The following is a 57,671-nucleotide window of genomic DNA, read 5'->3' as shown; positions in this document are numbered from 1 at the left end:
TTGTGAACATGGATGACGCTCCTTTAAGATTATATTGATAATGATTATCATCATCAATATATCGGAGAGTGTCTTCACGGGCAATGTCATATACAGACAGAGCAGATGGCATATCCCGCCACAAGGGAGCGGCCTGCACAGAATTTTTGTACCTCACCGGCGAGCTTCCGAAGTGCTTCTTGAACATTTTGCCAAAAGAATATGCATCCGGGTACCCCACAGCAGACGCAATATCATGCAGTGTGGTTTCTGTGCCCAGCAGCAGCTCACGGGCCTTATCCATGCGAATCTGCAACAGATATTGGGCAGGGCTGGTCTTAAGCCGCATGCGGAATAATCTCGATAAAGTCCTCGGGCTTGTGCCCAGAGTCTCGGCAAGTGTATCCAGTGTGAACGGCCTGCTGTAAGAATGGTGCATATACCGTACGGCCTGGTCAAGTACATCTGCTCTAAGCGGCTGCAGCTCCTGTCCCTGCATTTGATGAAGCAGCTCATGGACCCACTGATAGAACAGGGCTTTGACATGCAGATGCTCCAGGGCATGGCGTGTCTGCCAATCATTATACATCTGGTCCAGAATCTCATACAGTGGCAGGGGATGAGCCGGAACGAAGTGATAGGTTCCGGTAAAAGGCCTGCTCCGTTCCAAAAGCGCCGTTAGGCTTCGCCGGGCAGGCAAGGTTAACGCAGAGCGGTACATAATAAGGTAATAATCCAATATTTCCTGTGTTTTCAGCAATTGGATCATGGTGCCTTTGCCCCCGTGAAAGACACTTGCGCCTCTAATTTCATACGGGCTGTCATCTATAAGCAAACTTGCGCTGCCGCGAACGATATACAGGTATGTACTAGCCGGAAGACGGTACTTCAACGGAGGTTGTCCGGCACTGAATGAGGCTTTGCGGATATCAATAACTTCTACAGTAGCATGGTTCCACAGCACGATATGATCCTTAAAATCCATGATTCTTCTCAGCTCCTGTTGATTCATAACTCAAGTATATTTGATAATCATTCTCAGTTGCAATGCATTTACGACTTTCCCTGTTTTGCGGTCATGCATAGGAAGTCCTGCCAGTCGTCATAATAACCTTAGCTATTCATGCAGACCTCCAAGAGAAAGGTAGAGCGAACATGACCAAACATAAGCAATGGATGATTGCCGTATTGACTCTTGCACTGGCAGCCGTACCGTTTGCGGGCGTTAGCTTACAAGACCGGGACCGGCTGTATGCCGAGCCGGCCCAGCATTCATCGCCGGCAGCGGAATACCCGGGGGCTGAGGGAGAGGCCATGCCTGTCTTTGGAACAACCCCGCTGAAGCTGGGGTCCTCCGGTCAGGATGTCTATGAGCTGCAGGGAAGACTGAAGCATCTCGGTTTTTTTGACGGTAAAATTGACAGCCAGTTCGGAACCAAAACCAAAAATGCCGTTACCTGGTTTCAGTGGAAGTTCGGCCTGAAATCCGACGGTGTGGTCGGGGCCAAAACCAAGCTCAAGCTATACAATGCTACGAAGGCCTGGAAGCCGACCGAGCCTAAGACGTCTACTGCCCAGAAGAATACCCAGGGAAGCTCCGATGCAGCCAAGACGAACACGGCCGGGCTGTCGTCCGGCAATACGATGGGGCTCTCCGAGAATGATCTGAAGATCATGGCAAACGCGGTATACGGGGAATCACGCGGGGAGCCTTTTGAGGGACAGGTGGCGGTAGCGGCGGTTATTCTCAACCGTGTGAAATCGCCCAGCTTTCCGAACACCCCATCCGGGGTCATCTTCCAGCCGGGCGCCTTCACTGCGGTAGCCGACGGGCAGATCTATCTGGAGCCTAACGAGCAGGCACGCAAGGCGGTACAGCAGGCACTGAACGGCTGGGACCCTTCAGGCGGCTGTATCTATTACTTTAACCCGAAGACAGCGACCTCCAAATGGATCTGGTCCCGTCCGCAGGTGAAGACCATCGGGCAGCATATTTTCTGCATGTAACAGCGGGCGTACAGGTCTGAGAGCTTCCCTGGAAGCGCCCTGTATAGAATCATGGCTAAGAGCAACCGGATGCCGTCCTCCGGTTGCTTCCTTACTTTGGAATGGTTTAGAATGGATAATACTTCATACACTTGATATACAGCAGTGAAATACAGCATCTATCCAGCCGTAATGGGCCGTAAAGGAGTTTTGGAATTGACAAATAACGGATTTCACCACGGCAGCGCCGCCGGTATGCGTATTCATGTCCTGCCGACCAAAGCGTTCAAGACATTCGCCATTTCACTATATGCCGGCGTTCCGCTTGAAGAGAGTACAGTAACAGCTACAGCGCTGGTCCCTTTTGTCCTTCGCCGGGGGACGGCTTCTTACCCTGAGACCACCCAGTTCCGTGAACGACTGGAGGAGCTGTACGGGGCAGGCTTCGGCTTTGATATTTACAAGCGAGGGGATTATCAGATTGTCCAGTTCCGGATGGACACGATTAATGATTCTTTTGTACAGAGCAAGGATAGCCTGCTGGAAGAGTCCTTTGCTTTTCTGGGAGAGGTGCTTACCCGCCCTCTGATGGAAGCCGGAAGCTTCCGCGCTTCTTATGTGGCTACCGAACGCGAGACGATCCGCAAGAAGCTGGAGGCCATTGTCAACGATAAAATCCGCTATGCGGCCGAGCGCTGCATCGAAGAAATGTGCCGTTACGAGCCCTACCGTCTGCATCCGCTGGGCCAAAGGGCCGATCTGGATGGCATTACACCGGAATCACTCTACAAGACCTATCAATCCTGGCTGAACGGTGCCATCCTGGACCTATATGTGGTTGGTGACACCACGCCTGAGGAAGTGGAGAAGCTGGTAACGGCCCACTTTGGGGGTGAACGCCATGCAGCACCGGCGCCGTATGCTTCGGACTTCAAGCCTGTGAAGGTGGACGAAGTGCGGACCGTGGAGGAGAAGCTGGATGTCAATCAGGGCAAGCTGAATATGGGCCTGCGCACCTCAATCACTTATAAAGATGACAGTTACGCTGCTGCGTTAATGTACAATGGCATACTCGGCGGATATCCGCATTCCAAGCTGTTCGTCAATGTGCGGGAGAAGGAGAGCCTGGCGTATTACGCTTCTTCCCGGTATGACGGGCATAAAGGGATCGGCACGATCCAGTCCGGTATCGAGAGCCAGAACTACGGTAAGGCGGTGGACATTATCCGCAAGCAGCTGGATGAGCTGCGGGCCGGCAGCATCAGCGAGCTTGAGCTTAGCCAGACCAAAGCGATGATCCGCAACCTGCTCTCGGAGATTCAGGATTCCGCGTTTGAGCTGATCTCCTTCGATTTCAACCGGCAGCTGTCCGGCAAAGACCGTTCTGCTGAAGAGCTGATGGAGCAGGTGGAGCGCACCGGTGCGGCAGAGGTCAAGGCGGCGGCGGAGACATTCCAGCTGGATACGATTTATTTCCTGACAGGGAAGGGGGAATAACGGTGCGCAAACTCCATTACGAAAGACTGCAAGAGACACTGTATCACGAGGTTATGGACAACGGCCTGCAGGTGTATGTGCTGCCGAAGCCGGCCTTCCGCAAAGCCTATGCTACCTTCGCCACCAAATACGGTTCTGTAGATAATCACTTTAAGGTGGCCGGCGGGGAAGAGATCAGGGTGCCAGACGGGATCGCCCACTTCCTGGAGCACAAAATGTTCGAGGAGCCGGAGGGCGACATTTTTGCTACCTTTGCCTCGAACGGCGCTTCCGCAAATGCCTTCACAAGCTTTGATCAGACCGTATACCTCTTCTCGGCTACGGAGAATATTGAGACGAATCTCAGCACCCTGGTTGATTTCGTGCAGCGGCCCTATTTCACCGATGAGAATGTGGAGAAGGAGAAGGGGATCATCGGCCAGGAGATCAATATGTATGCCGATAATCCCGACTGGCGGGTCTATTTCGGTCTGATTGAAGCGATGTATGCCACCCATCCGGTCCATATCGATATTGCCGGCACCATCGAGTCCATCTCGACCATCACCAAGGAAACGCTGTACACCTGCTACAATGCCTTTTACCATCCCAGCAATATGCTGCTGTTTGTGGTCGGCGGTGTTGATCCTGAGCAGGTCTTTGAACTGATCCGCAACAATCAGAAGGGGAAAAGCTATGAGCCGCAGGGTGAAATCACCCGCATGTTCGACCGGGAGCCGGATGAGGTTGCCTCGAAGCATGTGGAGAGCAGACTGGCTGTCTCCATCCCCAAGATGATGTTCGGGTTCAAGGAGAAGGTGGATGGCCTGAGCGGAGAGGCGGCAGTGCGCCGGGATCTGACTACCAAGCTGATGCTGGATCTGCTGCTCGGCAGCAGCACGCCGCTATATCAGAAGCTCTACGATGAAGATCTGATCTCCGACAGCTTCGGTCATGAATTCAACAGCTCTCCGCAATATGCATTCTCGGCCATCGGCGGCGATACCAGAGATCCGGGACTGCTGCTTGAACGGATCAAGGAGGAAGTCGGCCATATTCTGGAGACGGGCTTCGCGGAGAAGGATTTCGAGCGGGCCCGCAAAAAGAAAATCGGCGGCTATCTCCGTATGCTGAATTCGCCGGAGACCATCGCCCATGAATTCACGCGTTACCAGTTCCACGGCGGAGATCTGTTCGAAGTGCTTCCCCTGTACGAATCGATTACGCTGGAAGAGGTGAATAACCGGCTGCGCGACCATGTGAAGTGGGAACAGCTGGCGGTGTCGCTTGTGGTGAGCCCTGAATGATGCTGCCGGGAGAGGACAGCAAGCCGATTGGGGAGATGACAGTGCTCATAACCGGGGGCAGCGGGGGAATCGGCGGGGCAATCGCCGAGCGTTTTGCTTCGGTCGGGATGAACATTGTTATTCATTATATGAATTCGCACGAAGCGGCGAATGATGTGGCCCGGCGCTGTATGGCGCTGGGAGCGAAGGTAATGACCGTAGCCGCAGATATGAAGGACCGCAGCCAGCTTGTGCGCATGGCCGAGAGGCTGGAGAGCAGCGGCATGATGCCGGACATTCTCGTCAATAACGCCGGAAAAGCCCATTATGGGATGCTGGCCGATGTGACAGAGGAGGAGTGGGACGAGATTATGGCGGTGAATCTGAAGGGTACCTTCCTGTGCAGCCAGATTTTCATGCCTTATATGATCTCCCAGCGTTACGGGCGGATTATTAATGTCTCTTCCGTATGGGGAATTTCCGGCGCCTCCTGCGAAGTGGCCTATTCGGCCAGCAAGGGGGGAGTGAATGCGTTCACCAAGGCGCTGGCTAAGGAGCTGGCCCCCTCGAAGGTTACTGTGAATGCAGTAGCGCCCGGAGCGGTGCAGACCGCTATGCTGGCCAATCTGCACGCAGACGAGGTGAAGATGCTGGAGGAGGAGATTCCTGCCGGGCGGCTCGCTTCGCCTGAAGAGATTTCGTCACTGGTCTATTTTCTGGCACTGCCCGAATCGGGGTATATCACCGGGCAGATCATCAGTCCGAACGGCGGCTGGATTACCTAAGCGCGCTGGAGAAATGCTCCAGCATAAGAATTTCCGGCTTGAGACATATTATAACTGTTGCTTCTAAATCTCAAAATCATCACAACCCCGAGGAGGATTTAAGATGTCAACAGATTCTGTAGTGAAGAACTTTGATACCTGGAAAAGCTTTTTGGGAGACCGGGTCATTCAGGCGGAAAAAATGGGGATGAGCGACGAGACCATCACCAAGCTGGCTTTTGAAATCGGGGAATTCCTCGACAAGAAGGTCGATCCGGGCAACTATTCCAACCGGGCCATCAAAGAGCTGTGGGATGTCGGAACGGATGACGAGAAGCATACCATTGCCGCACTCATGGTCAAACTGGCGAAGAAAAACGCATAGGTATGCGGAACAAGCTCCCCTCGCGGGAGCTTTTCTGCAATTATTACAATCGTGTCCTTGCCTTTCAATTTTTTTTTATATATCATTAACATGACCCGTGTATAGAGAACGACATGCAGGGAAAAGGAATCTATGAGGTGCGCAAAGTGGAATATAAACAATGGTATATGGAGTATAAGATACATAAGAACCGACCCGGTCTGCTTGGCGATATCGCTTCCATGCTGGGGATGCTGGAAGTCAACATTCTGACCATTAACGGTGTGGAGGGCAAGACCCGCGGAATGCTGCTGGAGACCAGTGACGACGATAAAATCATGCTGATGGGCGAGATGCTCAAGAAAGTGGATAATATAACGGTCACAGCTCTGCGTACACCCCGGCTGGTGGACCGTCTGGCTGTCCGTCATGGACGATATATAGACCGCGACTCTGATGACCGCAAGACCTTCCGTTTCACCCGGGATGAACTCGGGCTGCTGGTTGATTTTCTTGGAGAATTGTTTAAGAGGGACGGTAATCAGGTTATAGGACTACGAGGTATGCCCCGTGTAGGGAAGACGGAATCAATTATTGCCGGCAGCGTCTGCGCGATGAAGCGCTGGACGTTTGTTTCGTCGACGCTTCTGCGGCAGACGGTCCGCAGCCAGCTGGCCGAAGATGAGATGAACCCGCATAATGTCTTTATCATTGACGGGATTGTCAGTACGATCCGCTCCAATGAGAAGCACTATAACCTGCTGCAGAATGTCATGAGTATGCCAAGCACCAAGGTGATTGAGCATCCGGATATTTTTGTGCGTGAATCCGAGTATACGTTTGATGACTTCGATATCATTATCGAGCTGCGCAACGCGCCGAATGAAGAGATATTGTACGAGTCGTTTACGACAAGCTACAGTGATGATCTTTAATATATTCTCAATCTGGGAGGTGATGGTATGTCGGAACTGGGCCGGCATTTGAAAGAGGCACGTCTGCAAAAAGGGATGAGTCTTGATGATGTCCAGGAAGTAACAAAGATCCGCAAAAAATATTTGGAGGCCATCGAAGCAGGTGATTATAAAGTGCTTCCCGGCAGCTTCTATGTCCGGGCCTTTATCAAAACCTATGCAGAGGCAGTAGGGGTTAACCCCGATGAGTTAATGGAGGAGCATGGCAATGTTCCGGCAGCTCCTGTAGATACCACCATGGAGACTGTGATTCAGAAGCGCAGCCGCAAGCCGGAGACGCAGCGCAATCCCAAGTGGCTGCCCACCTTGCTCATGTGGACATTCCCTGTGCTGATCCTGGTGGTCATCTATTTATATGCATCTTCAACGATGAATGACTCGGAGCCGGAAAAGGCCGATAACGGCAGCCTGACTACGGCAACGCAAGACCCGTCCAAGGTTCAGGCTTCGCCAACGGCGGCAGGCGGCGGAGCTGTACCGGCAGCAACGAATGAGCCTGCTTCAAGCGATGGAGGAGCCTCTCCGACGGCAGCTCCTTCTGCAACACCGGAGCCGTCTCCATCTCCGTCACCGTCTACCGGATCGGTTACCGTTACCCAGGACCGCAAATCGGGCAAGACTACCATTTACAAGGTCTCCGCGCCTGCCGGCAGCCAGGTTCAGGTAGAGATTGCCGCTTCCGGGGTCAGCTGGCTTGAGGTGTATAAGGGAGAGAATTCTAAGGGGGAGAAGCTCAGCTTCGGGAACACCAAGGCCGGAGATACCATGAGCTTTACCTTAGACAGTGAAGGAATGTACATCAAGTCAGGATATTCACCGGCTACAGCCATTACCGTGAATGGACAGGCAATTACCGACGGCAAGACTTCCTCGCGCCTGCTCCTGGAACTGGACAGCGGTTCGAACGATAATGCTGCTAATGGCAGCACTACCGGAGAATAGCAGCTTCTATGTATAGTCTTTGGCGGATTGGAGAACCTAGAAGTGATTTACAGTTCTTTCGCCAAAGTGAGGTGTATTCTCTCATGACCGTCAGCTGGATTGTAACAGGGCTTGGCATTATTGTCAGCCTCCTCGGGTATTATTTGACACCGAGTGCCTGGGGCTATGGCATACTGGGCTTTGGACTGGCACATGTTCTGCTGGGGATTCTGGATATGTTCCGGGCTCCTGCTCGGAACAGGTAATAGGGAAGTGAGCGTCTCCCGGATCCGGGAGACGTGTTTTTTTGCAGCTAAGACGGCGTTCTCTTTCCAGTATTAGACTTCATAGCCCCTATCTCATATAATAGGTACAGACTAATTGTAGATAAAGGAAGTGGAATCATGAGTTCAGAGAGTTCATTCGATATCGTATCCAAAATGGATATGCAGGAGCTGACCAACGCGGTTCATCAGACGGAGAAGGAGATCGCGAACCGCTTTGACTTCAAGAACAGCAAGAGCAGCCTCAAGCTGGAGAAGGATGCGCTGATCATCACCTCTGAGGACGAGTACAAGCTGAATGCGGTGATAGACATTCTTCAGACCAAGATGGTGAAGCGTGGAATCACGCTCAAGAATATGGATTACGGCAAGGTGGAACCTGCAGCTCTGGGCACAGTGCGCCAGCGTCTGGGTCTGCGTCAGGGGATCGACCAGGATAATGCGAAGAAGATCAATATTCTGATCCGGGACTCCAAGCTCAAGGTCAAGAGCACCATCCAGGGAGATACGATCCGGGTAACCGGCAAAAGCCGCGATGATCTCCAGCAAATCATCCAGCTTCTGCGCAAAGCTGATTTGCCTCTTGACCTGCAGTTTAACAATTTAAAGTAAGCCTATGTACCCCGCAGTGTATACATCCCTTACTTTGCGGGGTGCTTTCTGTTTTTTTGACAGCCAATTGTGGCTATAATATACTAGCTAGGCAGTTTTAAAGAAAAATGTGGAATACCGGATCCGTATGGACTAGGGGAGGAACTTCAGTGAATTTGCCCAACCGCATTACATTAGCGCGTATTTGTCTTATCCCGATTATGATGTTTTTTCTGCTGGTGGATTTCAGCTTCTACCCGGAACCGATCCATTGGGGCTCCTTTCAGCTGTCAGTGAACCATCTGGTCGCGGCGGTGATTTTCCTGCTTGCCGCCAGTACAGACGGAATTGACGGTTACATAGCCAGAAAATATAACATGGTCACCAATCTCGGGAAGCTGCTCGATCCGCTCGCGGACAAGCTGCTGGTCTCGGCTGTTCTGATCTCTCTGGTCGAGCTGGGCAGATGCGACTCCTGGATTGCTATTGTCATTATCAGCCGTGAGTTTGCCGTGACCGGTCTCCGCCAGGTGGCGCTGCTGGAAGGGAAGGTTGTGGCTGCCAGCCAATGGGGGAAGGTTAAGACGGTCATCCAGATCGTCGCTATTTCGCTGCTGCTGCTGAACAACTTCCCGTTCCAGTTCGTCAGCATCCCGGTGGATGATATTGCGATTTGGGCAGCGGCGCTGATTACGATTTATTCAGGCATCGATTACTTTGTCAAGAATAAGGAGCTGCTGGAGTTTTAGAGCTTCTTTGAAGTCACAGCTAATCCGAGAACATAGAACCATCAGTTCAATTTATATAACTTGAACTTCACAGATTTACTACACTCAGGAGGAGAATGCCAGCTATGAAAGCGGAAATTATTGCGGTTGGAACAGAACTTCTACTTGGACAAATCGTGAACAGCAATGCGCAGTTTCTTTCAACAGAGCTGGCGGCGTTAGGCATTGACGTATATTTTCAGACAGTGGTGGGAGATAACAAAAACCGTCTGCTGGAGGCGATTCGGATTGCGCAGAGCCGGGCGGATATTATATTGTTCACAGGCGGGATCGGTCCGACGGAGGATGATCTGACCAAGGACGCCTTGGCGGCGGCCTTAGGCCGCACGCTTCATATCGATCAGCTTGCTATGGATCATGTGCAGCGCTTCTTCGATGACCGCAAGATTGTGATGACGGAGAATAACCGCAAGCAGGCGCTGGTGATTGAAGGGACCACTCCGCTCGCCAACGATATCGGCCTTGCGGTTGGCCTTGCTTATGCTGAAGAGGACAAGTACTACATTGTGCTGCCGGGGCCGCCCCGGGAGATGAAGCCGATGTTCACCGAGAAGGCCAAGCCTTGGCTGCAGCAGCACGCCCTGACGAATGAAATGCCGATCTACTCGAAGATGCTCAAGTTCGCAGGCATCGGCGAATCGCTGCTGGAGGATAAGCTGATCGAGCTGATCCGCAGCCAGAGTGATCCGACCATTGCACCATACGCTAAGGAAGGCGAAGTGACCGTACGGATCTCCACGAAAGCTCCATCCGAACGCGAGGCGATGGTTAAGCTGGATGCGCTGGAGAAGAAGATTGCCGACATTCTGCCGGAGCACCTTTATGCCAACATCGATGTGCCGCTGGAGCAGCTGATTGTCGACTGGATGGCGGATGCCGGACTGACACTGAGCGCCGCCGAGAGCTGCACCGGAGGTCTGCTCATGGAGAGCATCACGAACATACCGGGCAGCGCTTCTATGTTCGCCGGCGGGATTGTCTGTTATTCCAATGACATCAAGAAGAAGCTGCTGAATGTGCCTTCGGCCATGCTGGAAGGCCCCGACGCTCCCGGAGCGGTAAGCCGGGAGGTCGCCGAGGTACTGGCGGAGCAGGTGCGTATGATTGGTGATACAGACTTCGGCTTGTCTGTTACCGGGGTGGCCGGCCCGGGGTATTCAGAGCGCAAGCCGGTCGGTCTTGTGTTTGTGGGGCTGGCAGAGCGGGACTGCAAGACGGAGGTCTATGAGCTGAACCTTAAGGGAACGCGGGAGAATATTCGTCTGCGGACCGTGAAGGCGCTGCTGTACCGCCTATGGCGCCGCCTGGAAGAGCGTAAGGTGTCCACTCCGCTGGATGGCTCGGCCTTGCAATAGCCGCCCGGGCCGTTATATAATTCAGATATGCGGAAGAACCGTGGCTTGAGCAATCATGCTGCGGTTTTTTGTTTATAATTATGGATAAGAATGCTTTCACTGGAAGGAGGCATAATCTTACATTAAAAGGAAGACGGATCCCGGAAGTCAAAAAAAACGAATGTATGTTCTAAAAAATGCTTGGCAAGACCCCAAAAACAAGTTATTATAATACTATAAACAGTGAAGGAAGTGGTCTGATTGTCAGATCGTCGTGCAGCGCTGGAGATGGCGCTTCGTCAAATAGAAAAACAATTCGGTAAAGGTTCGGTTATGAAACTGGGCGAATCGACTCACATGAAAGTGGAAGTTGTACCTAGCGGATCTTTGGCTCTTGATATTGCACTGGGTATTGGCGGACTTCCCAAAGGACGTATTATTGAAGTATATGGACCGGAATCCTCCGGTAAGACAACGGTTGCGCTCCATGCAATCGCCGAAGTACAGAAGCAGGGCGGACAAGCTGCCTTCATCGATGCCGAGCATGCGCTTGATCCGAAGTATGCGAATGCGCTGGGCGTTAACATTGATGAACTGCTTCTCTCTCAGCCGGATACGGGAGAACAGGCTCTTGAGATTGCCGAAGCACTTGTGCGCAGCGGCGCGGTAGACATTATTGTAGTTGACTCAGTTGCTGCCCTGGTACCGAAGGCGGAAATTGAAGGAGATATGGGTGATTCCCACGTCGGTCTGCAGGCCCGCCTGATGTCTCAGGCACTCCGTAAGCTGTCCGGTGCGATTAACAAATCGAATACGATTGCGATCTTCATTAACCAGCTCCGCGAGAAGATCGGCGTTATGTTCGGTAACCCTGAGACTACGCCAGGCGGGCGCGCCCTGAAATTCTACTCTTCAATCCGGCTGGATGTACGCCGTGTAGAGAGCATTAAGATGGGCAATGATGTGGTAGGTAACCGCACGAAGATCAAGGTTGTGAAGAACAAGGTAGCACCTCCGTTCAAGCAAGCGGATGTGGATATCATGTACGGTGAAGGAATCTCCAGAGAGGGAAGCTTGGTCGATATCGGAACCGAGATGGATATCGTCAACAAGAGCGGAGCCTGGTATTCCTATGACGGCGAACGTCTGGGCCAAGGCCGTGAGAACTCCAAGCAGTTCCTGAAGGAACATCAGGATATCGCCCTATTGATCGAGAACAAGATTCGTGAAGCCAGCAACTTATCAACTCTGGTTGCTGCACCGACTGAAGCGGAGGCTGCGGCCGAGCAGGAGGAAGAAGAGAAGCTGCTGCTTGAGATTGAATAGAAGATAAGTTCGAAGAGCGCCCTGTGCAGGATTTGACCGGGCGCTCTTTCTTAATAGAATTTATATGTTTTGAGGTCCCCGCAAAGTACCTGAGCTCTCACCTACGCTAAAGCTCCACTTTGTGGGGTCATTTTATAATTTTTTGTGGGATAAGGAGAGTTACAGCATGGTCATTCAGTTGAATCCGGAACCCGAGGAACAGGAAGAGCAGGTGCTCGCGGATTTTCCCGAGGATGAAGAACTGGTCATTACGCGTGTGGAGCGCCTGAAGAAGTCGAATTACCGGTATCTGATTCATTTCGGAACCTATAGCATAACTGTTCACGAAGATATTATGATTAAATACCGGATGATAACCGGGAGCACATTCATAAAGGCTGATCTGGAGGATATTGTCGCAGCTGATGAACGCCAGCGGGCTTATGTGGAAGGTCTGAGATATCTGGAACGCAAGCCAAGAACCACGCAGGAGATGGCCCGCCGTTTAAGAGAGAAGGAAATAGGGGAGACTGTTATAGCCGAAGTGCTGCTGCGGCTGCAGAATGAACGGCTGCTGGATGATCCCCTGTACGCCAGGCAGTGGGCCGAGCAGCGGATGGCCTACCAGCGCAAGGGGAAGATGTGGATTCGCCAGGAGCTGCGTGAGAAGGGCATTGATCCGTCACTGATTGCTGAAACGCTGGAGGAGATCACCCCTGAGCAGGAGCTGGAGAGTGCGCTGCAGACCGGCCGGAAGAAATGGAACCTGCTCCGCGGAGACGCGAGCGATAAACGCCGGAAGACCGGAGCCTATCTGATGCGGCGCGGATTCTCCGGTGACCTGGTGCGCCGGGTGCTCGGAATACTGCGGGAAGAGGAGGATTCCGGCCCTGATGAAGAGGAGCTGTACTTCCCGGATTGATTCTCTTGACTTTCAAGCGGTTATCGACTCTCTTGACAAGGTCTTTTTATAAAGAATAAAATATAACATGAATCGGCATAAACTAAGAATCCTTTTTCCTTCCCAAAAAGCAGACTCTTATGTTCCGGTTCACGTACCACTCATATGAATATGTTAACGCCGTATAAGGCGGGCAGTGTGCATGTGCAGCATGTGCAGTATGGCAATCGGTGGATTACCGGTTTTTTGTATGGTGATGAACGGATAGTTTAACAACTGCACACTTACCCAAGGAAAGAGCCTTGGAGGATGTCAACGAGGAGGTGAACAGATGGAAACACTGATCTGGGTCATTATCGTTCTCGTTGTAGCTGCAGCATTCTTTGGATTCGGTTATTTTATTCGTAAATCCCTTGCAGAAGCTAAAATTTCAAGCGCAGAGAAGGAAGCCGTAGTCATCGTGGAGAACGCGAAGAAAGAGGCTGAGGCGCTGAAGAAGGAAACGGTACTGGAGGCCAAGGACGAAGTTCACAGAATCCGTACCGAAGCTGAGAAAGAAACTCGTGAACGCCGGAATGAAATCCAACGGCAAGAGAGACGTTTGCTGCAAAAGGAAGAATCGCTGGATAAAAAAATGGAATCGCTTGAACGAAAAGAAGAGCAGGTAGCTAACAAAGAGAAACGAATTGATGAGACCCAACAGCAAATTGATGTGATCTACAAGAATCAGGTAACTGAACTGGAGCGTATCTCCAATCTGAGCATTGATGATGCCAGAAGTATCATTCTCAGCAATGTGGAGCAGGAAGTCCGTCATGAAACTGCCCAGATGATTAAGGAGATTGAACAGCAGGCCAAGGAGGAAGCGGACAAGAAAGCCCGTGAGATTATTACCTTGGCGATTCAGCGCTGTGCAGCTGATCATGTGGCGGAGACTACGGTATCTGTTGTGACATTGCCGAATGAAGAGATGAAGGGCCGGATTATTGGCCGTGAGGGCCGTAACATCCGGGCACTGGAGACTCTTACCGGGATTGATCTTATTATTGATGATACACCGGAAGCAGTTATTCTGTCGGGATTCGATCCGATCCGCCGCGAAGTGGCCCGTACGGCACTTGAGAAGCTGGTGGCGGATGGCCGTATTCATCCTGCCCGGATTGAAGAAATGGTGGAGAAATCCCGCAAGGAAGTGGATGAGCGGATTCGCGAATATGGTGAACAAGCTACCTTCGAGGTTGGCGTTCACGGCTTGCATCCGGATCTCATCAAGATTCTGGGCCGCCTGAAATTCCGTACGAGCTACGGTCAGAACGTACTTAAGCACTCGATGGAGGTTGCTTATCTGACTGGACTGATGGCCGGTGAGCTTGGGGAAGACATCGTGCTTGCAAAACGTGCCGGATTGCTTCATGACATCGGCAAAGCGCTTGATCATGAAGTGGAAGGTTCGCATGTTGAAATTGGCGTCGAACTGGCGAAGAAGTACAAGGAACACCCGGTGGTTATCAACAGTATCGCTTCCCATCACGGGGATTGCGAGGCTACTTCGGTGATTGCAATGCTGGTCGGAGCTGCTGACGCGTTGTCGGCTGCACGTCCCGGCGCACGCCGTGAGACCCTGGAGACGTACATCAAGCGTCTGGAGAAGCTGGAGGAGATTTCGGAGTCCTTCGAGGGCGTCGAGAAATCCTATGCCATTCAGGCGGGCCGTGAGGTTCGCGTAATGGTGCAGCCTGAGAAGATTGATGATGCTGAGAGCTTCCGTCTGGCCCGCGATATTACGAAGATGATTGAGAGTGAGCTGGATTATCCGGGTCATATCAAGGTTACCGTTATCCGCGAGACCCGCGCTGTAGAATACGCCAAATAGACACAGGAAGAAGGCCCCCATGCGGGGCTTTTTTTCTTGAAATATAAGGATTTATCTGTTCCACGCGATAACTTATCCTTATATTTCCCGCTGAAACGGGTGCCGTCCTTAAAAAGGACGGCATAGCCGTTCCCGCTTGAATTATGTATTTCTCCGCTGGGGGAGAAGCGTTTGGAAGAAGCTAGAATAGGTGAAATTATACTTATGCAGCGATTTTTGGTTGAAAGACCTACTTACTATACGACATAGGAGGAGAAGATCATTAAAGTTTTATTTATCGGAGACATCGTAGGCAATACAGGCAGAAAAGCGCTGCGTGAAATGCTGCCTTCCTTAAAAAGTAAATATCAGCCGCATGTAATTATCGCCAACGGTGAGAATGCGGCAGCCGGCAGAGGAATTACGGCCGCGATTGCCAATGAGTTTTTCAACTGGGGCATCCATGGGATCACTATGGGGAATCACACCTGGGACAACAAGGATATCTTCGAATTCATCGACGACGAGCCGCGGATTATTCGTCCGGCCAATTTCCCGCCGGGAACACCGGGCAGAGGGTATACGGTCGTGAAGGGAAACGGTAAGCAGCTGGCGATTGTGAATCTGCAGGGCCGGACCTTCCTGCCGGCAATTGATGATCCGTTCCGGATCGGTGAGGAGATTGTGGAGGAGCTGCGCAGGGAGCACAAATGCATCCTGGTGGATTTCCATGCCGAAGCCACCTCCGAGAAAATAGCGATGGGCTACTTCATGGATGGTATAGCCTCGATTGTGGTTGGCACCCATACTCATGTGCAGAGCAATGATGAGGTCATTCTGCCCGGCGGAACGGCTTACCTGACCGATGCCGGTATGGTTGGTTCAAGGGAAGGAATTCTGGGTATGGAAAAGGATGCGATTCTCTATAAATTTACAACGCAGCTTCCTTCCCGGTTCGTCGTGGATGAAGGTAAATGGCAGCTGCACGGTTTATTCGCTGAACTGGATGAAGCGACAGGGAAGGCGACACGGGTAGAGAAGATCAGGCTGCGTGAAGATGAATGGGTGATGAGTTAAGCCATTGACAAGCAAATAGGTAATTCGGTAAAAATGATTTTTGTTTTGGGTAAAGTGTGATATTTATTATATCGAAAAAGAGTATCTTTTGAACTATTTTCTCCGGAGTAGTCCGCAAAAAGAAGGAATTAATTCTTCTCCCGCGAATAACATCTACTGTAGTGGAAGAAGAACACCATCATTTTCCCAGGGGAGGTACTTACTATGGAGGTATTAAAAGTATCAGCTAAATCCAATCCAAATTCCGTTGCTGGCGCATTAGCAGGTGTTCTTCGCGAACGGGGATCGGCCGAGCTACAGGCGATTGGAGCTGGAGCACTGAACCAGGCAGTCAAAGCTGTTGCCATCGCCCGGGGATTTGTTGCACCTAGCGGAGTCGATCTGGTCTGCATTCCGGCATTCACAGATATCGTGATTGACGGGGAAGACCGGACGGCGATCAAGCTTATCGTTGAACCCAGATAATTATGAGATTGATTGTTGATTTAGCCTGTTTACTATTAGGTAAACAGGCTTTTTGCTGTTCTGACTGTTTCAGCATCCGGGGGCATACATATAGATAGACAGTTGATCCCTTAGCAGAGATCCGGAAGAAAGAGGGCTGATTAAGGATGGCGAGCGTGAAGCTGAACGTGACTGATTTTCACTGCGATGTTCTGAACAAGCTGCAGGCCAGTCCCGGGATAAACTTCGGCAATGATCCCCGGCTGGATGTGACCAGAGAACGGCTGGAGGAGGGGAATGTCGCACTTCAGGTATTTGCAATCTATTTGTCGGCGGTGCATGGCCGGGCACGATTCGAGGATATTCTCGGTCAGATTGAAGCTTTCCGTGAGCAGGTAGCCGGACCCGGGGGCCTCCGGTGGCTGCGCTGGAAGGAAGAGGTGAAGGAGGTCGGTCTGCCGGGACCGCCCTTTGGAATGCTGTCTCTGGAGGGCGTGGACGGTCTGGAGGGCAATCTGTTCTATGCCCGGCTATGCTTCGAGCTTGGGGTGCGCTTCATGGGGATCACCTGGAACTATGCCAACTGGGCCGCAGACGGCGTACTGGAGCGGAGGGCCGGCGGCTTCACCGAGCGGGGAAGGCAGCTCATTGAATGGTGTAACGGAAGCGGGATGCTGCTGGATGTGTCCCATTTGGCACCGGCCGGCTTCTGGGAGCTCGCAGAGCTGAGTAAGCGGCCTTTTATTGCCTCTCATTCGAATGCGGCTGCCGTCTGCGGGCATCCCCGTAATCTAAGCGATGATCAGATCAAAGCGATGATTGCTATGAACGGACGAATTGGACTGACCTTTGTCCCCTGGTTTGTCCGGGATGGGGGCGGGGCGGAACGTGACGATGTACGGAGGCACATTGAGCATATCTGCGGCTTGGGCGGAAGCGGAGTGCTGATGTTCGGCTCGGATTTTGACGGCATTGATGCCTGGGTGAAGGGGCTGGAGCATCCGGGCCAATATGCGGAGTTCGCGGGACTGCTGCTGCGTTATTACCCGGAGGAAGAGGTGAGAGGCTGGCTGTACGGGAATGCGCTCCGTTACCTGGAGAAGCAATTACCTTCAGTGACAGGTCCAACTCCTGCTGCAGCGGGAGCATAATAAAAGGGATGGATAAATGTGGGCAATTCCATTCACAAATTCGTAAAATGTCGAAAAAAAGCAGCACATTGTGACATGGATCTTTTTATTTTCGGGTAAGAAGAGGTATAATGTTCAGTGGCTTGTACAGATACTAGAGAAAATACAAGGAGTGACTTACAAAATGAGCAAGACTGTACCCGTAGGTGTGTCGGCCCGGCATATTCACCTTACGCAGGAGCATGTAGAAGCATTGTTTGGCCCAGGTTATCAATTGACGGAGTTCAAACCCCTGTCCCAGCCTGGACAATTCGCAGCTAACGAGCAAGTGGCTGTCATTGGTACCAAAGGGAAATTCGATAAAGTAAGAATTCTCGGACCTGCCCGTCCGGCTTCGCAGCTGGAAGTCTCCCGCACAGACGCATTCAGCCTCGGCGTGAAGGCACCTGTCCGTGAGTCCGGCAATATTGAAGGAACACCAGGCATCACGATTAAAGGACCAGCCGGTGAAATTGAGCTTGAGACTGGTGTAATCGTAGCTGCCCGCCACATCCACTTCCACACCTCTGAAGCCGAAGCTTGGGGCATCGCCGACAAGCAGCTTCTGAAGGTACGCCTCGGCGGCGAACGCGGCCTGGTGCTGGAGAACGTTATTGCGCGCGTATCCGACAACTTCAAGCTGGATATGCATATCGACACCGATGAAGCGAATGCTGCCGGTGCCAGCAATGGCGATACCGCTGAAATCGTAGATTAGTTTTATACCGTATACAAAGAGCAGAGCAGGGGAGCGATCCTCTGCTTTTTTTGCGTGCTTTGGGAGGTTGCAGTTTCTGCTGGGGGTTAATTGTATGCTGCTGAGAAAATCTGAATTCTCATATTGGGTAATCTATGTTATCATTATGTGTTATGACTTGCTTAAATGAATAAATCCATGGATTCAAGATAAAGGAGATCAAATGACATTTAATGAATTGAACTTAATCCCACCGATTCTCAAGGCGCTAAGCCTCGAAAATTATACATCCCCGACCTCGATCCAGGAAGAGTCGATTCCTGCGGCACTTACCGGCCGGGATATTCTGGGCTGTGCCCAGACAGGCACCGGCAAGACGGCAGCCTTCTCATTGCCGATTATTCAGCTTCTTAGCCAGCAGCCGGGCAGATCCGGCAGCGCAAAGAAGATCCGTTCGCTGATTCTGACCCCGACCCGGGAGCTTGCGCTGCAAATACAAGAGAATATTCAAGCCTACAGCAAGTTCACATCAATCCGTTCAACGGCAATTGTCGGAGGAGTGTCACAGAAAGCCCAGGAGCGCGCGCTTGCTATTGGAGCGGACATCCTGATTGCTACCCCGGGAAGACTGATCGATCTGATCGGTCAGCAGCGTGTGGACCTGCAGCATGTGCAGATTCTGGTGCTGGATGAAGCGGACCGGATGCTAGATATGGGCTTCATTCATGATGTGAAGCGGATTATCGCCAAGATGCCGGCCAAGAAGCAGACCTTGTTCTTCTCCGCTACCATGCCGCCGGAGATCTCACAGCTGGTGAAGACGCTGCTGGTCAATCCGGTCAAAATTGAGATTACGCCTGTATCCTCTACCGTGGACAGAATCGAGCAGTCAGTCTATCTGCTGGAGACCGGGAACAAGCAGAAGCAGCTGAACCGCCTGCTGCAGGATAAGTCAATTGTGTCCGCACTGGTATTCACACGCACGAAGCGCGGGGCTGACCGCGTTGCCCGGGATTTGACCCGGAACAATATCACCGCTCAGGCGATCCATGGCAACAAATCGCAGAACGAACGCCAGAATGCGCTCAGGAACTTCAAGGGCGGGACGACCAGAGTACTGGTCGCTACTGACATCGCTGCCCGCGGGATTGATATTGATGAGCTGTCCCATGTGATCAACTTCAACCTGCCGAATATCCCGGAGACTTACGTACACCGGATCGGCCGGACCGGCCGCGCAGGCATGAGCGGCGTGGCGATCTCGCTGTGTGAAGCCGAGGAGATTCCGTACCTGAAGGATATCCAGAAGGTGATCGGCAAGACGATCCCGCAGGTAAGGGACAATGCCTATCCGATGCCGGCGGCCGATCTGGCCTTGCTTGCTGAGCGTCCGGGCAGAGGTGCGGGCAAATCACAGGCTAAGCCGGGCAATAAAGCCCAGGCCGCTCCAGTGAAGAAGGCGCAACAGGCTCCGGGCAATAGAGCTCCGGGCGGGCAAGCGAAGAAGACCCCAAGCGCACCGGCGAACAAAAATCAGGCAGCTCCGGCGAAGAAGCCGCAGACCTCTCAGCCGCGTAAGCCGAATCCTAATCCGAACTCCAACCGGTTTAACCGTAAGATGCCGAAGTAACGGATAAGCTTCCAAGCTTCCAAAGATGAATGCCCGTTAATAAAAACCCGCCGCTCCAGGCTGTCAGCCGGAGCGGCGGGTTCTTTGGGGTTATACTGGTTGCGGGCAAAGGATTATCCCGCAAGATAAGCGCCCAGCTCTTCGCGCAATGCGGAGCTGATCGAGGTCATCGGCAGACGCAGGGTGTCCGAGGCGATCTCGCCGCGTGCGCTGAGCAGCCATTTGATCGGCGCGGGGTTGGATTCCTTGAACAGCAGCTGCATCAGCGGCACGAGCTGGTCAAAGGCAGCACGGGCATCTTCCACCTGGCCCGCTCTATACTGCTCATAGATGCTGAGGTAACGGGCGGTATGTACGTTGGCGGAGGCTAACATACCGCCGGCGGCTCCGTAGCCCAGCATCTCGAAGAAGTGCAGGTCGTCGCCGCAGAGCACCGGCTTTGAGCCGCCGCGGGACAGCTCGGAGACCAGCTGCGGGGAGCCGGAGCAGTCTTTTAACCCGACTACATTGTTCATCTCAAGGATCGTACGCGCGGTGTCCACCGTCATGCCCACTCCGGCGCGGCCGGGAATGTCATAAGCGATAATGGGAAGGCCGACCTCAGCCGCCTTGCGGAAATGGGCGATGATCCCTTCCTGGGAAGGACGGCTGTAATAAGGAACAACGATAAGGGCGGCATCGGCCCCGGCGTTCGCGGCCAGCTCGGTGCGGGCTACTGTGGAGTGCGTATCGTTCGTACCGGTGCCTACGACCAGTGGAATGGAAGTGGACTTCAGCAGCTCGCGTGAAGCATCCACGAGGGTCTGCAATTCCTGTATATTGACTGTGGGCGATTCTCCAGTGGTTCCATTGACGACCAGACCATGAATACTGTTCTTGATGATGGTGTTCACATAACGCCGATACGATTCCAGATCGATCTCGCCATCAGCTTGGAACGGGGTGACCACGGGAACATAGATTCCATAAATCTGTTCTTCTGTTAACATGAATATCGTCCTCCAACATTGTATAATCCGTTTATCTTACTGTACCATGGATTATTCCATCGCCGTTAGCTATAATAAATGATGAAGGTTATCAAAAATATTGATGTTAGGGTGATACAGGTGGACTTAACCTATATGCGGACATTCCGCGAGGTGGCGAAGCGGCAGAGCTTCACCCGCGCGGCTGAAGAGCTGGGCTATGCGCAGTCCAGCGTCACGATGCAGATACAGAAGATTGAGAAGGAGTACGGAGTGCCCCTGATGGAGCGGCATGGCCGGGCCTTACGGCTGACTCCGCCGGGGGAAGAGCTCCTGAAGCTGTTCGTGGAGATCCTCGACCTGTATGACCGCTCCAAGGAGACGATTGCCCAGCAGATTGGCGGAACGCTGACGATTGGTACTATTGACTCTCTGGCAGCGTTCTATCTGCCGCCGTTCCTGCAGCAGCTACGGACGATGTTCCCCGGACTGAATATCCATCTGCAGACCGAGCAGGAGGCCAACCTGATGGCCAAAATCAGAGACGGCGAGGTCGACATGGGCCTGCTGCTGGACCGCAGCACCACTGACAGCCAGCTTACGCGCACGATTATCCGTGAAGAGCCGCTTGTCCTGGTGGCGCCTGCCAGTCATCCGCTGGCCCGGCTGGAACGGGTAACACTCCAGAATCTGAACAACTGTGAGCTGATCGTCTCCGAGGAGAGCTGTATCTACCGCAGTCTGTTTGAGAATCTGCTGCGGGAGCACGGGATTGTGTTCCGGATTGGTTTTGAGCTGTCGAATCTGGAGGCGATCAAGCGCTGTGTCCGCAACGGGCTGGGCATTGCGCTCTTGCCGCGAATAGTGGCGGAGGAGGAGATTGAGCGGGGGAATCTGTCGGAGCTGGCTTTTGCCCACCCTGAGATTCATTTCGACCTGCAACTCCTGCTGCATCCGAAGAAGTGGAAGTCTCTGCCGCTGCAGTCGCTGATTCAAATGCTGCTTGAGGATGCTAAGGCGAAGACTGTTGCGCTGTGAAAGTGACATACTGGGCAGCGGGGAGTCGTCTCTCGCAGATTCATACCACTGGAAGAGCACTGCCGTATCACCCTTATGAAGGGTGCGGCAGTGCTCTTGTTCGAGTTATAAGTGAATATTAATGGACGATTACGCTAATACCGTTCCAGAATCAGCTGGGTTTTGAGGCCATCGGCAGGAAGAAGCCAGCCCTCGGCGTTCAGCAGGCTCATCAGTCCGGCACGTAATCCGGTTACGCTGGTGCTATCGGCGGTTTTGAATGAGATCTCCACAATATTCTGGATGTCGCTTCCCGCCTCGTCACGTACTGGCCATACCTCAAGAGTAAGCTCCTGATTGTTCCAGGTGCCTGTATACCGCTCGAAGGTCAACGGGCCGTGCGCCCGGGAGGCTGACAGCTTCTGCTTCCCCCAGTTCGAGGCAGACCAGTTCTTCAATTTGCCTGGCAGCTTGTCCAGCAGTAGCTCCAGGGCGTCATCCTCAGCGGGAAGTACGGCTCCGGCGGCTTTGGTGCTGACCTTCTTGGTATTGGAGAAGCTAAGGGTCTGCTTGCCATACCCCCAATCCACCTCTGCTTCATAGTTGTCATCTGAGGCATCGAAGCCCTCCTGATTCGCCAGGGTGAGCGCTGCCTGGATATTTCCGTTCACGACAGGATAACGTTTCTTGTACGTCAATTCATAATCGGATTTGTCTTCTTTTTTGCGCAGCCGCACATCCCACCCCTTGCTGTTCAGCTCCAGCGTGTCCGTATCGAAATACTCGACACGAATGGCCTGTGGAGTAGAATTCAGCTCCAGTATATCCATGACCTCGCTGCGCGGCGATCCGCTGCTGTTCAGTACAAGATCAGGGTCCGCCAGAAACTTTACTTCATACGCTGGAACCGCGTTAGCTGCGGCAGAGGCACGTTCAGGCAGCAGGACGCCCAGTCCGGCCGTTACACCGCTTGCAGTCACTACACTCAGCATGAACGACAGGGTAAGCTTTCTCCATTTTCTCAACATCATCACTCCTATGCTCGGGTTTGGGTACATGACCCACTTTAAGGGCTGAGTATATGGGAGCGGTTAAGGTGAAAGGGGAATTGCGTTAATCCTGCATAGATTGACTCAATGGCGGCTAACAGTTTTTGGTGGCCAGCAGGCTGCTCCGGAAGCTCTCCATCTGCACCGAAGGATGCCGGTCCTTGTTATGCACGGCATAGATATAACGCGGCGCCATTTCCCCTTGAATAGGCAGCACCTGAATCAGCCCTTGCTGCTGCTCCCACTGCACCGCCATCCGGGACATTACGGAGATGTGGCCGCCCAACTGCACGAGCTGCTTGATGGCCTCCAGCGAATCCACCTCAATTGTATTGCGCAGCTGCAGCCCTTGCTGTCCGAACCAGCGCTCGGTCAGGCGGCGTGTGCTGGACTCGCTTCCGTGCAGCGCAAAGGGAGTCTTACTCATCTCCTCCATAGTAAGCTGAGTCTTGCGGGCGAACGGATGCTTAGGAGAACAAATCAGGACGAGGTCATCTGTAATCAGCGGTTCAGCCAGCAGGGCAGGCTCTGTAAAAGGCTCGGAGGAGATCACACCTAAGTCAATTTCATGACGGACCAGCATCTCCCGGATGACCGGGGAGGGCTTCACAGACAGAACGATGCGGATGCCGGGGAACTCCCGGGAGAACGCATGTAATATAGCCGGCAGCAGATAGGTTGCAGGTACATAGCTGGCTCCGATCAGAAGCGTTCCCCGGTAGAGGGTGTCGAATTCTCCGGCTACCCGGCGGGCCTCACGGGCAAGCGCATTAATTTTCACGGAATAATGAAGGAGAGCCGCTCCTGCCTCGGTGAGAAAGGTTTTGCCGCTGCGGGCTTCGAACAGCCGGACCCCAAGCTCTTCTTCAAGCGACTTCATATGAAAGGTTACGGTCGGCTGCTTGATCCCGAGCACTTCTGCTACGCTGGTCATATGGTGCAGCTGGTCGATCAGTTCAATAATTTGCAGTTTCATCAAATTCATGAATGTACCTCTTCTAAGCATTAGTAGGATATCCCCCACCATAGATTTTATCTATGAACGTTAACAGAATTCATATATAAAGTTAATTACGTGTTTACAAGAAAAATAAACAACCTGCGAATACAGACGTTAGACTGAGGACAGCTCAAGAAGACAGGCAGGGATCAAAATGAATATTCAGATGAAGGGGATTCATAAAAGCTTTGGCGGACAACCGGCGCTGCTGCCTGCACAGCTGGAATTGAAGCACGGTAAGTTCACCACCTTACTGGGACCTTCCGGCTGCGGAAAAACCACGCTGCTGCGGATGTTAGCGGGCCTTGAGCGCCCGGATGGCGGGGAATTATACGCTGACGGGAACTGTTATTTCTCCGCTGCACAGCGGATCGATGTTCCGGTACATAAGCGGAATTTCGGGATGGTGTTCCAGGATTTTGCACTCTGGCCGCATATGACGGTGTACGAGAATGTGGCCTTCGGGCTGAAGGCCTCAGGGCAGCGCGCGCAGCTGCGGAGCAAGGTCCTGGAGACACTGGCTATGGTCCGGCTGCAAGGAATGGAGAACCGGTATCCGCATCAGCTGTCGGGCGGTCAGCAGCAGAGGGTTGCTTTTGCCAGAGCGGTAGTTGTCCGTCCGGGTGTGGTGCTCTTCGATGAGCCGTTAAGCGCGCTGGATGCCGTACTCCGGGAAGAGATGAGAGTGGAGATGATGTCGCTGGTCCGGGACATGGGTCTAACTGCACTCTACGTAACCCACGATCAGATCGAAGCGATGTCGATGTCCGACGAGATTGTGGTTATGAAAAGCGGGCGGATATTGCAGACAGGAACTCCTGAAGACGTATATGAGGCCCCGTCAGAGCCGTTCGTCGCTTCGTTCATCGGCAAGTCGAACTGGCTTACGCCGGAGCAGGAGATGGTGCGGCCTGAGCATATCGGATGGAGCCGCACGGCGGGCGATGACCTGTGTTATTCCGCTGTTGTAAGAAGTGTCAGTTATGTCGGAGAGCGTTATGAGATCCGTGCGGAGGTGGAGGGGGCCGGAATATGGACAGCCTATCTGAACAACCGGATTCCCTTAGGAGAAAGGGTTCAGCTCTATGTCTCACCACGGCGGATATGCCGAATGAATTCAAATTCAAATGAAGAAGAACTTAAAAGGAGCGAATGATAATCATGAAATGGAACAATCCGCGTAAACAAGGTGCAATGCTGCTGTTATCTGCTGTGATGAGTATGAGTCTGGCAGGCTGCGGTACGGGCAACAGCACCAGTGCCGACGGGTCCAGCACGAGTACACCTGAGGCGACGGATGCAGCTGCGTCAACTCCTGAAGCTACAGCAGCTGCGTTAAGCGGCAAGCTGGTACTGTATTCCGCCGGCCCTCAGGGCTTGGCAGACGATATTGTGAATGGCTTCAAGGCCAAGACAGGCCTTACGGTGGAGATGTTTCAGGGAACGACCGGCAAAATTCTGGCCCGGATGGAAGCCGAGAAAGCAAATCCGGTAGCCGATGTGGTGATTCTGGCTTCCCTGCCTTCCGCACAGGCGCTTAAGGCGGACGGTCTGACGCTGCCCTACCCGGAAGCGGCCAATAAGGAGAAGCTGAATCCGGACTGGTCGGATGCCGAAGGCAATTATTTCAGTTCAAGCGCCTCCGCGCTGGGGATTGTCTATAATACGAAGCTGGTAGCGAATCCGCCCAAGACCTGGGCAGAGCTGGCAGATGCGGAGTGGAAGGACGCCGTCAACATTCCAGATCCGACGCTGTCAGGCTCGGCGCTGGATTTCATTACAGGCTATCTCAGCGTGAACGGCGAGCAGGGCTGGGATCTGTTCAAGAATTATAAGGCGAACGGTGTTGCTATGGCTGGAGCGAACCAGGAAGCGCTTGATCCGGTTGTTACAGGAGCTAAGAGTATTGTGGCAGCAGGAGTAGATTATATGGCCTATAAGGCAAAAGCAAAAGGAGAGCCGCTGGATATTGTCTATCCTGAGGAGGGTACGGTGATAAGTCCAAGACCGGCAGCCATTCTGAAAACGAGTCCGAACGTGGACAATGCCAAAGCGTTCATTGATTATCTGTTGTCTGACGAAGCCCAGCAGCTGGTAGCGGATGCGTATCTCATCCCGGGCCGCGGGGATATTGAAGCTTCGAACCGGACCAATCTGAAGGACATCCCGCAGCTTAAGGTGGACTGGGCCTGGATGAGTGAGCACGGGAATGAGACGGCCTCGAAATTCGCGGAAATTTACAAATAAGGCTTAAGGTTGAGGTGAAAAGCAATGAGTCCAGTCTCCATGGACAGTAACCGGATACTTCGGAGAGCGGGCTTGCTGCTCTCCTTCTTTTTGCTGGCGGTCAGTATCGGCATTCCGCTCCTGCTCATCTTCTGGCAAAGCGTTACCCCGGATCAACGGCTCGACTGGATGGCCCCGCTCCGTACAATCACCGGACAGAGTCTGTCCGGGGTACTGCTGAATTCGCTATGGCTTGGAATATGCGTAGTGGCCGGAACCACGCTGCTTGCGCTGCCGCTGGCCTGGATGATGGCCAAGACCCGTATGGGGCTGCACCGCTGGATTGATGTTATTCTGCTGATTCCGTTCATGACCCCGCCGTATATCGGCTCCATGGGCTGGATTCTGTTCATGCAAAAAGGCGGATATCTTCAGCAGTGGCTTCCGGGTGCTGGCGCGTTAAGTGATTCTTTCTTCAGCTTCTGGGGGATGGTCTTCATCATGAGCATGCATCTGTTCCCGTTCCTGTATCTGCTGCTTCGGGATGCGCTTATCCGTATAGGCGGCAATCTGGAAGAGGCGGGAGCGGTGCACGGGGCAAAGGCAGGCTACCGCTTCCGGCGGATCATCATGCCGCTGCTGCTGTCGGCCTATGGCATGGGGGGGATGCTCGTCTTCGTCAAGACGATTGCAGAGTTTGGAACCCCGGCAACCTTCGGCCGCAAGATCGGCTATTATGTCATGACCTCGGAAATTCATAAATACATTTCCAGCTGGCCGATTGACTTCGGCAAGGCTACATCGCTTGCATCCGTGCTGCTGTCGGTCTGTCTGGTCATCTGGTACATGCAGTCGGCGGTCAGCCGCCGGTTCACATACCGTCTGGTGGGGGGCAAAGGACAGCGCTCCAAGACGTATTCGTTACGCGGAGGCGCAGGCTGGATCGCCGGTATATATTTGGCTGCCCTGCTGCTATTATCCATAGGTATCCCATACTTCTCGATTATCGCCGCCTCGCTGATGAAGCTGCGCGGTGCCGGGCTGTCGCTGGACAATCTGACGCTGGAGCATTACAGAGAACTGCTCTCCTGGGGATCGGTGAGTCTGAAAGCGATTGGGAACAGTCTGGGGCTGTCGCTGGCCGCAGCGTCGGTGGCTGTCGTGCTAGGAGCCGGCCTTGCCCTGGCCATCGGCAGGTCTTCGAACCGGCTGCAGCGGATCATTGATCTGCTGAGTCTTCTGCCTAATACGGTTCCGGGCATTGTTATGGTGGTAGGGCTGATTCTGCTCTGGAATGCGCCATGGATGCCCTTCACGCTCTACAACACGTATGGCATGGTAGTGCTTACCTATGTGGTGCTGTTTCTTCCTTATACAGTGCAGTACGTGAAGTCCAGCTTCTCGCAAATTAACGGTATGCTTTTTCAAGCGGCCCAGGTCAGCGGAGCGGGCCCGTTCTATATCTTGCGGAGGATTCTGCTTCCGCTCATCATGCCCGGCATGCTGGCAGGCTGGATGATGACCTTCACTATTTCTGTACGGGAGCTGGTCGGCTCGCTGCTGATTCTGCCGCCTTCGATGCAGACCTCGGCTACGTATATTTTTGCCCAGTTCGAACAGGGGCAGGTATCGCTTGGTATGGCAATGGCGGTGGTATCGGTCGGCTTGACGGTGCTGCTGCTGCTGGGCATTGAACTGCTGAATTCCAGAAGAAAGTGGAGCGGAACATGACGAAGCTGACCATATGGGGCGGAGCCGGTGAACACGGGCGTTCTGCTTATCTCCTGAGTGGAGGCGGCTACCGTCTGCTGCTTGATTGCGGCGTGAAAAAAGGCGGAGCCGGACAATATCCCCTCATCGAACCCGGGCAGGCGGCACTTCTTGATGCGGTACTGCTCTCCCATGCCCATGAGGATCATTCGGTTGCGCTGCCGCTGCTGTATGCGCAGGGTTACAAGGGGGAGGTATGGACAACTCGGGAAACAAGGGCGCAGCTGGATACCTACTTCCGCTCCTGGCGTTCAAGCATTAGCCGTGAGGGTCATGAGCTGCCATACACTGAAGCAGATGAACAAGCGATCCGTTACAGGTATCTGGAAGAGGAGGGCAGCTGCCTGTCCTGGCTCGGATTGATTCCGGGAGTACAGATCATGTGGGGGCGAAGCGGACATCTGGCGGGATCAGTATGGTTCCTAATCGCAGCCGAAGGGCGCTCGGTCTTCTATTCTGGAGATTATACGGTGGAGTCGCTGTTGCTTGCGGCTGATTCACCGGCCGAAGCAATACACGCAGCCGGGGGCATCCCTGACCTTGAGCAGAGGCTGAGAGCTTGGTCTTGCGGCCAGCGTCTTGATCTGGCGGTTGCCGATGCGGCCTACGGAATGGACGAGGAGACCCAGCCGGAGAAGCTGAGGCAACTGGAGCAGGCCATCCGCAGAACTGCGGCACGGGGAGGCAAGGTGCTGCTGCCGGTTCCGGCAGGCGGACGCGGCCAGGAGATGATACTGTGGGCCGCCAAGCTTTTTGCGGACCTGCCAATTATTGTGGAAGCGAAGCTGATAGAGGGGATGAGGCGGCTGACAGCCTCGCCGTTCTGGCTTAGAGGCGTTGAGCGAACAGGAGGGGATTCCGCAGCGGATCGCATAGCAGACTTTCTTGCCGCCCGCCGCTGGACGATGCCTCAGAGCGAGGCGGAGCGGGAAGAGTTGCTGTCAGTCTCCGGCCCGTCCCTGTGGTTCGTGCCGGATGGCATGATGCAATCTTCCTTATCCCGCTGGTACTATGCGAGATGGGCGGCTTACTCTGCTTATTCGGTGCTGCTCACCGGTCATGCGGCAGCGGGTACCTTCGCCTACAAGCTGCTGCATGAACCGGGGCAGCATGGAGCATGCGAGGTGCTTAAGCTGCGCTACAAGGTGCATCAGGGCCGGGAAGATGTGCAGCGCATGCTGAAGTCCCTCCCCGTCCGGCACGCCGTGCTGGTGCATGCAGCGAAGCCGGAGACCGACAAGCTCCGTGAAGCCTTGATCCAAGGCGGTCAGCTGACCGGCTGCACGCTGCATTCTATGGTGCCGGGAGAAAAGTTGGATTTGGAAGGTCTATGAAATGACGGATGAAAAGAGGCTGTCTCATAAGCGGGAATTTTGCTTATAGAGATGGCCCCTTTTTTGTTTTAGAAAGAAGAGCAGATGCAATGTATATGAAAAACCGAATACAATTTGCTGGGCGAAGGTACATGACCTGATTGTATGCGAAAAAACGAACACAATTTGTTGAGGGGCGGCGCGTGAGCCAAATGTATGCGGAAATCTGAATACAATCAATGCTGCTGCGATGAGGGGGGCCTCATGCTCCGCGGTCTGTAACATTGTAGAGAAATCATGCAAGAAGCGCAGCAAATAGTGCCCGATAGAAGCGGCTGATGCTGAAATCCTGCATGAAATGCAACAAACCCGTCTCTAACTTGCTCCCAGCACCGGAATTCCTGCAAATGATGCAACAATGTGAATTCCAAGCAAGCGGTCGGTGAGATCAAAAAAATCTGGAGACTACAGCGGTGGGAACAACGTTCTGTTTGCGGAGCGTCCACTCAAGCGCCCGCGTTGATCCTGCCGGCAAAGCCGCTTTTCAAAGCAGCACTTACTCAAGCACAGGAAAACAAAGCTCACACAGATGCCTGTTAACCATATCCTCTTTGTACCTTTCCATGACAGGCCTCTGCTGATCCAGCGTACGGCCGCTGCGTGACAGCGCCGGGAGGATCTCCGTCCATGCCTGCTGAACGGCTTCAGCCGTGTGGGCAATGGTTACAACTGCGTACGTGCCGCTGGGTAGGACCCCATAGGGAACGGAGGTCTCCACAGGCGGATGCTCTGGCAGGCTGATGCAGGCATCATATCGGCAATGCTCCGGCAGGGTGTTTGCAGGATTGTCCTGGGGGATGCCCCAAATTACAGCCGTGCCCTGAAGCAGACCTTGCTCCCGCGCCCATTGCTTAAGCAGGTCCATCGCCAGAGCGTTCTCCGGTCCGTAAGGGCCTGTCCGCCTTACATATGCTATGCGGGTTGCCGGAATCGTTTCGAGCTGAATGTTCATCATTGTTCATGATCCTTTCTGTTGTCAGAATGAAGTACATCCGAATGCTAACATGGACTAAAATAGATTGCTTAACTTTTTTCAGCAGCCTATGATATGCAGCAAGATATTGACATCAAAAACTAGAATATGTTATATAAAAGGGAGTGTTAGCACTCGGTCCTGTGGAGTGCTAAACAAAGCTCCGACATCCGAAGGTTATTTCTGAAAGGAGATTTATTTATTCATGGCCAAAAAAGAGTTCAAAGCTGAATCCAAAAGACTGCTGGAAATGATGATTAACTCCATTTATACGCAGCGGGAGATCTTCCTGCGGGAACTGATCTCCAATGCAAGCGATGCCATCGACAAAATCTATTACAAGGCATTATCCGATGACAGTCTGGTATTTAATAAAGAGGACTACTACATTAAAGTTACCGCCGACAAGGACAGCCGTACCTTAACCATTTCCGATACCGGAATCGGGATGACCCAGGAAGAGCTGGAGAACAATCTGGGGATTATCGCGAACAGCGGGTCGTTTGCTTTTAAGAAGGATAATGAAGCCAAGGACGGACACAACATCATCGGACAATTCGGGGTAGGGTTCTATTCCGCCTTCATGGTGGCTGACGATGTGACCGTAATCAGTAAGGCGCTGGGCAGCGACCAGGCATTCAAATGGGAATCCCAGGGTGCGGACGGCTATACGATTGAGCCTTGTGAGAAGGAATCGGTTGGTACCGAGATAACGCTGAAGATCAAAGAGAACACCGAAGAAGATAACTACGATGAATTCCTGGAAGAATACCGCCTGAAATCGATTATCAAGAAATATTCGGATTTCATCCGCTTCCCGATCAAGATGGACGTTACGAGCAAACAGCCGAAGGAAGACGCTGAGAATGAGTTCATCGATGTGACTGAGGAGCAGACCATCAACAGCATGGTGCCGATCTGGCGCAAGAACAAGAAAGAGCTGACCGATGAAGACTACAACAACTTCTATGCCGAGAAGCGCTACGGCTTCGACAAGCCGCTGAAGCACATTCATATCAGTGCCGACGGTGCGGTGGTCTATAACGCGATTCTGTTCATTCCTGAGAATACGCCGTTCGATTATTACACTAAGGAATATGAGAAGGGCCTGGAGCTCTATTCCAATGGTGTGCTGATTATGAACAAATGTGCCGATCTGCTGCCGGATTACTTCAGCTTCGTCAAAGGGATGGTTGATTCCGAGGATCTGTCGCTGAACATCTCCCGTGAGATGCTGCAGCATGACCGCCAGCTGACGCTGATTGCGAAGAACATTAAGAGCAAGATCAAGAGCCAGCTCCTGAGCATGCTGAAGGAAGAGCGCGAGTCGTATGAGAAGTTCTATAAATCCTTTGGCAGACAGCTTAAGTTCGGAGTCTATAATGACTATGGTATGGAGAAGGAGACGCTTCAGGACCTGCTGATGTTCCACTCCTCCAAGGAGAACAAGCTGGTGACACTGGCTGAATATGTAGAGAGAATGCCGGAAGACCAGAAGTATATCTACTATGCCTCCGGCGAATCAGTGGAGCGCATTGAGAAGCTGCCGCAGACCGAGCTGGTTGCCGATAAGGGCTACGAAATCCTATACTTCACCGATGATATTGACGAGTTCGCGATCAAGATGATCATGTCCTACAAGGAGAAGGAATTCCGCAATGTCTCCAGCGGTGACCTGGGTATCGAAGAGAGTGCCGAGGATAAGCCGTCCGAAGAGGAAGAGAATGAGAACAAGGACCTGTTCGAAGCGATGCAGGGCATTCTGTCCGGCAAAGTGAAGGCAGTGAAGGCCTCCAAGCGGCTGAAATCCCATCCGGTCTGCCTGTCCACCGAAGGCGAGCTGACAATCGAGATGGAGAAAATCCTCAAGGCCATGCCAAACGGCGGCCAGGATGTGCAGGCGGACAAGGTGCTGGAAATCAACATTCACCATGATGTCTTCAAATCGCTGAAGGCTGCGGCCGAAGGCGATAAGGAGAAGCTGGGCCTGTACACGAACCTGCTGTATAACCAGGCGCTGCTGATTGAAGGGCTGCAGGTCAATGATCCGGTGCAGTTCACGAACGATATTTGCAAAATCATGGTCTAAAACCGGCGCATCGCCGGGCGCAGACCTGAGAGAATAACAACCCCCGCTACCAGAACTGACTGGTAGCGGGGGTGTTTGCGTCTGCACGGAAGAGGCGGCAGCCGCCTGTCTGCGGATGAATGCCGCCGGGATTGGACATCCTCCTGAATGCAGGGCCTGAGTACGGTGCGCTGTGCTGCCGGTTCAGAGCGACTTGAAGGTCTCAATGAACTTGACCGCAAGCGACGACAAATATTTGTTCTTGACCCAGACGGCTGCCACACGGGTGCGCAGGGTCTCGCAAAGGATCTCTTTATAGATCAGGTTGCTGTGATTGGCCAGCTCCAATGCGGACCTCGGCACAATGCCGATCCCGAGTCCCGCATTGGCCCAGAGCAATGTGGTCCGTGCATCATCATTCATACAGAAAATCTCCGGCTCGAACCCATGCTCCAGGCAGGTCTCGCGGATCAGCTGCTCGAAGCGGCGGTAAATAATCAGCGGCTTGTCCTGCAGCTCGCCGAGCTGGGCAGCACTCTGGCCGCGGGCCCAATCATAATCGGCAGTCATCACCGCGATCATCGGCTCCGAATGGAAATACAGGCATTCCAGACTGTTGGTGCTAAACGGAGTGCGGATAATGCCCACTTCGACAATACCCTTGTTCAGCAGATCGATAATCATGAACGTATTGCCTTCATGGATCTCAAAGGTTACGCCCGGGTAACGCTTATGAAACTCTGTAAGCGGCTCGTGCAGCAGGGTAGCGCCTGAAGAGGAGACTGTGCCGATAGCCAGACTGCCCTTCAGCCCTTTGGCATAATCGCTGATCTCCCGGGCGGTGGAGTCCGTTAGTTCCAGGATCTGCTGGGCACGATTCCGCAGAATCATTCCGGCATCGGTCAGCTGGATGCTGCGCGGTCCGCGCTCGACCAGCTTGACGCCCAGCTCATCCTCCAGCAGCTTCAGCTGCTGGCTCAGCGGCGGCTGGGCCATGCGCAGCTTCCTGGCTGCAGATGTAATTTGTCCTTCCTCGGCAATTGCCAGGAAATATTTCAGTTGGCGGATATCCATGGTGCAGCCTCCGTTCCTAAGGATTATGACATATGTTATTCATATGGAATAGATACGAAACCAATATTATTAATATGGTAACAGGTATGACATAATCATAACGGGTCTTGAATGATTTGCAAGAGGGATTACATACTACGCTAAGTTAGGTGAGGATACTTGTGTACAAAATTGCTGGATTCTTAAAGCCGTACAGAAAAGAAGTGATCATCGGGCCGATCTTCAAGCTGCTGGAAGCGATTCTTGAACTGCTGCTGCCGACGATTGTGGCCTTGATTATCAATAACGGGGTAGCCAAGCAGGACAGCGCCTATGTCTACCGGATGGGCTCGCTCATGGTGCTGATGGCTATTCTGGGCTTCGGCTGCTCCATGGTCTGCCAATATTATGCGGCGCGGGCCTCTCAGGGCTTCGGTACGACGCTGCGCAACAAAATGTTCAAGCATATCTCTTCGCTCTCTTACGCGGAGCTGGATGTGATCGGTACGCCATCCTTAATCAACCGGATTACGAACGATGTCAATCAGCTTCAGCTGGCAGTTGCCATGCTGATCCGGCTGGTCATCCGCGCGCCGTTCATCTGTATCGGCGCCATTCTGATGGCAATGATTCTGGATCTGCGGCTGTCGCTGATCCTGATTGCCGCGACTCCGGTAATCGGCGTAATTCTATATTTTATTATTACACGCAGCTCCCCGATGTACCGTAAATACCAGGCGAAGCTGGACGCCCTGGCGCTGGTGCTCAGCGAGAACCTGTCCGGCATCCGGGTGATCCGTGCCTTCGCCGAGAGCCGCCGGGAGAAGCAGCGGTTCAATGACGCTTCAGAGGATCTGACCCAGACCGCGATCCGGGTCGGCCGGATCTCCGCCTGGCTCAGCCCGATGACGATGCTGGTCGTGAACGCAGCTATTATTGCCATTCTATGGGCGGGCGGTATTCACATTGAAGCCGGAAGCTTATCTCAAGGGGAGATCATCGCGTTCATTAACTATGTGACCCAGATTCTGCTTGCCTTAATTGTGGTCTCGAATCTGGTCATTCTGTTCACCAAAGCTTCATCGTCCGCCAGCCGGATCAATGAGGTGCTGGCCATGATCGCATCGGTGCCTGAAGTGGCAGCGGATAAGCCTGCAGCCCGGCCGGATGTCAGTGCGCCGGTTATTTCCTTCCGGAATGTCTCTTTCGGTTACAACACAACCGGGGAGCTGGCGCTGGAGAATATCAATGTGGATATCCGCCGCGGGCAGACGGTTGGTCTGATCGGGAGCACCGGTTCAGGGAAGACCACCTTCGTCAATCTGATTCCGCGCTTCTATGATGCGGTGGAAGGAGAGGTTAGGGTAGAGGGCGTGAATGTGCGCGACTACCGGCTGGAGGAGCTTCGTACCCGTATTGGCATCGTGCCGCAGAAGGCGGTGCTGTTCACCGGAACGATTGCCGATAATATCCGCTGGGGCAAGGCATCGGCCACGCAGGAGGAGATGATGGCTGCAGCAGCGGTCGCCCAGGCAGAAGAATTCATCAGCAGGCTGCCGGAGGGATTGGACACCCCGGTGGTGCGGGGGGGACACAACCTCTCCGGGGGGCAAAAGCAGCGGCTGACGATTGCCCGCGCTGTGGTAGGACGTCCGCCGATTCTGATCCTGGATGACTCCTCCAGCGCGCTGGACTTCGCAACGGATGCGGCTCTGCGCCGTGCGCTGAATGAGACCAGCAAGGAGATGACCGTGCTGCTTGTATCCCAGCGGGTGAGTACCGTAAGACAGGCGGATCAGATTATCGTATTCGAAGAAGGACGGATAGCCGGTATCGGCAGTCATGAGGAATTGCTGGCGGGCTGCGGGGTCTATCAGGAAATCTGCGAGTCGCAGCTCTCAAGCGAGGAGGCCATGCAATGAACACTACAATGACCTGGAAACGGCTGTTTACCTATACGAGCAAGTACCGCAAAATAACCTATGGCGCTATTTTCTGCGCGATTCTAAGCGTTATCGCCAGCCTCATCGGCCCGCTGCTGATCGGCCGGGCCATTGACTATATGATCGGGCCGGATCAGGTGAACTTCCCGGAGATTCTCCGGCTGCTGCTGATCCTGGGCGCTGTCTATCTGGTGGGCAGCTTCTTCACCTGGCTGCTGACCTACTACACCAACAAGCTGGCTTACCGGACGGTATATGATCTGCGCCGCGATCTGTTCGATAAGCTGGATGTGCTGCCGCTGAAGTTCCATGATAATCATCCGCAGGGTGACAGCATCAGCCGGTTCGTGAATGATATGGATGCCGTCTCGGACGGGCTGCTGCAGGGCTTCTCCACCCTGCTGACCGGTGTGGTGACCATAGCCGGAGCCATCGGGCTCATGCTCTATATCAGTCCGGTGATGACACTGGTGGTGCTGCTGTCGGCTCCCGCGACCTTTTTTGTAGCCCGGTTCATTACAATGCGCTCCCAGCAGCTGTTCCGCGAGCAGGCCAAAATTCTCGGCGGACTGAACGGCTATGTGGAAGAAATTGTCGGCGGGCAGAAGGTCGTGCAGGCTTATCACTATGAGGACCGCTCCTTCGCCAAGTTCGCCGAGCGGAACAACGAGCTGTACCAGACAGGCGTCAAATCGCAATTCTTCGGCTCGCTGTCGAACCCTACCACCCGGCTGGTGAATAATATTACCTTCTCGGTGATTGCAATGGTCGGCAGTGCGCTGGTTATCAAGGCGATGTTCTCTGTGGGGGATCTGTCCAGCTTCCTGATCTACTCCAGCCTGTTCGCCAAGCCGTTCAATGAAATTACCGGTGTGATCACGCAGCTCCAGTCGGCGACGGCTTCGGCACAGCGTATCTTCCACATTCTGGATCTGGAGCAGGAGGCCCCGGATCAGCCCGCAGCGTATGAGATGAAGAGCAGCCAGGGGACGATTACCTTCGACCATGTGAAATTCGCTTATACACCAGAGCGCCCGCTGATTAAAGACTTCAGTCTGGAGGTGAAGCCGGGCACACGCGTGGCCATTGTCGGCCAGACCGGTGCAGGCAAGACGACACTCGTCAACCTCCTCATGCGCTTCTATGAGGTGGACGGCGGTACAATCTCTATCGACGGACGGGACATTACCACAATCACCCGGGACAGCCTGCGCCGTAATTTCGGGATGGTGCTCCAGGAGACGTGGCTGTACGGCGCTTCGATCCGCGATAATATTGCCTACGGCAAGCGGGATGCCACAGACGCTGAAGTCATCGCTGCAGCCAAGGCTGCGAATGCGCACAGCTTCATCAAGCGGCTGCCGGCCGGCTATGATACGGTTATCAGCAGCTCCGGCGACAACCTGTCACAGGGTCAGAAGCAGCTGCTGACTATCGCACGCGTCATGCTTGTTGATCCGCCGATGTTAATCCTTGATGAGGCAACAAGCAGTATAGATACATTGACGGAGGCGCGGATTCAGAAGGCTTTCCTGGCGATGATATCCGGGCGGACCAGCTTCGTGATTGCCCACCGGCTGTCTACGATCCGCGAAGCGGATATTATCCTGTTCATGAAGGACGGGGATGTGGTCGAGAGCGGAACGCATGACGAGCTCCTGGAGAGCGGAGGTTACTATGCCCGCTTGTACAACAGCCAGTTCGCGGCGGTATAACTGCTGGGTATAGGGTTAGCATGAATAGCTGCGGCAGAACTTCTCCGGAAGTGTGCCGCAGCTATTTTTTATAGGAATTCAAAATGGGCGAAAAAGCGAACATAACGGGCTGGAGCTATACTCCAGGCTAATCGTCTGCCGTGCGCAGCTCAAGAATGATCCTTGTCCGGGTGCAGCCGGCTTCTCATTACTCCCGGTGTCACGCCATGGGCCTTGCGGAAGACGCGGATGAAGTAATTGGTCTCCATGCCGAGGTTCAGGGCGATGTCCTGCACCGGACGCTCCGGGTCCTCGGTCAGCATCTGCACCGCCCGCTGCAGCCTGAGGTTCTGCAGATATTTATGCGGCGTCACACCGTATTCCTGCAGGAACAGGCGCTGGAAATGCTGGACGGAGTAGCCGACAGCGGCGGCAAGATTGGTGATCAGCAGCGGCTCGGTGAAATGCTCGTTAATCAGGCTGACCGCCTTGTTCAGGGCATCATTGCGGACATTCTCGTTCTCCAGCCGGGTAGCTGGACCTGCGGTTGCTTCGCTCCGGTGCAGCATCAGCAGCAGCCGGTAGAGCATCACGGACAGCTCCTGCATCGCCTGCTCCTCCTGACGACCGCTGCTGCTGCCGTTCACCTTATGCCAGATACCGCCCAGCAGCTCCCAGCATTCCTCGAAGCGATCAGGATGGAACGGGACAGAGGGCAGCAGGCCGAGTCCCTCCAGCACAGTGCCGGCCTGGCTTCCGTGGAATCCGATGAAGCCCACATGCCACGGCTCATGGGACAATGGATAATAATCATGTCCGCGGTCGGGCGGAAAAGCATATGCCATGCCCGGCTGCAGCACGGTTTCCGTTCCGTTCTCCAGATCCCGGAACCGGCCGCTGCCGCTGCGGATCAGGAAAATCTGATGTACCGGGAATCCGGCAGGCCGGACATGGTGATACTGGATATGGCGGCCGACCGAATAAGGGTACAGCGGGAACGCGCTCAGGTCGCGCGGCATTTCGATCAGGGAGAACGGGAGCATGTGAACACCTCATCTTCATTTTGTGCTATGGAGTCGCTATGATTATCCTACCAGCGCTCACTGATTATCCTTTATGATTAACAGTATAAACGGTTATACCCCTACGGGACAACGCTGAAGAAGAGATCTGATCCGCGAAAAGTCCCATTCTAACCTGACCTACAGATGAGAGGATGAAATAATAATGAGCCGTAAAGTTCCTGCAATCAGCAGCAAGGCTCCTGTGATGCTTCACGGGGCCGACTATAATCCTGAGCAATGGCTGAAATACCCTGAGGTATTGAAAGAAGATATCCGTATGATGAAGCTGGCGGGCTGTAATGTGATGTCCGTCGGGATTTTCTCCTGGGTATCGCTGGAGCGTGAAGAAGGCGTCTTCAATTTCGACTGGATGGACCAGTTGCTGGATTCGTTCCAGGAGAATGGAATCTATGCCTTCCTGGCAACTCCGAGCGGAGCGCGTCCGGCGTGGATGTCCGAGAAATATCCTGAGGTACTGCGCGTAGAACGCAACCGGGTGCGCAATCTGCACGGCGTCCGCCATAATCACTGCTTCACCTCCCCGGTCTACCGGGAGAAGACAGCCCTGATCAACTCCAAGCTGGCTGAACGTTATGCGCATCACCCGGCGGTTATCGGCTGGCATATCAGTAACGAATTCGGCGGCGAATGCCATTGTGATTATTGCCAGAATGCCTTCAGAGACTGGCTTAAGGATAAATACAACGGAAATCTGGATGAGCTGAATCATGCCTGGTGGACAACCTTCTGGAGCCATACGTATACCTCCTGGGAACAGATCGAATCCCCGGCTCCGCACGGAGAGACGCAGGTGCACGGCCTCAACCTGGACTGGCGCCGGTTCGTGAGCGATCAGACGATCAACTTCTGCCAGCATGAGATCGATGCAGTGCGCCGTTTCAGTCCGGATCTGCCGGCCACAACGAATATGCACATGATCGATGGTGTGGACTACCGCAAGATGGCGAAGATTCTCGATGTCGTATCCTGGGATGCTTACCCGGACTGGGGCTACACGGAGGACGATGACGATGCCCGTCTGGCTGCCTGGACCGCAATGCACCACGACATGTACCGCAGCTTCAAAAACAAGCCGTTCCTGCTCATGGAGAGCACGCCTTCCCTGACCAACTGGCAGTCCGTCAGCAAGCTGAAGCGTCCGGGGATGCACAAACTGTCCTCCCTGCAGGCAGTGGCCCATGGCTCGGATTCCGTGCAATACTTCCAGTGGCGCAAGAGCCGCGGCTCCAGCGAGAAGTTCCACGGCGCGGTCATCGACCACAGCGGCCATGCGGAGACCCGGGTCTTCCGCGATGTGGCTGAGGTAGGCCGCACACTGGCCGGGCTGACCGATGTTGTAGGCACCACTACACCGGCGGAGACGGCGATCCTGTTCGACTGGGACAACCGCTGGGCGGTGAAGGATGCCCAGGGTATCCGCAATTCCGGCCTGAAGTACGAAGAGACCGTACTCCAGCATTACCGGGGACTGTGGGAGCTCGGCATTCCGGCTGATCTCGTCGGGTCCGGCGATGACCTGTCCGGTTACAAGCTGGTGATTGCTCCGATGCTGTACCTGATCAGCGAGGAGAACGGCAAGCGGATTGAGAAGTATGTGGAGCAAGGCGGCACGCTGCTGGCCACCTATTGGTCAGGCGTGGTCGGCGAGACGGATCTGTGTCACCTGGGCGGCTTCCCTGGCCCGCTGCGCAGAACGCTGGGCATCTGGGCTGAAGAGACCGAAGGGCTGCACAGCCGCGATCTGAACGGCCTGGTCATGGACCCGGGCAACAGCCTGAAGATGAGCGGCGAATACGATGCGCATGAGATTGCCGAGCTGATTCATCTCGAAGGCGCTGAGGCGCTGGGCCATTACCGCAGCGACTTCTACGCCGGACGTCCGGCACTCACAGTGAACAAGCTGGGAGCGGGTAAGGCGTATCATCTGGCAACCCGCGTGAAGGATCTGCAATTCTATGTGGATCTCTACGCAGCCATCGCCGGCAAAGAGCGGATCAGCCGCACGCTGAACAGTGAGCTTCCAACAGGCGTAACTGCCCAGCTGCGTACCGACGGCGAGCATGATTATGTATTCGTGCAGAATTTCAGCGGCGCCGAGCAGGTTGTGACGCTGGATGGCCGGGAATACACCGATGTGGAATCCGGCGCAGCGGCACCAAGCGAACTCAAGCTGGCCGTGAACGGGCTGGCGATTCTGAAGCGCGCGGCAGTGCAGGCGTAAAGCGCAGCAGATTGTCCAAAAGTATAGCATTCAAACAGCGCAGCGATTCTCCTGTTATAGGAGGGTCGCTGCGCTGCGTTTATCCGAAAAAGTAATCGGAAAACCGATTACATTGAGGTGGGGAGGAGGCGGTGGGTGGAATGTAATCGGAAAACCGATCACATTGGGCGGTGCAGGGGCGCGTGGGTGGAATGTAATCGAAAAACCGATTATAGTGGGCGGGGCGGAGGCGCGTGGACCAAATGTAATCGAAAAAGCGATCACATTGGCGGCGGCGGAGGTGTTTGCGCCAAGGTGCTTGACCAAGACGCTCCCGCCGGGCAGCAGACCCGCGCCTAGTCACAGGGTTTTAGCGATACAGCGCCTCAATCCCTTCAATCACCCGCAGATAATACTCACGCTCATGCGGAACGAATTGCGCGAATTCCACCTGCTCATCCAGCACGATCCGATCCCCTTTACCGGTGACCCGGAAGCCCTGCACATGCAGCTTGCTGCCGGCTCCGGTGATGAAGCTGCGGAAGTCCGCGAATCGGGCCAAGGCGATGCCAGCGACCTCTTCCTGTTGTAGTGTGAATTCGCATGGATCAGTTACATTTTGCGGGAATAATAGGCCGCCAGTGCAAAGTATAGTGCCAATAGTGCAGCTAATATAATTGCAATGGTTATGAAAACAACTTTGCTGATAAAGGATGCGGCAACGGCGGAAAGAGATAACAGGAGAAGGGTAAGCGTCATGCCGGCCCTGGCTGTTTTGAGGGCAATCATCCGGTTGCGTTCGTCCTTCTCAGCAATATGTAAGACTTCCATGACTTCGGGGCTGCGGAGTGCTCTGCGGAGCCGGACAATACGGAGAGTTGCAGAGACTACAGCCCCGAGCAATAACCCGGCCAGAATTCCGATGTCCCAGCTGTCAAGGGTATCGATGCTGCCATACACAAACGCTTTTAGTATAAACGCAGCAATAACGATGATCCCTATACAAGCCGCATAGATAGTAATGATACGTATCCGCCGTCTTAACTCCTGCTCAAAAGATGTCATAATCGATATCCTCCACATCTGAAAAATCAAAAATGTCCTCGATCGGCAACCCGAAAAATTTCGAAATCTTATAGGCCAGCGGGAGGGAGGCGGTATACTTTTCGTTCTCAATTGATGTGATTGTATGGCGTGTGACACGTAAAGCCCTGGCCAATTCCTCCTGGGATATCCGCCGCTCTTTCCGCAGCTCGCGTATTCTTGTTTTCACCGGCACACTCCTTTCCGAGGATGATTTACAGGTAGCTTCACTCTAATATTATGGTTCACTTCCCGGAGAATAGTCAAGTATACTACACCAAAAATGTATAGTTGACTATACAAAAAATGTGCAGTAAGCTATACATGATCATAATCTGAAGAGTGGGGCGGGGACGTATGGGCGACATACGGTTTGAAGGGGTCAGCAAGTCTTTTGGCGGAGTGGCGGCTGTAAACGGTCTTAATCTTACTATTGCGGAGGGGGAGGTCTACGCACTGCTTGGGCATAATGGAGCGGGCAAGACAACAACGCTAAGGCTGCTCTTGGGGCTGCTGGAGCCGGACGATGGAACGGTCACGGTGTGTGGGAGCTGTCCTATTCAAGACGGGAATAAGGTGAGGGGGATGTGCGGCGTGTTATCTGAGGATGTAGGGCTGTACGAGTCCTTGACCGTCCTCGATAACCTGATGTATTACGCTGATATCTACGGCATGAGCCGTGCCGAATCGGGCAGCCGCATAGATGAGCTGTTGCAGACGTTCACGATGCAGGACAAGAAACGGGCTCCTGTAAAGACCCTGTCAACCGGTATGCGCAAAAAGACCGCCCTGATCCGTGCCATGCTTCACAGCCCCCGCATCCTCATCCTGGATGAGCCGACGAACGGGCTTGATCCTGTCAGCACCGCAGATCTAAGAGCGATGTTATTAAGGCTTGCGAAGGAGCAGGGCACGACAATCATTATGACTACACACAATCTGGAGGAGGTCCAGAAAATGTGTGATAAAATTACAGTTTTGCGGCATGGTCAGAATATCTTTACCGGATCAATTGCAGCGCTGGAAGACAGCGGGCATGATATGGAGCACGGACAGTTCAGTCTGGAAAAGCTGTATATGGAGCTTGAGCAGGGGGCAGGACGGCTATGACACGGTCCTATCCTGTTTTTCGTGCAGCGTGTATAGAGTTCACCAGGGAAAAGGGGATGCTTCTGTTGTATGGATTGTCCATCGGCATTACCGGCATCATCGTGCCAATCGTCATGCAAGGAATAGAAGCTTCCTTAACCACAGCTGCGCTGCTTACGGCCATCTTATTAAGACCTCTTCTATCGGACAGCCTGGCGGGCGAACGGGAGCACCGGACCCTGGAAACGCTCCTGTCGAGCCCCTTGAACGGGAAAAGCATTATTTGGAGAAAGCTTCAATTCTGCTGCTTATTTGCGTTCAGTTATTTCTCCATAACCGTCTTTTGCTCCGCGTTAACGTGCTTTCTGGTCAGAGGTGTAACGGTGCTGCTACCTTGGCAATGGCTTGGCATTATGGGTCTGGCGGCACTGAATTATGGAGCAACCTGTATTGTGGGGGTGTACGCTTCGTCAACATCGGGAGATATGCGGGTAGCTAACAGCCGGGTGTCGTGGAGGGCTTACCTGCTGAGCCTGCTGTTCGTGGTGTGTCTGGGGGTTGTCGTGTCAGCAGACACGGAATCAGCATTGTCGGTGGGGGCTGTCTGCGCACTGATTTATCTAAGTGTCCTGTCATTATATACCGCGAAGATCAGGAGAATGAAGCAGCCGGATTTCTTCAAGCCGGGAACGATCCGGAAGCCGGAGAGAGTGCATGAGCGTCGTGCTTCTTCATTGCAGCCGAAGTCGCAGTTTGGCATTGTTCTGACATTTGAATGGAAGGCATTGATGACTCTAAAATCTTTGCTGCTCAGCTTTGGCCTGCTGTGCTTCTCGCCGGTTGCTCTAGTGTGTCTGCTGTTGTATTTTACAGGGACATTCGACCTCAACTATGCGGTGATCCTGACGGTTCTGCTCATTCCGAGAGTGCCGTCCAACTTAATCGCCTACTCCATTGGCGGGGAGAAGGTCTATAAGACGGGAGAAGCCTTGTTATCCACACCTCTGCGGCTCCGGCCGGTATTGCTTGCCAAGTGTACAGTTCCGGTTCTGGTGACTGCGGTCATGCTGGCTGTCTCCTTCTTACTGGTATGGGCAAGTACCTGGTTGATCCCGCTCATTATGCCTGAATTGGCTCCTATCCCGGGGTATTCGGCCACGCAGCTTATCCTGCTGTTCCCCGTGAGTATCCTGTCGTCTATCTCTATGATCTTAATCGCGGCTGTTCTTGCTGTACGATTGCAGACTCCGCGTCATGGCTTGTATGCCGCCAGCTTCCTGTCGTTTCTGTTCGTGCTCCCGGTCATGGCGATTCTCTATCTGGCCCCGGACCCGCTGCTGTGGGCGATCATCTATCCCGTTGTCCTGTTGCTTGGCGATCTGATCTGCGCGATGAAGATCTCCGGCAACATGACCCGTCCTCAGGTTATGAGCAGACTATGATGAACATACTAAACCCCCGGCTGCGCTTCAACAGAAGCAGCCGGGGGTTCATATTAGTGAGGCATTATCTGGCTAACCAGCCGCCGTCTACGTTAAGAATGTGTCCGTTCAGGTAATCGGAAGCCGCGGAGGCAAGGAATACTGCCGGTCCCTTCACATCATCGGCCGTGCCCCAGCGTCCGGCCGGAATCCGGTCCAGAATGGAGTCGGAACGGCTCTGGTCCGCACGGATCGGAGCAGTGTTCTCGGTAGCCATATAGCCCGGAGCGATGGCGTTAATGTTCAGGCCGGAGCCGGCCCATTCATTGGCGAACGCTTTGGTCAGCCCGGCTACGGCGTGCTTGCTGGCCGTATAGCCCGGAACGTTGATACCTCCCTGATAGGAGAGCATGGAGGCGATGTTGATGATTTTGCCGCTGCCCCGTTCCAGGAAGTGGCGTCCGGCAATCTGCGACAGCAGGAAGACCGTGTTCTGGTTGAGGTTAATGACATCGAACCAGTCCTTCTCGCTGTGGTCTTTGGCCGGTGTCCGGCGGATCATGCCCGCGCAGTTGACCAGGATGTCCACCTTGCCGGTGAGCTTGAGGGATTCATCGAATACCGACTGAAGCTTGGAATGGTCGCTCAGGTCGGCAGCGATGCTCAGCGCCTTCACGCCATGGGCTTCTGCCGCAGCGACGGTCTCGTCGCTCGGGTTGAGGGAGACGCAGACCACGTCTGCTCCGGCTTCTGCGAAGGCGAGGGCAATGCCTTGTCCAAGGCCTTGTGCTGCACCGGTTACAATTGCGGTTTTACCTGCCAGACTAAATAGTGATGATGACATCTGAATATTCTCTCCTTTGAGATCAGTGATAGACTACTGTAATTAGCCGCACTCAATATTGACGCCGGCCTGGCGGAACTGCTCTGCGGTCTCCTGTGCCAGGCCGCTGTCGGTCAGGAGGACATCAACCTCCTGCAGGGAGGCGAAGGTGCGCAGGGCAGAATGCCCGAATTTGTGATGGTCGCAGGCGGCGAATACCTGGCGGGCTGTAGCCACAAGGGCCTGCTTGAAATCGATCAGATCGCCTGTATAGATGGATAGGCCATGCTCGATATGAACGGCTGTAGCCGAGAGGAAGGCTTTTTGAATATTAAGCTTCTGCACATAGGCCACGGCTTCGGGACCGGCCAGCATATTGCGGACACGGTACCCGCCGGGGACAACCAGCCGGATGTTGTCCTTCGGTGCCAGCTCGCTGATGATATAGACATCGTTGGTGATGACGGTCAGAGGCATATTCGTAAGGCTCTGCGCAATGGCTAGCGTCGTGCTTCCGCCGTCCAGGGCAATGATGTCCTCCGGGGCGATATGCTTAAGCGCGCGCGCGGCAATCTCCGCCTTCTCCTCGGAATACTTATCCAGCGGATTCCTGGAGGGGAGAATGCCGAACTGGTCACTCTGGGCCAGCACGGCACCGCCGTGGACGCGCAGAATCAGCCCTTGTTCCTCCAGCTTGCTCAGGTCCTCGCGGATCGTTTTGCCGGTTACCTGGAGCTTATCGCTGAGCTCGTTCACCGTAACATCCTTCTGGTTCAACATCACTTCCATAATCATCTCGTGCCGCCGTATCGGGTTCATCCGCCTGCCTCATCTTTCCGTAGTTGATTTGCTTCTATTGTAATTCCTTCATGCCTACGGGGTCCATATCATCATACCGCTTGTTGTCTCCGGCCATGCTCCAGATGAAGGTATAGTTATGAGTGCCCACACCGCTGTGGATGGACCAGCTTGGCGAGATGACCGCCTGTTCATTGTGCATAACGATGTGGCGGGTTTCGGAAGGCTCGCCCATCAGGTGGAAGACAATCGAATCGTCCGGAAGGTCGAAATAGAAATAAGCTTCCATCCGGCGCGGATGGGTATGGGATGGCATGGTGTTCCACATGCTGCCCGGCTTAAGCTGAGTCATCCCCATGACAAGCTGTGCGCTCTGCACGCCGTTCGTGTGGATGAAGCGGTGGATCGTACGTTCATTGGAGTTCTCCAGGCCGCCCATTGCGCCGGATTCCGATTCTTCCAGCGTGGTCTTCACCGTAGGGTAGGACTGGTGCGCCGGAGCGGAATTCAGATAGAATTTGGCCGGCTTGGCGCTGTCCGCGCTTTTGAACACAACGTCCTTTGAGCCTTGGCCTACATATAAGCATTCCTTGAAGTCAACTTCGTATTCTGTCCCGTCTACAACCACCGAACCTTTGCCGCCGACATTGATGATCCCCAGCTCCCGGCGCTCCAGGAAGTAGGTTACGCCCAGCTCCTTGAGGTCTGTGGTCAGAACCACTTCGCCGTTCACCGGGTTCGCTCCCCCGATAATCATACGGTCTTCATGGGTCAGGACCAGCTTCAGCTCGTCTGGAGCGAAGAGTACCGGAATGTGGAACTCCTTGCGCAGGCGCTCCGTGTCAAACTGCTTTACTTCATTCGGATGTGAGGCAAAACGTCTTTCCATCGAATATTCAGTCTCCTTAGAAAAACATATTTTCGTTCATATAGGTACAATTTAATTCATTTATGTTCATTTGGCAAGACATAATCTTTTTTAGTACGTTTATTTTAGTTCATTCATTTGCTGAAGTGATTGCCATATGAACGGAAAGTGTGCACAATAGAGCTGAAACGCCGGGAGTTAATGGATAAAATCCAGGCAGGAAAAATATACGATGGAGTGTGAGCAAAATGATATCTTATACAAGCCGCCGGCAGGAGATTATAACTGCTGTTGCGGCAGAGGCCGGGCGCCGTCCGCTGCAGGACAGCGGGTTATGGTTCCACGATGATGTGCGCAACAACTTCTATTACGCTTCCTATTTATTGGCCGCTGCGGCAGATGATTCACTGGAGCTTCCGCTTGGCCGGGAGGAGGCAATGAAGAAGGCGGATGCTGTCCTGCTGGAGACGGTGCTGCTGCAGAACCGTAAGCCGGGGACGGCACTCTATGGACACTGGCCGCTGGGGCTGGGGCCTGTGCCCAGGGAAGCGGCCCCCCATGAGCTGCCGGTTGAGATTATGGGCAGCCTGATGGTATGGTTCTGCAAGCGGTATTCCGCGCAGTTCAGCGCGGGGCTCCGCGTCGCCTTCAATACCGCCACCGGCCATATCTACCGCAGCGGATTCTTCCGGAAGCAGGTAACGGAATTCAATCATCATGAGGCTAAATATACCGCGGCGAAACTAATCTTCGGGCGGTTGTTCGGAGATGATGAGCTGATGGAGGACGGACGGCGCAGTCTGGAGATCACGCTGGCGCATATTAGGGAGAGGGGGATGCCTGAGTATGGCAGCCTGCCGTGGTTCTGGCACTGGGTGCAGGCCTTCACCTGCGCCTGGGAACTGGAGGAGGACAGCACTGTAAAAGGGAAACTTGGCGAAATGCTGGACTTCCTGTGGATGGAGCGGAGCCAGTGGTATCTGCAGGGGGCCTGGGCGGGCGCCCATTCAAGGGGCTGGCCGCATGATGTTCCGGCAGACGGCAATCTGCTGCATGATTACGTACAGTTCGGCGACTTTACCCTGCGCTCAGCGATGCCGCGCACGGAGTACGCAGGCTTCCTCTTCTATGAAGCGCCGGAGCAGACGCGCCGCATCGCGCTGAACCGCGAATTACCGGCAGAGGTCCGCAAGCAGACAGAGAAGGTGCTTGGCGGCTCAGAGAAGCGTCAGCCGGCGCTGCATTCCTATGCTTATATCTGCAAGGATTATGCGGCAGGCGGCATGTGGGAGCGGGTGGAGGAGTTCGACAATGAACAATTGCGGTGGGCCTTCTCCCTGCCGGTGGGGGCAGCCGAAGGGAGCGTGAACCGGCTCTATTTCTTCCATCCGGGGCAAGGGTATCAGGAAGGCGATCCCCGGCACCAGAGCCCGTATATGGAGGTGCTGTATCACCGGAACACGATTATGTCATTATTCCCGGTTCCCGAAGAGGAGAGCAACGCAGTCACTGGTGTTCTGCCGTTAGGCCAATGGGTCAGACATCCGAAGGCTCTGTTCGGCTATGCGGGTAAGGTCTATTTTGCCGTCTACCTTATGAATGGATATAAGCTGCTGGAACGGACGGATTATTTGGAGGTCGTCTGCGAAGGGCGGAGCGGCGGAGTTGTCGTTGAAGCGCTGAGTGTCAAGCAGGCGGAAGGGCTGGGAATCTCGGGGGTTGAGGCTTTCGCGGCAGCTGCTGCGCAGCGGGCACCTGTATTTGCAGACGGGAAGCTGCTGTCGGCCGGGTATGACTCGTGGTTCTCCGGGGACCGGCTTGAGCTTCGGGCTGCGGGACCGGGTAAGGCTGAGGCGCAGGTCAACGGAATGCCGGTTTCTTTTGAAGATTATTCGGTATAGGTCGGCAGTTGTAGCATTGCTTCCATTATTCTTTGCACTTTCATCGGGCCATAGGGTATTATGAGGGCAGGCAGCCGTAATATTGTGATTATTATCATATCCTTACCGGTGCCAGGAAAGAATAAGACAACTATAGACAGCAGAGCAAATCTGCTGCGCGTGACATGAGGGGAGCAGTGTGACAGAGATGGAATATCGGCTGGAGAAGGATTTTTTGGGCAGCAAGCAGGTCGAGAATCAGGCTTATTATGGAATACAGACGCTACGGGCCGTGGAGAACTTCCCGATTACCGGCTACCGTGTACATCATGAGCTGATTAAGGCTATGGGGATTGTCAAAAAATCAGCTGCGCTCGCCAACATGGAGATTGGACGGCTCTATAAAGGGCTGGGGGATCCGATCGTGGCTGCCGCAGACGAAGTGATCGCCGGGAAATGGGATGACCAGTTCATCGTTGACCCGATTCAAGGCGGAGCGGGAACCTCGCTGAACATGAATGCGAACGAAGTAATTGCCAACCGGGCGCTGGAGCTGCTGGGCAAGGCCAAGGGCGATTATCTGCAGCTTAGCCCGAATACCCATGTAAATATGGCGCAGTCCACCAATGATGCGTTCCCGACGGCGATACATATCGCAACGCTCTCGCTGCTGGAGCAGCTGCTTGTAACCATGCGCAGAATGCATGAGGTGTTCCTGCAGAAGGCCGCTGAATTTGATCCGGTGATCAAAATGGGCCGCACCCATCTGCAGGATGCCGTGCCGATCCGTCTGGGCCAGGAATTCGAGGCGTACAGCCGGGTGCTGGAGCGCGATATTCAGCGTATTGAGCATACGCGGGGCCATCTCTATGAGGTGAATATGGGGGCGACGGCGGTCGGCACCGGTCTGAATGCCGATCCCCGGTATATTCAGCGCGTAGTAGAGCTTCTTGCTGAGATTAGCGGCCTGCCGCTGGTCAGTGCGGAGCATCTGGTGGACGCAACCCAGAATACGGATGCCTATACCGAGGTCTCGGCGTCGCTGAAGGTCTGCATGATGAATATGTCCAAAATCGCCAATGACCTGCGCCTGATGGCTTCCGGCCCGCGCTCGGGCTTTAATGAAATCACGCTGCCGGCCCGCCAGCCGGGGTCGTCCATCATGCCGGGCAAGGTGAATCCGGTGATGGCTGAGGTGATTAACCAGGTGGCTTTTCAGGTGATTGGCAATGATCATACGATCTGTCTCGCTGCCCAGGCCGGCCAACTGGAGCTGAATGTGATGGAGCCGGTGATGGTGTTCAATCTGATCCAGTCGATCAGCATCATGAATAATTCCTTCCAGGTCTTCACCGACTATTGCCTGGCGGGGATCGAAGCCAATAAGGAGAAGCTTGCGCGTGAAGTGGAGCAGAGTGTCGGAATCATTACCGCTGTGAATCCGCATCTGGGGTATGAGGTGGTCTCGCGGATCGCCCGTGAAGCCATTCTGACCGGAGAATCCGTACGGGCCTTGTGCCTCAAATATAATGTGCTGAGCGAGGAAGAGCTGAATCTGATCCTCGATCCGTATGAAATGACCCATCCGGGAATTGCGGGAGCGGCACTGCTGCATACTGATTAAGCCGGGCAGCCCGCGTGAAGCCACATGTAAGCTGTATCTTCGCGATTCGTGTAAAATCAGGCTCCAGGACATGGTATACTATTAAGGAGCATTTACACAGGCGTTATCATACATTCTGTAATGGCTTACTGGAGGCATAGTGTGGCGAAGGCAAAAGTGGCAAAACGGCCCACCCGTGACGAATTTGTGCTGGAGGAGCTGGGGAACCAGCTCGTGGAGGCCAAGCAGGAGGAATCCGAGATTCTGCTTACGGTCTGGGGAATGGAAGAAGCCGTGCGCGGCGTGATTGTGGAGATGGACCCGCGTACCGGTAAGGTGCATCTGAGACAGAACGAAGTCATCACCAAGGTCCCGTTCATGGATATTATGCAGGTGAATTATCCGCGGGATTAGCCGCCGGGAGGGAACGGGACATGCAGGTGAGCAAGACTAATGCAATGCGCATCCTTGACGGGCTGAAGACCTCTTACATCATTCATAGTTATGACAGCGGGGATGGGGAGATCCACGGGAATGCAGTGGCCGGGAAGATCGGCCTGCCCCCGGAGACCGTATTCAAGACCCTGGTCGCGCACAGCGGCCCGCAGGCGTATGTATTTGTGATTCCGGTGGCGGAAGAGCTGGATCTGAAGAAGGCGGCGAGAGCCGCAGGCGTGAAGAAGATTGAGATGCTGCCGCTCAAGGAGCTGCTGAAGTGGACCGGGTATGTCCGCGGCGGCTGCTCGCCGGTAGGCATGAAGAAGCTGTATCCGACATTCATTCACAGCAGCGCAGAGGCGCTCCCTACAATCGCTGTCAGCGCAGGCAGGATCGGCGTACAGATGGAGCTGGCTCCCGGTCTGCTGGCCGGTGCGGTGTCTGCCGTGTTTGCGGATGTGATCAAGGAAGAACAGTAGCAACGACAAAAAGACCGGAACTCCTATTGATTAGGGTTCCGGCTTTTTGATGGAGCAGAAAAATTGGGGCCCACGTACCTTTCACGAGCCCATTGTATAATGTTTTCCGCATAGATTCGCCCCATGCGCCTTTCGGGAGCCCGATGTATGCTGTTTTCCACATTCGTTGAGCTCCACGCGCCTTCAGCGAGCCTATTGTATATGAAAAACCGAACACATTGGGCGGCGTGTGGGCGAATGGGACAGATTTTATTGTTGTTCTGGAACTTTTTGATTTTCTTCTGTCGTAATCCTGCAAGAAGTGCAACAATGCAGCCGCTTATTCGCGGACGTGCTCCGGCATAATCCATTCCCCGTAATGGCTGGATACAAACTCGATCTCGCGCTCGTAATGGGTCAGATGGCCTTCCTCGACCATGGCGACGAAGCCGGGGTGGCCTTCGGCAGCGCCCTTCCTGAGCGTATCGCACATGGCGTGCAGCCGCCGGATGATCCAGCTCTTCAGATCCTTAGGAACGGGCAGTCCATAGGCTTCAAAAAATAAATGAATCCGCCGCCCGCGGTCAGCCCCATGAAGCCCGGCCTCGTAAGCTACCGTGGACCCCGTAGTATAATCTGGCGCAAAGCCCGCCAGCGGAGCACAGGTATAAAGTGAGTAGGCGATATCCCACATACGCGGGCCGGGGCCGGCGGTATCGAAATCGATCAGCGCTACCGGCCGTTCGTTCTGAAATACCATGTTGTACAGTGCGGCATCATTGTGGCAGATGACCTCATGCGCTTCAGTACCCGTATAGATGTGCTGCCACTGTCCTTCCGCCAGGGGGATGAAGCCCAGGGTTGCATCATGATAACGGCGCAAGAGGCGCGCCGCATCTGCAAGCACCCCGTCCGACCACATATACGGTTTCAGCTCCGGGTAATCATTCCCGGCCACCTCTCCGGGCAGGAAGGAGACGATCTCGCGTCCTTCTTCATCCACGCCGAAGAATCGCGGCGCACCAGCGAATTGCTGCTGCTCCAAATGCTGGAGCAGCGCGTGGATATTAGGACTCCAAAATCCTGTAGGACGGCGGACCGTATCCCCGATCCGCACAAGCTCATTCACATTTCCGCCGGTCAGGCGTTCTTCATTCGTCTGGTGCTGGTTCTGATTCATGGGAATATCCTCATTTCTTAGGTTCTTGGTTTGTGTACTTCCGCTAAGGCAGGAGCTTCGCGGCAAGCAGCCCCAGATATTCCTTCAGCGCGAGGCCTGTTGTGGAGACGGACCCGGCCGTGGGGGTGAATTTGCCTGCGTAGAGTGACATCGGGCGGCTGGCCTGGAAGTCGACCGGGAACGGCTGCGGTGTTAGGCCGGCGTGCTTGAACCGGACCATGCTGCGGGGCATATGGAAGCCGGAGGTGACGAGCACCGGACGGGTGAAGCCATGTTCCTGCATGAGCTTTGCAGTGTTGACCGCGTTCTGCTCCGTATTGAGCGAGCGGTTCTCCGGCAGGATGTCTTCCGCCGGAATCCCGAGGCCGATGAGCTGCCGGCGGGCGATATCGGCTTCATTGCCGCTGTCCGCGAACACCTGGCCGCCGGAGAAAATAACCGGCAGGCCGGTCTCCCGGTACAGCCGCGCAGCCGCCAGCAGCCGGTTCGCCGCCGGGCCGGACATATTGCCCTGCCCGTCCAGATCCGGTGTACCGGAGGTTGCGCCTCCGCCCAGCACGACTATGACATCCCCCTCAGCGGCGGCAGGCTGGGGATACTTGCGTTCCAGGCTGCCGATCAGCATATCGCTGACCACAGGAGTCATCGACAGATAGAGCAGCAGAGTGATGCCGAGCAGCACCAGTGCCGGACGGCGGGAGCGCTGCCTCCATAACCAGACGGCCATGCCCAGCAGCAGAATCACGAAGAGGCCGGGAGGCAGCACAAAGCTGTAGACGAATTTAATGAAATAGATCAAACGGTCACCAACTTTTAATAAATAGGATACAAGATATTTAACAAAAAATTTACCCGTATAGCAGCTCGATTCTGGTTGTATGGTACTTCTTCGGCGAGTCCGGCTGGAGTTCTCAGCTTGGCCTGGCTGATTCGACAAGTCGGCGAATCGGGGCTGCGCTGCTTCGTGCTTCACGTGCCCTCCATACGCGCGCTCGGTGATCTTCCAACTGAAGCGGACTGAGGTACTGTTATTTTGCGGTAATTACGCTTAGAAGAGCCGAAACGGACTGAGATTCCGCTAATTTGTTCTTTTGGGCCTCATAGGACAGCTGTTAGGGCGCATAACGGAATCTCTCTCCGATTGGTCCTTAATTTACCTAATTTGCTCATATAGCGGAATCTTAGTCCTCTTCATTGTCAGTTAGAAAGTCATGTGGGCGGCAGGGTTCAGCGAATCACCTTCAATAATAATCGCCGTCAATCCTGAATCTGTCCGGGTCTCATGCCATTCCCCTTGCTCCCAAAAGACGGCTTGACCTGCACAAACAGCAGTATATTCAGCTTCCTCTCCGCGCACATACCCCTCACCGTTCAGAATTAACAGCAGCTGCGGACATGTCGCCTGATGAAAACCGATTACTCCTTGGCGCCCTAGATATACGCAGCCGATATGCGTTCTCTCCACAGTCTGGATGATCCGGGATAGGATGAAATTGGAATTGAAGGCTGTTACGGGTTTGCCGGATTCTGGTTTGAAATTGTATATTTTCATTGTGGTCCTCCTCCTTAGCGGGGGAGGGGCGCTCCCTCGTTCGTCTTCCCCGGCTCCTCTGCCAGCTGGCGGTAGCCCATCGGGGGCAGTCCGGTCCAGCGCTTGAACTGCTTGCTGAAATGGGAGACATCGCGGTAGCCGAGCCGGTAGGCGATGCTCTCCACGGACAGGCTGTTATCCAGCAGCAGCAGCTTGGCGTGGCGGATAATGAGGCCGGAGAGATACTGCCTTGGCGGCAGTCCGTAGATCAGCCGGAAGGCGCGGTTGCAGTGGTTCGGGCTGTAGCCGAGCCGGGCGGCAATATCCTCAATGCTTCCGGCGCGGCTGCCTTCTGACGCAGCGGTGAAGACAGACTCCTGCAGCAGCCCTTCAATCGCATTCGCTAAGGCCACCGTCTTCTCGGTGACACCCGGCACCGTGCTCCGGGCAGGCGAGGGCATCGCTGCCAGCACCCAGCCGCTCAGCGCGGCGAAGAATTGCAGCGATGCATTCAGCGCAACCAGCCGGCCCCGCTGGGCATCGCTCGCATCCGGGAGGATCGTTGAGCTGATAATGGCATCGAGGGAGGAGCGGATAGCCGCAAGCTCCGGGGTATCGCCGCTCAGGCTGACGGTATCCATCGTCAGCAGCGAGCGGCGCAGCACCAGGTCGTCAATGTCGAAATGCAGGCAATAATAGGACATGTCCTCTTCGGTATCCGTACCCTTGCTGGAATGCTGTACACCCGGGCGGATGAACAGAATATCCCCGCTCCGCTGAAGGTAGGATTGTCCGCCGACCGTCATCCGCTGGGAGCCTTGCAGCACGATATTGATCTCGAACATCGGATGAGTGTGAGCCGGGTATTGCCATTCCCTGTTCACTTTGCGCCAATGGGCGGCGAAGATATGGAAGGCAGCCTGAATATCCGGGGACATACGGCCATCCACGGAGTGCTGTGTACCGGGATCTAATACATTCATAGTCAACCTCTTCTGTGTGGCGAGATGGGTCTATTATAGCATAGGCCGGAGGGGAAGGCAGATTTGTCCAAATAAAAGGCGGCTTTACGCCTGTTGCCCCGGCGGGAGTGGCGCTAACATAGAGTTATAGCCCGGCAGCCCTGTCGGGATACAGCCTGGAGGGAGTGCATTCACGTTATGCCAACGAACAAATTCTTCAACGCCCATCATTCACCGATCGGGTCTTTCTCAAGCTTCACCCTAGGATTCAAAGGAGCGTCCGGCGGCTTCGACCTGGAGCTGGGCAGACCGCCGAGACAGAATATATATATTGGCCTGGAGCGGGGGGACGGCCGCGGTTATGATACGCTGCCGTTCCACGAGCAGGGCAGCGATGACGAGAGCAAACGCTACGACATCGAGAACCCGGACCCGAACCCGGATAAGCCGCAGATTCTTTTCCACTATGGGGATGAGGAGATTACCCGTGATTTCCGTCTGGCAACCGACACCTGGCAGGCCGGAGACCTGACCTTCCGTGTTCTCTCGCCGGTCCGGCCGGTTCCAGACCCGCAGTCTGCATCGGATGCAGAGCTTCAGGAGGTGCTGCTGCCGGCAGTGCTGGTTGAGCTTGAAGTGGATAATACAATGGGCCGCGCCTCCCGCCGCGCCTTCTTCGGCTTCCAGGGGAACGACCCCTATAGTGCGCTGCGGAGATTCGACGGTGGCCAGGCTGAGCTGACAGGCGTCGGCCAGGGCCGGTTCCTGGCGATTGCCGCCGAGCAGGGCAGTGTGAAAGCGGCGATGCACTTCACCATGGAGGATATTCTCGCTGCCAAGCTGGAGGAGAACTGGACCTTCGGTCTGGGCCAGGTCGGGGCACTGATCATGGATGTTCCGGCAGGAGAGCGGAAGACCTACCGCTTCGCGGTCTGCTTCCACCGCTCGGGCTATGTGACCTCAGGGATGGACGCCAGCTATTATTACAACCGCTATTACAGCAATGTTGAGGCGGTGGCAGACTATGCCCTGTCACGGTTCGATGCGCTGAAGCAGCAGGCGGAACAGGCCAATCGCATGCTGGAGGGAACTGGCTTAAGCGAAGACCAGACGTTCATGCTGGCTCATGCCATCCGCAGCTACTACGGCTCGACACAACTGCTGAATCACAAAGGCGAGCCGTTCTGGATTGTGAATGAAGGGGAATACCGGATGATGAATACCTTCGATCTGACGGTAGACCAGCTGTTCTATGAGCTGAAGATGAACCCTTGGACCGTGCGCAATGAACTGGATATGTTCGTGGACCGGTTCAGCTATGTGGATACTGTCCGCTTCCCGGGCGAGGAGGCCGAATATCCGGGCGGACTTAGCTTCACACATGATATGGGGGTAGCTAATGCGGTATCGCGTCCGGGGTATTCCTCTTATGAGCTGTATGGCATCGACGGCTGCTTCTCGCATATGACTCATGAGCAGCTCGTGAACTGGATTCTTACAGCAGCAACCTACGTGGAGCATACAGGCGACCGCGGCTGGATGGAACGCAATCTGACCGTGCTGGAGAGCTGTCTGCAGAGCATGGTGAACCGGGATCATCCGGATCCGGCGAAGCGTAATGGTGTGATGGCGCTGGACAGCTCGCGGACGATGGGCGGCGCTGAGATCACAACCTATGATAGTCTGGACGTCTCCCTGGGCCAGGCGCGCAATAACATCTACCTGGCGGGCAAATGCTGGGCTGCATATCTTGCAATGGAGCGGATCTTCCGCGAGAACGGCAATGCCGAGCTGTCACAGACAGCGGGCAGACAGGCTGAACTGTGCGCTGCCACCATTGTGGCCAGTGTGACGAAGGACGGCTATATTCCGGCGGTAATCGGGGAAGGCAATGACTCGAAGATTATCCCGGCCATCGAAGGGCTGGTATTCCCGTACTTCACCGGCTGCAAGGAAGCACTGGAGCGCGGGGGGCGGTTTGGTGAATATATCGAAGCCCTGGATACTCATCTGAAGGCTGTGCTTGTGGACGGGGTCTGCCTGTTCGCAGACGGCGGCTGGAAAATCTCCTCCACCAGCAACAACAGCTGGCTGAGCAAAATCTATCTCTGCCAGTTCATCGCCCGGCAGATTCTTGGATATGAATGGAGCGAGCAGGGACGTGCTGCCGACCAGGCCCATACGGAATGGCTCACGCATCCGGAGCTCTCAATCTGGAGCTGGAGCGACCAGATTATCTCCGGCGAGATTACCGGCAGCAAATATTACCCGCGCGGGGTAACAGCCATCCTCTGGCTGGAAGAGCAGCGCGCATAGGCACTTGAAGCCGGTGAATGTCCGGCGGCAATAACACAAACAGCGAATCTCCGGGAATGCGGACGATTCGCTGTTTGTATTTTATATTGTTATTAGATACTCGTGTATACAGTGTAAATGGTAATGACATTACAGTGGAAAGAACCATCTTGTATGCGTTCTCTGGAGGACAAGAGAGTGATGCAGGCGTGATTCACGGGTATACCGTACATCAAGCCCGCAAAGAGGGTCATGAAATCTTTTATACAATAGAAGAAGGGCACGGCTTAAAGGTTGGTGATCAGGTGACGATGACTGTAGATTGGGAGCGTCGTTACAGACTGATGAGACTGCATTTTGCTGCGGAGGTTGTATTGGAGTTAGCTTTTAAACGGTTGACAGGTATAGAGAAAATAGGTGCTCATATCTCTCAAGATAAAGCCCGGATCGATTTCGCATGGCATGAGAATATTTCGGAATCCTTTCCTTGGATCGGGAAAGAATTCAGCGGGATCATTGAGGCAGATCTGGACATTATTAGTGCTTTCAGCGACGAAGGAAATGGACGAAGATATTGGGAGGTTAAAGGCTTCTCAAAGCTTCCTTGCGGCGGAACTCCCTTGAAGAAAAAAGGTGAAGTGGGAGACAGTGCTGAATGTAATCGGTTTTCCGATTACATTTAGCCCGCGCACCCACACAGTGCCCAATGTAATCGGTTTTCCGATTACATTTAACCCGCGCGCTCACGCAGCACCGAATGTAATCGGTTTCCCGATTACAATTAGCCTGAGCGCCCACACAGTGCCCAATGTAATCGGTTTTCCGATTACATTTAGCCCGCGCGCCCACACAGTGCCCAATGTAATCGGTTTTCCGATTACATTTAGCCCGCGCGCTCACGCAGCACCGAATGTAATCGGTTTTTCGATTACAATCTCCACAGCCCCCTAAAGAAGTTGGAGTCCTCCCCCACAAAAATGTAGACTAGATATAGGAGGAGG

The 57,671-nt window shown here is 54.2% G+C and carries 53 protein-coding genes (1 of these 53 running past the window's edge); 36 read left to right on the top strand and 17 right to left on the bottom strand.

Annotated features, from left to right (window positions below; all coding sequences use genetic code 11):
- A protein-coding gene (locus K1558_RS21560) for an AraC family transcriptional regulator (RefSeq protein ID WP_238653734.1) crosses the window boundary here: on the bottom strand, window positions 1-964 show its 5' portion. It extends 1,013 nt beyond the left edge of the window; only the first 964 of its 1,977 coding nucleotides appear in the window; its start codon is at window positions 962-964; its stop codon lies off the left edge, out of view.
- A gap of 170 nt (window positions 965-1,134) precedes the next feature.
- Between K1558_RS21560 and sleB the strand changes: the two genes are divergently transcribed.
- From sleB to K1558_RS21465, 19 genes are all read left to right on the top strand, one after another.
- On the top strand, window positions 1,135-1,986 hold the full coding sequence (sleB, locus tag K1558_RS21555; protein WP_238653733.1) for a spore cortex-lytic enzyme: 852 nt from the start codon (window positions 1,135-1,137) through the stop codon (window positions 1,984-1,986).
- Between the two features lie 234 nt (window positions 1,987-2,220).
- On the top strand, window positions 2,221-3,462 hold the full coding sequence (gene yfmF, locus K1558_RS21550; RefSeq protein WP_238653867.1) for an EF-P 5-aminopentanol modification-associated protein YfmF: 1,242 nt from the start codon (window positions 2,221-2,223) through the stop codon (window positions 3,460-3,462).
- Between the two features lie 2 nt (window positions 3,463-3,464).
- Window positions 3,465-4,748 (top strand): EF-P 5-aminopentanol modification-associated protein YfmH, encoded by a 1,284-nt coding sequence (yfmH, locus tag K1558_RS21545; protein WP_238653732.1) that lies wholly within the window; start codon window positions 3,465-3,467, stop codon window positions 4,746-4,748.
- Window positions 4,745-5,512, top strand: coding sequence for an elongation factor P 5-aminopentanone reductase (ymfI, locus tag K1558_RS21540; RefSeq protein WP_238653731.1), 768 nt, complete (start codon window positions 4,745-4,747; stop codon window positions 5,510-5,512). The genes yfmH and ymfI overlap by 4 nt, the downstream gene beginning before the upstream one ends.
- 103 nt (window positions 5,513-5,615) lie before the next feature.
- Window positions 5,616-5,876 (top strand): DUF3243 domain-containing protein, encoded by a 261-nt coding sequence (locus K1558_RS21535; RefSeq protein WP_238653730.1) that lies wholly within the window; start codon window positions 5,616-5,618, stop codon window positions 5,874-5,876.
- 146 nt (window positions 5,877-6,022) lie between these two features.
- Window positions 6,023-6,790, top strand: coding sequence for a DUF3388 domain-containing protein (locus K1558_RS21530; RefSeq protein ID WP_238653729.1), 768 nt, complete (start codon window positions 6,023-6,025; stop codon window positions 6,788-6,790).
- 27 nt (window positions 6,791-6,817) lie between these two features.
- A complete protein-coding gene (locus K1558_RS21525; RefSeq protein ID WP_238653728.1) occupies window positions 6,818-7,771 on the top strand; it encodes a RodZ domain-containing protein in 954 nt (317 codons plus the stop codon).
- An 83-nt stretch (window positions 7,772-7,854) separates the two neighbouring features.
- Window positions 7,855-8,016 carry a hypothetical protein gene (locus K1558_RS21520; RefSeq protein ID WP_238653727.1) on the top strand — a complete coding sequence of 54 codons (162 nt, stop codon included), beginning with the start codon at window positions 7,855-7,857 and terminating at the stop codon, window positions 8,014-8,016.
- Window positions 8,017-8,154: 138 nt separating this feature from the next.
- Window positions 8,155-8,646, top strand: a complete 492-nt coding sequence (locus tag K1558_RS21515) for a YajQ family cyclic di-GMP-binding protein (RefSeq protein WP_238653726.1) — start codon at window positions 8,155-8,157, stop codon at window positions 8,644-8,646.
- 149 nt (window positions 8,647-8,795) lie between these two features.
- Window positions 8,796-9,374, top strand: a complete 579-nt coding sequence (pgsA, locus tag K1558_RS21510) for a CDP-diacylglycerol--glycerol-3-phosphate 3-phosphatidyltransferase (RefSeq protein ID WP_238653725.1) — start codon at window positions 8,796-8,798, stop codon at window positions 9,372-9,374.
- A 104-nt stretch (window positions 9,375-9,478) separates the two neighbouring features.
- A complete protein-coding gene (locus K1558_RS21505) occupies window positions 9,479-10,768 on the top strand; it encodes a competence/damage-inducible protein A (RefSeq protein WP_238653724.1) in 1,290 nt (429 codons plus the stop codon).
- A gap of 240 nt (window positions 10,769-11,008) precedes the next feature.
- Complete coding sequence (recA, locus tag K1558_RS21500) at window positions 11,009-12,073, top strand: recombinase RecA (RefSeq protein ID WP_274528694.1); 1,065 nt, start codon at window positions 11,009-11,011, stop codon at window positions 12,071-12,073.
- A 166-nt stretch (window positions 12,074-12,239) separates the two neighbouring features.
- Window positions 12,240-12,974: a regulatory protein RecX gene (locus K1558_RS21495; protein ID WP_238653723.1), complete on the top strand. Its 735-nt coding sequence runs from the start codon at window positions 12,240-12,242 to the stop codon at window positions 12,972-12,974.
- Between the two features lie 310 nt (window positions 12,975-13,284).
- Window positions 13,285-14,826, top strand: coding sequence for a ribonuclease Y (gene rny, locus K1558_RS21490; RefSeq protein WP_238653722.1), 1,542 nt, complete (start codon window positions 13,285-13,287; stop codon window positions 14,824-14,826).
- A 261-nt stretch (window positions 14,827-15,087) separates the two neighbouring features.
- A complete protein-coding gene (locus K1558_RS21485) occupies window positions 15,088-15,882 on the top strand; it encodes a TIGR00282 family metallophosphoesterase (RefSeq protein WP_238653865.1) in 795 nt (264 codons plus the stop codon).
- 204 nt (window positions 15,883-16,086) lie between these two features.
- Entirely contained in the window at window positions 16,087-16,347 is a 261-nt protein-coding gene (locus K1558_RS21480; RefSeq protein WP_238653721.1) for a stage V sporulation protein S, read from the top strand.
- Between the two features lie 146 nt (window positions 16,348-16,493).
- Window positions 16,494-17,477, top strand: coding sequence for a dipeptidase (locus K1558_RS21475; RefSeq protein WP_238653720.1), 984 nt, complete (start codon window positions 16,494-16,496; stop codon window positions 17,475-17,477).
- A 163-nt stretch (window positions 17,478-17,640) separates the two neighbouring features.
- Entirely contained in the window at window positions 17,641-18,213 is a 573-nt protein-coding gene (gene pduL / locus K1558_RS21470; protein WP_238653719.1) for a phosphate propanoyltransferase, read from the top strand.
- 202 nt (window positions 18,214-18,415) lie between these two features.
- A complete protein-coding gene (locus K1558_RS21465) occupies window positions 18,416-19,822 on the top strand; it encodes a DEAD/DEAH box helicase (protein WP_238653718.1) in 1,407 nt (468 codons plus the stop codon).
- A gap of 113 nt (window positions 19,823-19,935) precedes the next feature.
- On the opposite strand, the gene dapA is transcribed toward K1558_RS21465, so the two are convergent.
- Window positions 19,936-20,811 carry a 4-hydroxy-tetrahydrodipicolinate synthase gene (gene dapA / locus K1558_RS21460; protein ID WP_238653717.1) on the bottom strand — a complete coding sequence of 292 codons (876 nt, stop codon included), beginning with the start codon at window positions 20,809-20,811 and terminating at the stop codon, window positions 19,936-19,938.
- A gap of 120 nt (window positions 20,812-20,931) precedes the next feature.
- On the opposite strand from dapA, the gene K1558_RS21455 reads away from it, so the two are divergent.
- Entirely contained in the window at window positions 20,932-21,828 is an 897-nt protein-coding gene (locus K1558_RS21455; RefSeq protein ID WP_238653716.1) for a LysR family transcriptional regulator, read from the top strand.
- Window positions 21,829-21,962: 134 nt separating this feature from the next.
- Here the strand turns inward: K1558_RS21455 and K1558_RS21450 are convergent, their stop codons facing one another.
- Together K1558_RS21450 and K1558_RS21445 are read right to left on the bottom strand one after the other, a co-directional pair.
- Window positions 21,963-22,835 (bottom strand): hypothetical protein, encoded by an 873-nt coding sequence (locus K1558_RS21450; RefSeq protein ID WP_238653864.1) that lies wholly within the window; start codon window positions 22,833-22,835, stop codon window positions 21,963-21,965.
- 115 nt (window positions 22,836-22,950) lie between these two features.
- Window positions 22,951-23,841 (bottom strand): LysR family transcriptional regulator, encoded by an 891-nt coding sequence (locus tag K1558_RS21445; RefSeq protein ID WP_238653715.1) that lies wholly within the window; start codon window positions 23,839-23,841, stop codon window positions 22,951-22,953.
- Window positions 23,842-24,010: 169 nt separating this feature from the next.
- On the opposite strand from K1558_RS21445, the gene K1558_RS21440 reads away from it, so the two are divergent.
- From K1558_RS21440 to K1558_RS21425, 4 genes are read left to right on the top strand one after another with little or no spacing between them, the layout of a single operon-like run.
- Window positions 24,011-25,012, top strand: a complete 1,002-nt coding sequence (locus tag K1558_RS21440; protein WP_238653714.1) for an ABC transporter ATP-binding protein — start codon at window positions 24,011-24,013, stop codon at window positions 25,010-25,012.
- Between the two features lie 5 nt (window positions 25,013-25,017).
- Window positions 25,018-26,103, top strand: coding sequence for an ABC transporter substrate-binding protein (locus K1558_RS21435; protein WP_420800459.1), 1,086 nt, complete (start codon window positions 25,018-25,020; stop codon window positions 26,101-26,103).
- Between the two features lie 24 nt (window positions 26,104-26,127).
- Window positions 26,128-27,813, top strand: coding sequence for an ABC transporter permease (locus K1558_RS21430; RefSeq protein WP_238653712.1), 1,686 nt, complete (start codon window positions 26,128-26,130; stop codon window positions 27,811-27,813).
- Entirely contained in the window at window positions 27,810-29,186 is a 1,377-nt protein-coding gene (locus K1558_RS21425; RefSeq protein ID WP_238653711.1) for an MBL fold metallo-hydrolase, read from the top strand. The genes K1558_RS21430 and K1558_RS21425 overlap by 4 nt, the downstream gene beginning before the upstream one ends.
- A gap of 535 nt (window positions 29,187-29,721) precedes the next feature.
- Here K1558_RS21425 and K1558_RS21420 read toward each other — a convergent pair.
- Window positions 29,722-30,180 (bottom strand): AraC family transcriptional regulator, encoded by a 459-nt coding sequence (locus tag K1558_RS21420; RefSeq protein ID WP_338019721.1) that lies wholly within the window; start codon window positions 30,178-30,180, stop codon window positions 29,722-29,724.
- A gap of 223 nt (window positions 30,181-30,403) precedes the next feature.
- Between K1558_RS21420 and htpG the strand changes: the two genes are divergently transcribed.
- Window positions 30,404-32,287 (top strand): molecular chaperone HtpG, encoded by a 1,884-nt coding sequence (htpG, locus tag K1558_RS21415; protein ID WP_238653710.1) that lies wholly within the window; start codon window positions 30,404-30,406, stop codon window positions 32,285-32,287.
- Window positions 32,288-32,470: 183 nt separating this feature from the next.
- Here htpG and K1558_RS21410 read toward each other — a convergent pair whose 3' ends face one another.
- Entirely contained in the window at window positions 32,471-33,340 is an 870-nt protein-coding gene (locus K1558_RS21410; protein WP_238653709.1) for a LysR family transcriptional regulator, read from the bottom strand.
- Between the two features lie 161 nt (window positions 33,341-33,501).
- Between K1558_RS21410 and K1558_RS21405 the strand changes: the two genes are divergently transcribed.
- A complete protein-coding gene (locus K1558_RS21405; RefSeq protein ID WP_238653708.1) occupies window positions 33,502-35,241 on the top strand; it encodes an ABC transporter ATP-binding protein in 1,740 nt (579 codons plus the stop codon).
- Window positions 35,238-36,977 carry an ABC transporter ATP-binding protein gene (locus K1558_RS21400; RefSeq protein ID WP_238653707.1) on the top strand — a complete coding sequence of 580 codons (1,740 nt, stop codon included), beginning with the start codon at window positions 35,238-35,240 and terminating at the stop codon, window positions 36,975-36,977. Before K1558_RS21405 ends, K1558_RS21400 begins: the two co-directional genes overlap by 4 nt.
- A gap of 149 nt (window positions 36,978-37,126) precedes the next feature.
- Here K1558_RS21400 and K1558_RS21395 read toward each other — a convergent pair whose 3' ends face one another.
- A complete protein-coding gene (locus K1558_RS21395) occupies window positions 37,127-37,999 on the bottom strand; it encodes a helix-turn-helix domain-containing protein (RefSeq protein WP_238653706.1) in 873 nt (290 codons plus the stop codon).
- 184 nt (window positions 38,000-38,183) lie between these two features.
- Here K1558_RS21395 and K1558_RS21390 point away from each other — a divergent pair, with 184 nt between their 5' ends.
- Window positions 38,184-40,262 (top strand): beta-galactosidase, encoded by a 2,079-nt coding sequence (locus K1558_RS21390; RefSeq protein WP_238653705.1) that lies wholly within the window; start codon window positions 38,184-38,186, stop codon window positions 40,260-40,262.
- 349 nt (window positions 40,263-40,611) lie between these two features.
- Here K1558_RS21390 and K1558_RS21385 read toward each other — a convergent pair whose 3' ends face one another.
- From K1558_RS21385 to K1558_RS21375, 3 genes are read right to left on the bottom strand one after another with little or no spacing between them, the layout of a single operon-like run.
- Complete coding sequence (locus K1558_RS21385) at window positions 40,612-40,803, bottom strand: hypothetical protein (protein ID WP_238653704.1); 192 nt, start codon at window positions 40,801-40,803, stop codon at window positions 40,612-40,614.
- A gap of 50 nt (window positions 40,804-40,853) precedes the next feature.
- Entirely contained in the window at window positions 40,854-41,306 is a 453-nt protein-coding gene (locus tag K1558_RS21380; RefSeq protein ID WP_238653703.1) for a hypothetical protein, read from the bottom strand.
- Window positions 41,293-41,514 (bottom strand): helix-turn-helix transcriptional regulator, encoded by a 222-nt coding sequence (locus K1558_RS21375; protein ID WP_420800458.1) that lies wholly within the window; start codon window positions 41,512-41,514, stop codon window positions 41,293-41,295. The genes K1558_RS21380 and K1558_RS21375 overlap by 14 nt, the downstream gene beginning before the upstream one ends.
- Window positions 41,515-41,681: 167 nt before the next feature.
- On the opposite strand from K1558_RS21375, the gene K1558_RS21370 reads away from it, so the two are divergent.
- Together K1558_RS21370 and K1558_RS21365 are read left to right on the top strand one after the other, a co-directional pair.
- Window positions 41,682-42,434 carry an ABC transporter ATP-binding protein gene (locus K1558_RS21370; protein ID WP_238653701.1) on the top strand — a complete coding sequence of 251 codons (753 nt, stop codon included), beginning with the start codon at window positions 41,682-41,684 and terminating at the stop codon, window positions 42,432-42,434.
- On the top strand, window positions 42,431-43,855 hold the full coding sequence (locus K1558_RS21365) for an ABC transporter permease family protein (RefSeq protein WP_238653700.1): 1,425 nt from the start codon (window positions 42,431-42,433) through the stop codon (window positions 43,853-43,855). Before K1558_RS21370 ends, K1558_RS21365 begins: the two co-directional genes overlap by 4 nt.
- A gap of 64 nt (window positions 43,856-43,919) precedes the next feature.
- On the opposite strand, the gene kduD is transcribed toward K1558_RS21365, so the two are convergent.
- Genes kduD through kduI form a run of 3 tightly spaced genes read right to left on the bottom strand, consistent with a single transcriptional unit; the run spans window position 43,920 to window position 46,344 of the window.
- Entirely contained in the window at window positions 43,920-44,678 is a 759-nt protein-coding gene (kduD, locus tag K1558_RS21360) for a 2-dehydro-3-deoxy-D-gluconate 5-dehydrogenase KduD (protein ID WP_238653699.1), read from the bottom strand.
- 42 nt (window positions 44,679-44,720) lie between these two features.
- A complete protein-coding gene (locus K1558_RS21355) occupies window positions 44,721-45,476 on the bottom strand; it encodes a DeoR/GlpR family DNA-binding transcription regulator (protein WP_238653698.1) in 756 nt (251 codons plus the stop codon).
- Window positions 45,477-45,510: 34 nt separating this feature from the next.
- Window positions 45,511-46,344 carry a 5-dehydro-4-deoxy-D-glucuronate isomerase gene (gene kduI, locus K1558_RS21350; protein WP_238653697.1) on the bottom strand — a complete coding sequence of 278 codons (834 nt, stop codon included), beginning with the start codon at window positions 46,342-46,344 and terminating at the stop codon, window positions 45,511-45,513.
- 227 nt (window positions 46,345-46,571) lie between these two features.
- Here kduI and K1558_RS21345 point away from each other — a divergent pair, with 227 nt between their 5' ends.
- The 4 genes from K1558_RS21345 to ybaK all read left to right on the top strand — a co-directional run bounded on the left by K1558_RS21345 (window position 46,572) and on the right by ybaK (window position 50,723).
- Window positions 46,572-48,224, top strand: coding sequence for a hypothetical protein (locus K1558_RS21345; protein ID WP_238653696.1), 1,653 nt, complete (start codon window positions 46,572-46,574; stop codon window positions 48,222-48,224).
- A 187-nt stretch (window positions 48,225-48,411) separates the two neighbouring features.
- Window positions 48,412-49,827 (top strand): aspartate ammonia-lyase, encoded by a 1,416-nt coding sequence (aspA, locus tag K1558_RS21340; RefSeq protein WP_238653862.1) that lies wholly within the window; start codon window positions 48,412-48,414, stop codon window positions 49,825-49,827.
- A 141-nt stretch (window positions 49,828-49,968) separates the two neighbouring features.
- Window positions 49,969-50,220: a YolD-like family protein gene (locus K1558_RS21335; RefSeq protein WP_238653695.1), complete on the top strand. Its 252-nt coding sequence runs from the start codon at window positions 49,969-49,971 to the stop codon at window positions 50,218-50,220.
- A gap of 20 nt (window positions 50,221-50,240) precedes the next feature.
- Window positions 50,241-50,723 (top strand): Cys-tRNA(Pro) deacylase, encoded by a 483-nt coding sequence (gene ybaK / locus K1558_RS21330; protein ID WP_238653694.1) that lies wholly within the window; start codon window positions 50,241-50,243, stop codon window positions 50,721-50,723.
- Window positions 50,724-51,042: 319 nt separating this feature from the next.
- On the opposite strand, the gene K1558_RS21325 is transcribed toward ybaK, so the two are convergent.
- The 4 genes from K1558_RS21325 to K1558_RS21310 all read right to left on the bottom strand — a co-directional run bounded on the left by K1558_RS21325 (window position 51,043) and on the right by K1558_RS21310 (window position 54,396).
- Window positions 51,043-51,882: an aminoglycoside phosphotransferase family protein gene (locus K1558_RS21325; RefSeq protein WP_238653693.1), complete on the bottom strand. Its 840-nt coding sequence runs from the start codon at window positions 51,880-51,882 to the stop codon at window positions 51,043-51,045.
- A gap of 43 nt (window positions 51,883-51,925) precedes the next feature.
- Window positions 51,926-52,681 (bottom strand): YdcF family protein, encoded by a 756-nt coding sequence (locus K1558_RS21320; RefSeq protein ID WP_238653692.1) that lies wholly within the window; start codon window positions 52,679-52,681, stop codon window positions 51,926-51,928.
- Between the two features lie 402 nt (window positions 52,682-53,083).
- Entirely contained in the window at window positions 53,084-53,434 is a 351-nt protein-coding gene (locus tag K1558_RS21315; RefSeq protein ID WP_238653691.1) for a cupin, read from the bottom strand.
- Between the two features lie 14 nt (window positions 53,435-53,448).
- A complete protein-coding gene (locus K1558_RS21310) occupies window positions 53,449-54,396 on the bottom strand; it encodes an AraC family transcriptional regulator (protein WP_238653690.1) in 948 nt (315 codons plus the stop codon).
- Between the two features lie 177 nt (window positions 54,397-54,573).
- Between K1558_RS21310 and K1558_RS21305 the strand changes: the two genes are divergently transcribed.
- Both K1558_RS21305 and K1558_RS21300 read left to right on the top strand, forming a co-directional pair.
- Window positions 54,574-56,691 carry a glycoside hydrolase family 52 protein gene (locus tag K1558_RS21305; RefSeq protein WP_238653689.1) on the top strand — a complete coding sequence of 706 codons (2,118 nt, stop codon included), beginning with the start codon at window positions 54,574-54,576 and terminating at the stop codon, window positions 56,689-56,691.
- 17 nt (window positions 56,692-56,708) lie between these two features.
- Window positions 56,709-57,353 carry an alanyl-tRNA editing protein gene (locus tag K1558_RS21300; RefSeq protein WP_238653688.1) on the top strand — a complete coding sequence of 215 codons (645 nt, stop codon included), beginning with the start codon at window positions 56,709-56,711 and terminating at the stop codon, window positions 57,351-57,353.
- Window positions 57,354-57,671: the final 318 nt, after the last annotated feature.

Origin of the sequence: Paenibacillus piscarius (assembly GCF_022234545.1) — a bacterium.
Lineage (GTDB): Bacteria > Bacillota > Bacilli > Paenibacillales > Paenibacillaceae > Paenibacillus_AQ > Paenibacillus_AQ piscarius.
This window is presented reverse-complemented; position numbering and strand designations above follow the sequence as displayed.

Bases quoted from the DNA above. Each gene is read 5' to 3' on its own strand.
- K1558_RS21305 (WP_238653689.1), top strand. From the start codon at position 54,574: ATGCCAACGAACAAATTCTTCAACGCCCATCATTCACCGATCGGGTCT.
- ybaK (WP_238653694.1), top strand. From the start codon at position 50,241: ATGCAGGTGAGCAAGACTAATGCAATGCGCATCCTTGACGGGCTGAAG.
- K1558_RS21480 (WP_238653721.1), top strand. From the start codon at position 16,087: ATGGAGGTATTAAAAGTATCAGCTAAATCCAATCCAAATTCCGTTGCT.
- K1558_RS21475 (WP_238653720.1), top strand. From the start codon at position 16,494: ATGGCGAGCGTGAAGCTGAACGTGACTGATTTTCACTGCGATGTTCTG.
- sleB (WP_238653733.1), top strand. From the start codon at position 1,135: ATGACCAAACATAAGCAATGGATGATTGCCGTATTGACTCTTGCACTG.
- rny (WP_238653722.1), top strand. From the start codon at position 13,285: ATGGAAACACTGATCTGGGTCATTATCGTTCTCGTTGTAGCTGCAGCA.
- K1558_RS21400 (WP_238653707.1), top strand. From the start codon at position 35,238: ATGAACACTACAATGACCTGGAAACGGCTGTTTACCTATACGAGCAAG.
- K1558_RS21450 (WP_238653864.1), bottom strand. From the start codon at position 22,835: ATGTTGAGAAAATGGAGAAAGCTTACCCTGTCGTTCATGCTGAGTGTA.
- K1558_RS21520 (WP_238653727.1), top strand. From the start codon at position 7,855: ATGACCGTCAGCTGGATTGTAACAGGGCTTGGCATTATTGTCAGCCTC.
- K1558_RS21420 (WP_338019721.1), bottom strand. From the start codon at position 30,180: ATGATGAACATTCAGCTCGAAACGATTCCGGCAACCCGCATAGCATAT.
- aspA (WP_238653862.1), top strand. From the start codon at position 48,412: ATGGAATATCGGCTGGAGAAGGATTTTTTGGGCAGCAAGCAGGTCGAG.
- K1558_RS21380 (WP_238653703.1), bottom strand. From the start codon at position 41,306: ATGACATCTTTTGAGCAGGAGTTAAGACGGCGGATACGTATCATTACT.
- K1558_RS21395 (WP_238653706.1), bottom strand. From the start codon at position 37,999: ATGCTCCCGTTCTCCCTGATCGAAATGCCGCGCGACCTGAGCGCGTTC.
- htpG (WP_238653710.1), top strand. From the start codon at position 30,404: ATGGCCAAAAAAGAGTTCAAAGCTGAATCCAAAAGACTGCTGGAAATG.
- K1558_RS21365 (WP_238653700.1), top strand. From the start codon at position 42,431: ATGACACGGTCCTATCCTGTTTTTCGTGCAGCGTGTATAGAGTTCACC.
- K1558_RS21390 (WP_238653705.1), top strand. From the start codon at position 38,184: ATGAGCCGTAAAGTTCCTGCAATCAGCAGCAAGGCTCCTGTGATGCTT.
- dapA (WP_238653717.1), bottom strand. From the start codon at position 20,811: ATGTTAACAGAAGAACAGATTTATGGAATCTATGTTCCCGTGGTCACC.
- K1558_RS21430 (WP_238653712.1), top strand. From the start codon at position 26,128: ATGAGTCCAGTCTCCATGGACAGTAACCGGATACTTCGGAGAGCGGGC.
- K1558_RS21310 (WP_238653690.1), bottom strand. From the start codon at position 54,396: ATGAATGTATTAGATCCCGGTACACAGCACTCCGTGGATGGCCGTATG.
- K1558_RS21325 (WP_238653693.1), bottom strand. From the start codon at position 51,882: ATGAATCAGAACCAGCACCAGACGAATGAAGAACGCCTGACCGGCGGA.
- K1558_RS21525 (WP_238653728.1), top strand. From the start codon at position 6,818: ATGTCGGAACTGGGCCGGCATTTGAAAGAGGCACGTCTGCAAAAAGGG.
- pduL (WP_238653719.1), top strand. From the start codon at position 17,641: ATGAGCAAGACTGTACCCGTAGGTGTGTCGGCCCGGCATATTCACCTT.
- K1558_RS21315 (WP_238653691.1), bottom strand. From the start codon at position 53,434: ATGAAAATATACAATTTCAAACCAGAATCCGGCAAACCCGTAACAGCC.
- yfmF (WP_238653867.1), top strand. From the start codon at position 2,221: ATGCGTATTCATGTCCTGCCGACCAAAGCGTTCAAGACATTCGCCATT.
- K1558_RS21445 (WP_238653715.1), bottom strand. From the start codon at position 23,841: ATGAATTTGATGAAACTGCAAATTATTGAACTGATCGACCAGCTGCAC.
- K1558_RS21355 (WP_238653698.1), bottom strand. From the start codon at position 45,476: ATGAACCCGATACGGCGGCACGAGATGATTATGGAAGTGATGTTGAAC.
- K1558_RS21515 (WP_238653726.1), top strand. From the start codon at position 8,155: ATGAGTTCAGAGAGTTCATTCGATATCGTATCCAAAATGGATATGCAG.
- K1558_RS21440 (WP_238653714.1), top strand. From the start codon at position 24,011: ATGAATATTCAGATGAAGGGGATTCATAAAAGCTTTGGCGGACAACCG.
- K1558_RS21425 (WP_238653711.1), top strand. From the start codon at position 27,810: ATGACGAAGCTGACCATATGGGGCGGAGCCGGTGAACACGGGCGTTCT.
- K1558_RS21465 (WP_238653718.1), top strand. From the start codon at position 18,416: ATGACATTTAATGAATTGAACTTAATCCCACCGATTCTCAAGGCGCTA.
- K1558_RS21505 (WP_238653724.1), top strand. From the start codon at position 9,479: ATGAAAGCGGAAATTATTGCGGTTGGAACAGAACTTCTACTTGGACAA.
- kduD (WP_238653699.1), bottom strand. From the start codon at position 44,678: ATGTCATCATCACTATTTAGTCTGGCAGGTAAAACCGCAATTGTAACC.
- K1558_RS21435 (WP_420800459.1), top strand. From the start codon at position 25,018: ATGAAATGGAACAATCCGCGTAAACAAGGTGCAATGCTGCTGTTATCT.
- K1558_RS21370 (WP_238653701.1), top strand. From the start codon at position 41,682: ATGGGCGACATACGGTTTGAAGGGGTCAGCAAGTCTTTTGGCGGAGTG.
- ymfI (WP_238653731.1), top strand. From the start codon at position 4,745: ATGATGCTGCCGGGAGAGGACAGCAAGCCGATTGGGGAGATGACAGTG.
- K1558_RS21410 (WP_238653709.1), bottom strand. From the start codon at position 33,340: ATGGATATCCGCCAACTGAAATATTTCCTGGCAATTGCCGAGGAAGGA.
- K1558_RS21345 (WP_238653696.1), top strand. From the start codon at position 46,572: ATGATATCTTATACAAGCCGCCGGCAGGAGATTATAACTGCTGTTGCG.
- K1558_RS21535 (WP_238653730.1), top strand. From the start codon at position 5,616: ATGTCAACAGATTCTGTAGTGAAGAACTTTGATACCTGGAAAAGCTTT.
- K1558_RS21495 (WP_238653723.1), top strand. From the start codon at position 12,240: ATGGTCATTCAGTTGAATCCGGAACCCGAGGAACAGGAAGAGCAGGTG.
- K1558_RS21300 (WP_238653688.1), top strand. From the start codon at position 56,709: ATGTCCGGCGGCAATAACACAAACAGCGAATCTCCGGGAATGCGGACG.
- kduI (WP_238653697.1), bottom strand. From the start codon at position 46,344: ATGGAAAGACGTTTTGCCTCACATCCGAATGAAGTAAAGCAGTTTGAC.